The sequence below is a fragment of the Mesorhizobium sp. B2-3-14 genome (assembly GCF_006442175.1).
Lineage (GTDB): Bacteria > Pseudomonadota > Alphaproteobacteria > Rhizobiales > Rhizobiaceae > Mesorhizobium > Mesorhizobium australicum.
In genome coordinates this window covers 1-55,726 of the sequence record NZ_VFVP01000003.1, presented here as the reverse complement: position 1 = coordinate 55,726, position 55,726 = coordinate 1, and the positions used below count along the sequence as shown (strand labels likewise).

The window sequence follows — 55,726 nt, the reverse complement described above, 5'->3', positions numbered from 1 at the left end:
TACGGCGAGAACCCGCACCAGGGCGCCGGCTTCTACGTCAATGGCGACAAACGGCCGGGCGTCGCCACGGCGCGGCAGTTGCAGGGCAAGCAGCTATCCTACAACAACATCAACGACACCGACGCCGCCTTCGAACTGGCCGGCGAATTCGATCCCAATCGCTCGGCCGCCGTCGCCATCATCAAGCACGCCAATCCGTGCGGCGTAGCCGAAGGCACATCGCTGAAAGCGGCCTACGCCAAGGCGCTCGCCTGCGACCCGGTCTCGGCCTTCGGCGGCATCGTCGCCTTGAACCGCACCCTTGACGCCGAGGCGGCCGAGGAAATCGTGAAAACCTTCACCGAGGTGATCATCGCGCCCGACGCGACCGACGAGGCTGCTGCAATCATAGCTGCCAAGAAGAATTTGCGCCTGCTGGTCACCAGCGGCCTGCCGGACCCGCGCACGGCCGGCACGACGGTCAAGTCGGTTTCAGGCGGCCTGCTGGTCCAAGGCCGCGACAATGCCGTGGTCGACGACCTCGAACTGAAGGTGGTGACGAAGCGCGCGCCGACGCCTAGTGAAATGGCCGATCTCAAATTCGCCTTCCGCGTCGCCAAGCACGTCAAGTCGAACGCCATCGTCTACGCCAAGGACGGCGCCACGGTCGGCATCGGCGCCGGCCAGATGAGCCGGGTCGATTCCTCGCGCATCGCCGCGCGAAAGGCGATCGACGCGGCGGAGGCGGCAGGCATGGCCGAGCCGTTGACCAAGGGCTCGGTGGTCGCGTCGGATGCCTTCTTCCCCTTCGCCGACGGCCTGCTGTCGGCCATCGAAGCCGGTGCCACCGCCGTGATCCAGCCGGGCGGTTCGATGCGCGACGACGATGTCATCGCCGCCGCCGACGAACATGGCATTGCCATGGTGTTCACAGGCATTAGGCATTTCAGGCACTAACCTGCCGCTCGGCGGCCAGTGGGGTGAATTATCGAAGCATCTACTCCGGCCGATCCGCCGGATACGGTGTGCGAACCAGGATCGCCATGCCAATGGCCAGGAACAAAATAATCGCCGCCATGCCAAGCCGGGCCGAGCCGCTGGTTGCGGTAATCGTCGCCACCATGAACGGCGCCAGGAAACTGGTCGCCCGACCGGCCAGCGCATAGATGCCGAAATAGCGACCGGATTCGGCTGCGGTCACGCTGCGCGCCATGTAGGAGCGCGACGAGGCCTGCACCGGCCCGAAGGCCAGGCCGATCAGCAGGCCGTACATGATGTAGGCCTTTTCGGCCGCCGTACCGAACAGGCCGCCTGAATCGGCGGTCGAAAGCTGGATCAGGCCGAGCAGCGTGAACCCAGGGCCGGTCGAGACCACGCCGATAGTGGCGATGGACAGCATGACCAGCGAAATCATCACCACCGCCTTGGAGCCCAGCGCGGTGTCCAGGCGGGCGGCGACCCAGCAGCCGAAGATGGCGACGATATTGAGGATGATGCCGAACATCCCGATCTCGGTGATCGACCAGTGGAACATGCCCGCCGCGAAGGTGCCGCCCAGCGCCAGCAAGGCATTGACGCCATCCTGGTAGATCATGCGGGCGACGAGAAAGCGGAAGATGCCGCCGCGCTTGCGCACCTCGGCCAGTGTCGATTTCAGCTCCGACAGGCCTTCGCGCACCGCCGGCCCGATCGGGATGCCCTTGATGGCGTCGGGCGTAAAGAAAAACATCGGCAGGATGAACAGGAAATACCAGCCCGCCGACAGCGGCCCGGTGGCGCGAGCATCCTCGCCCAGTTGCGGATCGAGCCCGAACAGCGGGGTGATGCCGATGATCGTCTTGCCGGTCTCCGGCGAGCCGGCCAGGCAGGTGACGACGAAGATCAGTGCGATCATGCCGCCGAGATAACCGAGGCCCCAGGCCATGTTGGAGATGCGGCCGATCTCGCTCTTTGGCACCAGCCGCGGCATCATGGAATCGTTGAAGACAGTGGAGAACTCCGCCGCCACCGACGCCAGCGAGAACAGCGCCACGACCAGGAACAGGTTGGAACCCGGCGCGGCGAACCAGAGCAAGGTGAGACTGGTGATCTTGATCGCCGCGAAAAACGCGATCCACGGCTTGCGCGGCCCAGTCTGGTCGGCGATCGATCCGAGGATCGGCGATAGCACCGCGATGACCAGCCCGGCCGCGGCGATGCCATAACCCCAGACGGCCTGGCCAGTGGTTGGATCACCCGCCATGCGCGAAACGAAATAGGGGCCGAAGATGAAGGTGGTGACGACCGTGAAGAACGGCTGCGCCGCCCAGTCGAAGAACATCCACCCCCAGATGCCGCGCCCGGATGCCCGCTGCACTGTCTCTACCGCCATAGTGATTCCCCCCGGCGTCCGCTCCGCCCATTTCGGGCGCCATGTCTGCATGTTTCGAATGATCATGCAAACGGACAACCGCTGGCTCACATGCCCGTCAGATCGCTCATCAGCCCCGACGCAACCGACAGCCGCGACACGGTGATGTCGCCGCCCTCCGTCAACGCCTGCAGCCGTTCGCGGATGCGCGCCACCCGCTCGCCACCGGCTTCGAGCCAGGCCGCCACCGGATCGGCCGCCTCGGCATGGCCGGTAAGCGCGGCGATAGCGATGCCGCGCCGCGCCGCGCCGATCGTGTCGGTGGCGCGGGACAGAGCGAGCTGGTCATAATAGTCCGATGGCGTGATCGAGCGCGCCGCATCCTCGACGCGCGGGATGCGGAAGGCATCGCTGACGGCGAAGAACGCCTTGGCCGCCGCGACGATATCGGCACCGGCGGTGCGGGCCGTCAGCGCGACGTCCGGGATGAGCTCCGCCGCCTCGCTCATCGCCAGCTGCTCGGCCAGCTTTTCCGGTGCGCCCGCCTTGAACAGCCCGTGCCGCTTCTCCTCGATCCGCTCGCGCGAAAAAGCCGGCAGCAGCGAAACGAGCTTGGGCTCCAGCGCCTTGCGCGCATCCTGCAGTTCGGCGATGCGCTGGCCGAGCGGTGCCGTGCCGGCATCGTTCTTCAGGTACCAGCCGCTGCTCATATAGATAAGCCGGCTCACCATCTGATAGAGATCGAGTTGCACCTGGCCGTCGACCAGGTTGTCGAGCGCGTCGATCTCGCGATAGAGCGCGGGCAGCGCAAAGCCATCGCGCACCACGGCGAAGGTGCGCACCACATCGGCTGCGGTGCGCCCCGTCGCCTCCTGCAGCCGGTTGACGAAGGACGGCCCACCGCGATTGACCAGATCGTTGGCGACGACACGCGCGATGATCTCGCGGCGCAACCGGTGGCCATGGATCTCGGAAGCGTATTTCTTCGCCATCCGGTCCGGGAAATAACCCATCAGGTCGCGGTCGAAATGCGCATCGTCAGGCACGTCGCTGGCGACGATGTCGGAAAACAGCACGATCTTGGCATAGGCGAGCAGCACGCCGAGCTCGGCCCGGGTCAACGGCTCGCCGCGCGCCTCGCGCTCGGCAAGCGCTGCCGGCGACGGCAGTGTTTCCACGACACGATCGAGCAGGCCGCGTGCCTCCAGCGCCGTCATGAAGCGGCTCTGATGCGTGATGTCGGCGAGGCCGCGCTTGCGGGCGATCGAAAGCGCCAGCGTCTGCTGGTAGTTGTTGGACAGCACCAGCCCGCCGACCTCGTCGGTCATCTCGGCCAGCAGCTTGTTGCGCGCCGGCCGCGTCAGCGATCCCTTGCGCATTGCCGACGCCAGCGCGATCTTGATGTTGACCTCGACGTCGGAGCAGTTGACGCCGCCCGAATTGTCGATCGCATCGGAGTTGCAGCGGCCGCCATTCATGCCGAACTCGATGCGCGCCCGCTGCGTCACACCCAGGTTGGCGCCCTCGCCGATCACCTTGGCGCGCACCTCGAGCGCCGTGATGCGGATGGCATCGTTGGCACGGTCGCCGACCTCGGCATTGGTCTCGGTCGATGCCCTGAGATACGTGCCGATGCCGCCGAACCACAAGAGGTCGACCGGCGCCTTGAGGATGGCGGTCATGATCTCGACCGGCGTGGCGGTCGTCTTGGCAAGTCCGATCGCCGCCGCCGCGGCAGCCGGCAAGGTGATCGATTTCTGGCTGCGCGAAACGATGACGCCGCCATCCGACAGCTTGGTCTTGTCATAGTCCTGCCAACTCGAACGCGGCAGCGCGAACATGCGCTCGCGCTCTGCCATCGAGGCCGCCATGTCGGGATCGGGATCGATGAAGATGTCGCGATGGTCGAAAGCGGCGATCAGCCGCGTTTTCGGCGACAACAGCATGCCATTGCCGAACACGTCGCCCGACATGTCGCCGACGCCCACGACAGAGAAGGGCGAGGTCTGGATGTCGCGGTTCATCTCGCGGAAATGCCGCTTGACCGCTTCCCAGGCGCCCTTGGCGGTGATGCCCATCTTCTTGTGGTCGTAGCCGGCCGAACCACCGCTGGCGAAGGCGTCGTCGAGCCAGAAGCCGTGCTTTTCCGAGATGGCGTTGGCGGTGTCGGAGAAGGTTGCCGTGCCCTTGTCGGCGGCGACGACGAAATAAGGATCGTCCTGGTCGCGGCGCACGACACCTGCCGGTGGAATGACGCCGTCCAGGCCGATATTGTCCGTGATCGAGAGCAGGCTGGAAACGAAGTTCTTGTAAGCCGATGTGCCGGCCTCGAAGATCGCGTCGCGTCCGGCGCTCATCGGCAGTTTCTTGGGATAGAAGCCGCCCTTGGCGCCGACCGGCACGATGACGGCGTTCTTGACCTGTTGCGCCTTGACCAGGCCGAGCACCTCGGTGCGATAGTCCTGGGCGCGGTCGGACCAGCGCAAGCCGCCACGCGCAACCGGGCCGAAGCGCAGGTGCAGGCCTTCGACCTCCGAGCCGTAGACGAAAATTTCACGCCATGGCCGCGGCGCCGGCAATCCCTCGACCGCCTGCGACTCGAGCTTGATCGCCAGCGACTGGCCTTTTTCTTTCGTATCGGCAACGAAATGATTGGTGCGCAGCGAGGCTTCGATCAAATTGAGGTAGCGGCGGATGATGGTGTCGTCATCAATGTTGGGCACATCCTCCAGCGCATCCTTGATCTTGGCCTTGAGGTGCTTTGCCGCCACCACGCCTTCGGTTTCGGCCGTCGGGCCGAGCCGGGCGATGAACAGCGCGTGCAGACCGCGCGCGATCTCGGGATAGCGGTTGAGTGCGGCGGCGATGAAATCCTGGCTCTGCGGGATGCCGACCTGCTGCAGGTAACGGCCATAGGCACGCAGGATGGTGATCTCGCCCGACCACAGGCCGGCGGTCTGGGCGAGGCCGTTATAGCCGTCATTGTCGACGTCGCCCCGCCACACCGACAGGAAAGCCTCCTCGAACAGCGCACCGCCGTCGGCGAGGTCGATCGGCTTGCCGTAGCTGTTCTCCAGTTCCATGTCGTGGATGAAGACCAGGCCCGACTGGTCGTCGCCGACTTCGAAAGTCCGCTCGCTGATGACGCGGAAGCCGATGTTCTCCAGCACCGGAACGCGCCGCGACAGTGCCACCGGGCTGCCATGGTGATAGATCTTCAGCGCCGCCTGGTGCGGCTTCTGCTCGGCATGGCGGTAATAATCGATGTCGATCGGATTGCCGGCGCTGATCTTGGCGATTCGTCCGGCATCGGCCAGCGCCACGCCAGCGCTGAACGTATCCCGGTAGCTCTCTGGCAGCCGCGCGGCGATGGCTTTCAACGCCGGGTCGCTGCCGCTGGCTTCGGCCGCATCGGCAAGCGCATCTTCCCAGGTGCGCACGATGTCGCGGATCGCCGCCTCGATCGTCGCCTGCTCGACCTTCGGCGTCTTGCCGCCGGAGCGGCCGATGATGAAGTGCACGCGCGCCAGCCCGCCTTCCGGGAAAGCCGGGTAATAGGCCGACAGCCGGCCCTCGAACGCGGTTTTCAGATAGGTGCCGATCTTCTCGCGCACGACGCTGTCGTAGCGGTCGCGCGGCACGAAGACGAGGATCGAGACGAAACGGTCGAACTGGTCGACGCGCACCAGCGCCCGCACGCGCGGCCGCTCGACCAGGCCCAGAATGGCAGCGGCATGCTTGCGCAGGATCGGCACCGGAACCTGGAACAGCTCGTCGCGTGGATAGCTTTCCAGCACGTTGATCAGCGCCTTACCGGAGTGGTCGTGGCGGTCGAACCCCGACTTGGCGATGATGGTTTCGGCCTTGGACCTGAGATACGGGATCTTCATCACCGAGCGCGTGTATGCGGTCGAGGTGAACAGGCCGACGATGCGCAGTTCGCCCGCCAACGTGCCTTTGGCGCTGTAGGTCTTGACGCCGATGTAATCGAGATAGATGCGCCGGTGCACCAGCGACTTGGCATTGGCCTTGGTGACGATCAGCGGCTCCGGTCCGTGCAGGAAAGCGCGGATTTCCGGCGTCGTCGTCACCGCCTCGGTGCCGCGTCTCAGCACCAGCACGTCCGGGTCGGTCAGGATGCCGAGGCCGGGTTTTTCTGCCCGCTCCAGATTGCCGCTTTCCTCGCCGCCGGTGTATTTGAATTCACGCATGCCAAGGAAAGTGAAATTGTCGTCGCGCAGCCACTCCAGGAAAGCGATCGCCTCGGCGACGCTCTTTTTGTCGAGCGGCACCGCCGAATAGCGGAATTCGGAGATGGCCTGATCGAGCCGAGCTAGCATCGGCCGCCAGTCGTTGACGGCGGCATGGACCTGGCCGAGCATCTTGCGCAGCCGCTCGGCCAGGCCATTTGCTTGTTCGGGCGTCAGCCGGGGAATATGGACATGGATCACGCTGAGCCGGTCGTGGCTGCCGTCATCCCTGGCGAAATTGCCATCGCCGAGGATTTCGTCGACACCCGTCTTGCCATGGCGGACCGTAATCACCGGATGGGTGACCAGGGTCGGTTCGCCGGCGGTTTCTGTAACCTCGCCGAGGATGGAATCGAACAGGAATGGCATGTTGTCGTTGACCACCGTGATGACGGTCACCGGACGGCCTTCGCGAACCACGCCCGAATCGGCGTCGACGGCGACGACGCACTCACCCTTTTTGTGGGCGGCGACCGCCTGGCCGGCGAGATCGGCGGCACGCTCGAGGTCGGCCACGTCATAGGCGGCGATATCCTCCGCCGGCGCGCGGGCGAGCAGGTAATCGGCGAGCCTGGCCGGCCTTTCCTCTGCCTTAGCCGCAGGTGCCTTCTTCTTCGACTTAGCTGCGGATTTTACGCTGGCCATGACGCTTCTTCCCTCCCGTCGCATGCTTTTGCGACTATGGTAGCAGATGACCGCTGTTTGGCGACAAAGGTTTGACGGCTTGCCAAGAATTCTCGGAATTCGGCGGCAAGGCTTCGCATGACGAGGAGAAGTGACACGATGACCGGCAAAATCACCGCGCTAGGCCTGGCCGCCGGAGAGCTGAGCGAGCCGACAAAAGCCTATTTCGCCAAATGCGAGGAAAAGCTCGGCCTCGTCCCCAACGTGCTCAAGGCCTATGCCTTCGACGACAAGAAACTGCGCGCCTTCACCGACATGTACAATGATTTGATGCTGGGCGAGTCCGGCCTGTCGAAGCTGGAACGCGAGATGATCGCGGTCGCCGTCTCCTCCATCAACCACTGCTACTATTGCCTGACCGCGCATGGCGCGGCGGTGCGCCAGCTCTCGGGCGATCCCCTGCTTGGTGAGATGATGGTGATGAATTTCCGCGCCGCCGATCTTTCGCCGAAGCAAACGGCAATGCTCGACTTCGCCGTCAAGCTGACGGAGGAGCCGGCCAGGATCGTCGAGGCCGATCGCGCGGCCCTGCGCCAGGCCGGCTTCAGCGATCGCGACATCTGGGATATCGCCTCGACCGCGGCCTTCTTCAACATGTCGAACCGTGTCGCGGCCGCGATCGACATGCGGCCGAACGACGAATACCACGCCATGGCGCGATAGGGCCACGCGCGTTCCACCATCGGTCCTGCTTCGCATCAAGCGTTGACAGGCGAATGCCGCCGGCTAGTTTTCCGGGAAACAAAATTTCCGAGGGGTGAACTTGATGCCCGAGGCCAACGCTTCGTGAATGGGAGTCCCCCTATGCTTGATGCAATTGCCAAACCCGGGATTTTTCTCCGCGCCTTGACCATGACGCTGGCGCTTGCCCCTCCACCCGCCCACGCCTTCGAGGCGGTGACAGCCTACCAGCCCATTTTCGAGACAGCCGCGGCCAAGACGATAACGCTGACTGGCCATGACCTGACCGTCGAACAGGTCATCGACATCGCCCGCAACGGCGCCAAGGTCGAGCTCAGTCCCGAGGCGCTGCAACGTTCGGCGGACGCTTATGGCCTGCTGCTCGAAGGTGCTGCCGAAGGTGTCACCATCTACTGGTTCAACCGTGGCGCCGGCGACCAGCGCGAGACGGTGATCTTCTCGGGCGATCCGACGACGCCGGAAAACAGTAAGCTGCTCAAGGATCAGCAGCTCGCCCGCTTCAAGGGCGGCGTCAACAGAGGCTACGGGCCGGAGCTGCAGGAAGAAGCGCTGGTACGCGCCATCATGGCGATCCGCGCCAACACCATGTCCTACGAGGCTGCCAGCCCGCAGCTGACGCATATGCTGGTCGACATGCTGAACAAGCGGGTGACGCCGGTCGTGCAATCGCGCGGCACGCTCGGCGAAGGCGACCTCGCGACGCTGGGCAATATCGGCGCGGCCATGGTCGGCGAAGGCGAAGCCTATCTCGATGGCGTCCGCATGCCGGCCACACAGGCCCTTTCGCAGGCCGGTCTGAAGCCTCTCGAGCCTTTCGCCGCCGACCAGGCCGCGCTGATCAGCACCAATGCCTACGCACAGGCACAGGCCGTGCTTTTGCTGGAGGACGCGCGAAAACTGCTGGAGTGGACCGACCTCAGCTACGCCATGGGGCTGAACGGCATGAATTCCAGCGTGACGCCGATTTCGGCACCCGTGCAATCCACGCGGCCTTACCCATGGCTGACATGGGATGCCGCGCGGGTCATGGACATGATCAAGGGCAGCTATCTCTTCGACGAGGATCAGGCCCGCATCATCCAGGATCCGGAAAGCATGCGCGCCTCCAGCCAGCGTCAGGGCTCGGCCTGGCAGGCCTGGGCGGATCTGCGCCAATCCGTGCTGCTCTCCATCAATTCGTCGGATCACAATCCGGCCGTGCTGCCGGGCCTGACGCCGCAGAGCTCGCCTGAGCTGAGCACGCCGCAATTCATGAAATATTATATCAAGGGCGGGCCGCTGAGCGGCGGCAAGTCCGGCTATATCTTCTCCAACGCCAACTGGGATCCCTATCCCATGGCCAATCAGGTCGAGGCTTTCACCATCTCTCTCACCAATCTCGGTGTCGCGGTGGCGCAGCGCATCGAGCGCTTCCGCAATCCCTTCTTTACCGTGATCAAGCCGATCGATGTGCTGAAGCCCGACGAGCGCAAGGACATCCCGACCTTCGATGGCTATCTGCCGACCGATCTCTGGCAGGAACTGGCCGACCTCGGCACGCCGGTGACGCCGAATGGCCAGGCGATCGTCGCCACCGTCGAGGATCTGGAAGGGCAGACCCGCATCAAGACGCAACGCGCCCGCGAGGCGGTCGACATATCCTTCCATCTCTTGGCGCAGGACCTGTTGACGGCAAGCTATTGGATGGAAATCCGCAAGGCGCAGAACCCGCAGCGGAAATTCGGCGAGGCGCCAACCGCGGCGCTCGAGGCGCTGCGCCAGGTGATCCCCTGGCACCAGGCGGCATCGGAACGGCAAAAGCGGCCGCTCGGCATGGTCGCCTACGATTTCATGCAGGAGAACCCGGCCTCGAAATTCTATTCCGGCGGACCGCAGGCGCCGAAGGCGGCCGCCATGCCTGCGGCCGGCGTCTTGCCCAGATAGCCTTACCGCGCCGCGATGGCCGCCGCCGCACCGGCCATCGTCGTGGCGCTGACGCGGTTGGCGATCTTCATGGCGCGCTTGCTCCTGAGGAGCTTACGCGCCTGCGAGGCGGCGAGCACCCAGGCGAGATCGATGGCGATCAGCACCACCGCCATGGTCGCCGTCAGTTCGACCCAGCCGACGAGACTGACCGAAGCGAGGTCGATGATGGTCGGCAACAGCGCCAGGTAAAACATCATGATCTTGGGATTGCCGAGCGTGACGGCCATGCCGGCGAAAAAAAGCTTGCCGGCCGAATCCTCACGCGGCATCTCGCCCTCCTTGGCGTCGACGGGCGCCGTCCACATCTTCCAGGCGAGATAGGCCAGGTAGAGAACGCCGATCCATTTCACAACGACGAAAGCGAAATGGAAGGTCTGCGCCACCACGGCCAGCCCAAACACCGCCAGCGACAGCCAGATGCCTTCGCCGATCCACATGGCAAGCAGGAACGGAAACACATCGCGAAACCCCTTCGAGATAACGCGCGCGACAAGCGCCGCGATCGATGGGCCAGGCGAACCGGCGGCCACGAACAAGGCGGCGGCGAAAATCAGCAGCGAGGCGAGGTGCATGGCGAGGGTCTCCGCGTAAGGGCTTCACCAACCACAATAACCCGACAGCTGCGTCTCTGGCAAAGGCAAGACAATATGGGCCATGGGCGCTGACCCCCTCAGCGTGACTTGCGGAGCCCCTTGCAGCCCCAGCGTCACGCCGCTAGAAGGGCCGCCGCGAAACAATTTCGAGCTTCACTTTGCCCCAGTAACCACCGGTCTCGTCAACTCCCCCGACACACCTGCATGGCGCCGCATCAGCGGTGCCTGTTTGTTTTTTTGATGTGTTCCTCTGGGCGGCGGTTCGAGACCGGTTTGGCACTGCTGAACCGCTGTCGCTCGGCTTACCGCCAGCGACACCTGACGTCACAATCTCCGCAGCCGCCCGCCACGCCGCGCCCGCATGGGCATCTCGATAGAGCCGACCGGATGAACTTCCCAACGGGAAGGACTTACCGGCATGTCTTGCGCCCTGCGCGTCCACTGGACGATCGCGCCTGAAATCGCACCACGACCCCTGATCAACGGCAATCGCTGTGGCTTCGTGAAAGCCTACCGCTGCAGCGAGAAATTCCGCGTCAACGCCAACGGCAAGCGCATCGACGTGTGGCTGATCTATCGCTGCGTCGACTGCGACAATTCCTGGAATTTCGGCATTTTCGAGCGCTGCAACCGGCGCGATATCGCGCCGGCACTGCTGGCGGCGCTCGAAAGCAATGATCCGGCACTGGTCCGGAGCCATGCCTTCGACATCGTCGCCCTACGCAACCAGGTGGGACGCGTCGAAGAGTTCCCTGACGTCGTCGTGCGCAAGCAGGTGATCGGCGGGATTAAGCAAGGCGCGACGGTGCTGGAGCTCCGACTTGGTCTGGAAATACCGGTATCGTTGAGGCTTGACCGGCTGCTCGCCAACGAACTCGGCATCTCGCGGTCGCGCCTTCACGCACTGGACGAGCGGAGGCTGCTGACCATCGAGCCGGATGGAGCAAAGGCCCTGCGCAAACCGGTCCGAGAGGGAGCGACAATCCGCATCGATCTCGCCAGCGAGCCCGACCGGCGGACCATCATCTCGGCCGCTGGTGGATGAACGAAAGAGGGCGGAGAACAAGTGCTCCGCCCTCTCAAACTCTCGGAAAAAGGGAAACTTTACGCCGCGCCGACCGCCTTCGACGACTTCTCGAAACGCTTGCGCTCGTTCGGGTCGAGATAAAGCTTGCGCAGGCGAATGGTCTTCGGCGTCACCTCGACCAGTTCGTCGTCCTGGATCCAGGCCAGCGCGCGCTCCAGCGTCATGCGGATCGGCGGGGTGAGCTTGACCGCCTCGTCCTTGCCGGCGGCGCGGATGTTGGTCAGCTTCTTGCCCTTCAGCACGTTCACTTCGAGATCGTTGTCCCGGCTGTGGATGCCGATGATCATCCCCTGATAGACCTTGACGCCGGGATCGATGACCATCGGACCGCGATCTTCAAGGTTCCACATGGCGTAAGCCACCGACTCGCCCTGTTCGTTGGAGATCAGCACGCCGTTGGTGCGACCAGGCAACTCGCCCTTGTAAGGCTCGTAGGCATGGAACAGCCGGTTCATCACGGCGGTGCCGCGCGTATCGGTCAACAGTTCCGACTGGTAGCCGATCAGGCCGCGCGTCGGCGCATGGAAGACGATGCGCTGGCGGTTGCCGCCCGAGGGACGCAGCTCGACCATTTCGGCCTTGCGTTCCGACATCTTCTGCACGACGACACCGGCATGCTCCTCGTCGACGTCGATGACGACTTCCTCGACCGGCTCCAGCAATTCGCCATTCTCGCCCTTCTGCATGACGACGCGCGGACGCGAGACGGCGATCTCGAAACCTTCGCGGCGCATGGTCTCGATCAGGACGGCGAGCTGCAATTCGCCGCGGCCGGAAACGAAGAACGAATCCTTGTCGGGCGATTCTTCGATTTTCAGCGCGACATTGCCTTCGGCCTCGCGCAGCAGACGGTCACGAATGACGCGACTGGTCACCTTGTCGCCCTCGGTGCCGGCCAACGGGCTGTCGTTGACGAGGAAGGACATGGTCACGGTCGGCGGATCGATCGGCTGTGCATGCAGCGCCTCGGTCACCGCCAGGTCGCAGAACGTGTCGGCGACGGTGCCCTTGGACAGGCCGGCGATGGCGACGATGTCACCCGCCTGCGCTTCTTCGATCGGCTGACGCTCGAGGCCGCGGAAAGCGAGAATCTTTGAAATGCGGCCGGTCTCGATCTGGGTGCCGTCATTGTGCAGCACCTTGACCGCCTGGTTGGACTTCAGCGTGCCGCTCTCGATGCGGCCGGTTATGATGCGACCGAGGAACGGGTTTGCTTCCAGGATAGTGCCGATCATGCGGAACGGGCCGGGGTGAACGGTCGGCGCCGGCACATGCTTGATGACGAGGTCGAACAGCGGCGCAAGCTGCTGGTCCTTCGGGCCTTCCGGATTTTCCGACACCCAGCCGTCGCGGCCCGAACCATAGAGGATCGGGAAGTCGAGCTGCTCGTCGGTGGCGTCGAGCGCGGCGAACAGGTCGAACACCTCGTTGACCACCTCGACATGGCGCGCGTCCGGCCGGTCGATCTTGTTGATGACGACGATCGGCCTCAAGCCGACCTTGAGCGCCTTGCCGACGACGAACTTGGTCTGCGGCATCGGCCCTTCGGCGGCGTCGACCAGCACGATGGCGGAATCCACCATCGACAGGATGCGCTCGACCTCACCGCCGAAATCGGCGTGGCCGGGCGTGTCGACGATGTTGATGCGCGTGTCCTTCCAGTCGACCGAGGTCGCCTTGGCCAGGATGGTGATGCCGCGTTCCTTTTCGAGATCGTTGGAATCCATGGCACGCTCGGCGACGCGCTGGTTGTCGCGGAAGGAGCCGGACTGTTTCAAAAGCTGGTCGACCAGGGTGGTCTTTCCATGGTCGACGTGCGCGATGATCGCGATATTACGGAGGTTCATGATTCTGGTCTCGGAAGCGTTGCAGGCAGCAGGCCAAAGGCGCTGCCTCTTTCGGTTGCGCGGCTCATACAGGGTTTTTCGCAGTTGCGAAAGGGGACGCGCGATACCAAATACTCATCAAATCTTAAGCATCTGCGTGTGAAATGATTTTGTTAACCAAGGCGGGAACCTTTTCAGGGCCCGGACAGTTCGAACGTCATGACCGATAGACTCAACCGATTTTGGCCACTTATCGCGTCCGCCGCCTTTGCGATGCTGCTGGCGGCCAACGCCGCGCAGTCGGCCGCGACGCTGAAGGAAACGCGGCCGGCCATGTCGGCCGATGCGCCTTCCGCGCAGCAGGCCTTTGCCGACGCGCCCGACGGCGTCGACCCCGTGGTGACCGGGCCGGTCAGTGCCGCCTTCAAGCAGAGACAGGCGAGCGCCAACTGCGACGCGGCGGTCTGGCCCAACATTCCAATGGTCTGCTACCCCGACTGATCGTCCGCGCCCGTTCTTACACGCTGAGGTGTGTTGAGATTCAGGTCAGGCCGAGCCGAAAATAGTGGTTTTCGAGAATCCGAGCGGAGCGTACATTTTGTACGTGAGCACAGTTCTACTGCGACGCAGTAGAACGGAGAAGCGCAGGAATCCGCCGTTTGCAGGCCGGCCTCACCTGAATTATCGACGCGCCTCAAGCCGCCTGCGGTTCGGGATCGAAGGCCGGCCGGCTGGTGTTGATCAGGAGCGAAATACAGGCGGCGGCGATTGCCGTCATGCCGGCAATCAGGAACGCCAGTTCGTAGTTGCCTTGCAGTTCGCGCATGGTGCCGCCGAAGGCAGCGGCGGTGGCGGCACCCACCTGATGGCCGGCGACGATCCAGCCGAACACGATCGGCCCGCTGCGGTCGCCGAAGGCTTCGTTGGCGAGCCTTAAAGTCGGCGGCACGGTGGCGATCCAGTCGAGACCATAGAGCACCGCGAAGATGATCAGGCTGGTTGCCGAGAAGCCGGAATAGGGCAAATAGATCAGCGACAGGCCACGAATGGCATAGTAGACGCCGAGCAGCTTGCGCGGGTCGTAGCGGTCGGTGAGCCAGCCGGACAGCGTGGTGCCGATCAGGTCGAAAATGCCCATCATCGACAACAGGCCGGCGGCCTGCACCTCGCCGATACCCATGTCGCCGCAGAAGGCGATCAGATGGGTGCCGACCAGCCCGTTGGTGGTGAAGCCACAGACGAAGAAAGTGGCGAACAGGTACCAGAAAACCCGCGTGCCGGCGGCGCGGCGCAGCGTGCTGAGCGTATGCGCCAGGAAATTGCCTTGTGATGCGGGCGAAGTCGGCGGCACATCATCCGCCTGGGCGCCATAACGCACCATTCCGATCGAGGCAGGGCGCTCCGGCACCAGCAACCAGACCAGAGGGATCAACGCCGCGGTGGCGATCGCGACAGCGATGACGACAGGCTGCCAGCCGCCTGACTGGGCGAGCGAGGCGATGAGCGGCAGGAAAATCAGCATGCCGGTGGCGCTGGAGGCCGACATCAGCCCCATGACAAGACCGCGATTGGTCTTGAACCAGCGGTTGACGATGGTGGCGCCAAGGACGCTGGCGACAGCGCCGGATCCGATGCCGGAAAAAACGCCCCAGGTGATGAACAGATGCCATGGCTTGGTCATCAGCAGGCTGAGCGTGGTCGAAGCCGACATCACCACCAGCGACGCCAGCAGCGTGCGGCGCAGCCCGATGCGCTCCATGAGCGCGGCGGCGAACGGACCGGTCAGCCCATAGAGCAGGATGCCGACGCCCGCGGCCAGCGAAATGACGTCGCGCCGCCAGCCGAAGCTGTTTTCGAGCGGCAGCATCATGACGGAAGGCGCCGAGCGCAGGCCGGCCGCGATCAGCAGGCAGAGGAAGATGACGCCCACCACCACGAAAGCGTAGCGCTGGCCAAAGGGACGGGATTGAGCTATCATGTTACTGACCGGTACGTTGCAAGATGGGAGCATGTATACGTACCGATCGGTAACATTGTCAATCGAGTCCCATGATGCCAAGCGACAAAAATATTGAACTGACCATCAGCGACGGTCATGCGTCGGCGCCACCGAAGGCCGCCAAGAAGATTCTCGACGTGGCCTATGACCTGTTCTACCGGCGCGGTATCCGGGCGATCGGCGTCGACGAAATCGTCAAGCGTGCCGGCGTCACCAAGCCCAGCCTCTATCGCAGCTTTCCCTCCAAGGACGAGCTGGCCGCCTCCTACCTCAGGCAATACGATCTTGAATATTGGGAGCGTTTCGACGAGGCCGTCGCCGCCAACCCCGGCGACCCGCGCGCTCAGATCAAGGCTTTCTTGACCCGCATCGGCAAGCGAACGCAAGTGGCGGGCTATCGCGGCTGCGGCATGACCAATGCGGCGGTCGAATATCCCGATCACAGCCATCCGGCTCGCGTCGTCAGCGAGGCCAACAAGCAGGAATTGCGCCGCCGCTTGCGCGCCATGGCGGCTGCGATGGGCGCGCAAGACCCCGACACGCTGGGCGACGGGTTGCTGCTGCTTATCGAAGGCGCCTATATCAGCGGCCAACTGTTCGGCCTCGGCGGACCCGCGCAGTCGGTTGCCCGCAACGCCGACCTGCTGATCGAAGCCAGCTTGAAGAAATAGCGATTGGCGATACGCTGGGACGACCTCCAACTGAGATCTCCGCCATGCGCAGCCTGTTGATCCCGCTCACCTTCGCCGGCCTTTGCCAGGCGGCACAGGCCGGCGACATATCCAGCACCTACACCGACCTCGACTGGAAGAAGGACTGCGTGACCTATGCGCAGGCCGGGCAGGGCGACGGCGACTGGGCCGACCTCGCCTGCTCCGGCTATCGCGGCTATCCCGTGCTGGTCGGATATGACGACGCCCGCGAATCGCTGTTCTATGGTTTTCCGCCCAGCGGCGACATGACGTCCACCTGGGAAAGTTTTTCCGCCTTGAATTCGTCCGGAGCCAAGGTCGAGTGGCGCGTCGAAACCAATGGCGACAAAGCCGTGCCGTTCGCGGTCATCCACCGCCGCTCGATCAGCAATGGCGAGGACGAGACCAAGAAGACCGAGGTGCTGCTCGTCGCCAAGGTCGCCCAGATGGACGCCCGGGACGGCTGCACCGTCGGCCTGGTGTTGGCCACCGGTAACCCCGCCGCCAACGACCAGGCGCGCAAGATCGCCGACGAGAAGGCGAAAGGCTTCGCCTGCGGCAAGGACAAGCGCGTGGTGATTGGCGACGTGCCGGCTTTCGGCCGGGTCGATAACTGACCGCTCGAGCTACTTGCTCGCCTTCGCCCGGTCGATCGCGTCCATGATCATCTTCTTGGCGTATTTGGAATCATGCCAGCCCTCGATCTTGACCCATTTGCCGGGTTCCAGATCCTTGTAGTGCTCGAAGAAGTGCTGCACCTGCTGGCGCGTGATGTCGGGCAGCTGCGTGTATTCGGTGACGTTCTCGTAGCGCAGTGTCAGCTTCGGTGACGGCACCGCGATGATCTTTTCGTCCTGGCCGGCATTGTCTTCCATGATCAGCACGCCGATCGGCCGCACGTTGATCACGCAGCCCGGCACCAAAGCGCGGGTGTTGCAGATCAGCACGTCAATCGGGTCGCCGTCGCCCGACAGCGTGTGCGGCACGAAACCGTAATTGCCGGGGTAGCGCATCGAGGTGTGCAGGAAGCGGTCGACGAACAGCGTGCCGGCCTCCTTGTCCATCTCGTACTTGATCGGCTCGCCGCCGATCGGCACCTCGATGATGACATTGACGTCCTCAGGCGGATTCTTTCCGGTGGCTATGGCTTCGATGCGCATGTCTTTTGTCCCTCTCTCGGTCGGCAGGAGATAGCGGGCGGCGCAAAATGGTGCAATGCGGCGAATGGTGCTTACAGGCGTCCGGCGAGACGCGATGGCGGTCGACCCGTTCAATCATCGGCACAAGATGTTTCAAGGTCGTGATGTGCGTGAGCCCGGGACCACGCGTTCCGCGATTATCCCCAGGCGGTCACTCCCAGACGAAGGCGACCTTCTTCAGCGCCTTCTGCTCGAAAATCTCGACCCCTTCGGCGATGTCGCGGCCGCCGGCCCCGGCATAGAAGGCAAGTGCGTTCTGATTGTCTTCCAGCGCCCACACCACCATGCCTTTCAGCCCATGGTCGGCGAGACGTGCCCTGGCCGCCGAAAACAGCCGCCTGCCGAGCCCGATGCCCTGATATTCCGGGCGCAGGTACAATTCGTAGATCTCGCCCTGCTGCTTGAGCTCCTTGGCGCGATTCTTGCCGATCGTCGCATAGCCGGCGATCGTGCCGCCGATCTCGACGACGAGGACGGTGGCGGCGCGGCGGATGGCGTTGGCCCACCAGTCGCTTCCGCGACGGTTGATCATAGATGTCAGCGTGCGGTGCGGAATGATTCCGCTATACGCGCCGCGCCAAGCCTCGAGGTGCACTTCGGCGATGGCGCCGGCATCGCGCGGGTCTGCCTTCCGAATGTCGATCGTCAGCGTATTCATGATTTGTTAACCATAAACCCGCATCGCCCGATTGCAAGAGTCCCGGCGGCCGATGGTCCGCTTTCGCACAGACGATCATGACACTGCCGACATTGGCCAAAGCCTGCCTGAAAACGCGCTCAGCCGAGGCGGATGGCGCGGCTTTCGAGTACCGAAACCCAGCGGACTTTTAGGTCCGTGGGCATCGGAAGCGCAGAAAGCCGCGTCAGGCGTCCGGCTGAGTAGCGTTTGCAGGTAGGGCTTTTCAGATTTCGACCAGATGGTCGTCGAGCTCGTTGGTATCGCCCGAAGTAACCGGAAAGTGCTCGGCCAGCACGGCCCCGACCCCCTCGATCGCCTTGACGAAACCGTCGGCAAGCCGATCGTGGCCGGCATGCGCGGTCAGATCGCGCACCACGCCGTCCCAGACATGCTGGCCGACCTTGGCGTCGATGCCCGAATCGGCGACCACTTCGGCGTAGCGCTCGGCGATCGAGACGAAGATCAGCACGCCGGTGCGCGCCGTGGTGCGGTGGACGTTGCGGGCGAGGAACTGCTTGACCGCATTGGCGTGCGCGGCCTGATAGCGCAGCCGACGCGGCACCATATGGATGCGCAGGCCGGGCAGCGTCCACAACAGGGCCAGCACGCAGGCCATGGCCAGCAACTGAGCGATGACGAAATGTGGCAGGCGGATGGTGAGCCACCAGGCCTCCAGCCCATAGGCGACGGCGAGACTGACAACCAGCATGCCGAGGGTCGCCATCAAGGCTGCGGGAGCTAAGTAGCCATGGCTTGCATGCGCCACGACGCAGTAGATCTCGCCGTCGGTTTGCGCTTCGGCGGCGCGGATCGCAGCGGCGATGCGCTCATGATCCTGCGGGCTGATCGGTCGTGTTGCCATGATCTTGTCTCACCAGCTTCCTGAAGAACCGCCACCGCCGGACGAGCCGCCGCCACCGGAAAACCCGCCGCCACTGCTTGAGCCCGACGACCAGCCACTGCCGGAACCGCCCGAGGACCAGCCGCCGCCCGACGACCTCGTCCAACCGCTGGTTCCGGATGATCCGCCCGCTCCCTGGCCATAACGAAACGTCATACCCAGCCATCGATACACGCCCGGCGACAGCTTTGTGCCGAACATCGGCGGCAGGAAGGCCATTGCCAGGCCACCGAAGAACATCGTCGCCCACAGGATCAGGAACACCGTGACGACCGGATCCATGGGGGTGCTGCTGTCGGCGGGATTGCGCCGGCCGCGCGCCTCCAACTCCTCCGGATTGCCGTTCAGCACCATGATCATGTCGTCGACGGCCTTGGAGATGCCGCCCGGGAAATCGCCGGTGCGGAAGGCCGGCACCATGTCGTTCTCGATGATCAGCTTGGTGTGCAGGTCGGTCAGCGTGCCTTCCAGCCCATAGCCGACTTCGATGCGCATCTTGCGGTCGTTTGGCGCGACCAAAAGCAGGACACCGTTGTTCTCCTTGGCCTGGCCGAGCTTCCAGAAGCGGAACAGCCGGTTGGCGTAGGGCTCGATCTCCTCGCCGCCGAGGCTGGCAATGGTGGCGACGACGATCTGGTCGGAACCCTTGGTTTCGAAGTCCGCCAGCTTCTGCGTCAGCGCGGCACGTGTGCCGGCATCGATGATGCCGGCATTGTCGACCACGCGGCCGGTGAGAGCCGGAAGGTCGGCGGCCACGGCGGCGATCGAGGCAAGCAGCAGAGACGCCAGGATGATTAAGGCCAGGCGCAGCCGTGAAGCGCATTGGCCGGGCATTGAAGGGACGGCAGCTCTGGCCATGGCCTTACCAGCCTCCCGAGGAGCCGCCGCCGCCGGACGAACCGCCGCCGCCCGAAAAACCGCCACCGGAGGACCCTCCGCCGGAGGACCAACCGCCGCCGCCGGACGACCAGCCGCCGGACGATGATCGCCGGTGCGGCTCGAAGGTCATGCCGAGCCAGCGATAGCGTCCGGGCCCGAGTTTCTGGCCGAAGATCGGCGGCAGGACCGAGGCCGCGATGCTGCCGAAGAAAATGATCGCCCAGATGCCGATAAAAATGGCGAAGAACAGGTCGTCGGAATTGAATGGTGCCTGCTCGTTGCGCTTGCCGCGCGCTTCCAGTTCTTCCGGATTGCCCTCCAGCACCATGATCATGTCGTCGACGGCCTTGGAGATGCCGCCCGGGAAATCGCCGGCGCGGAAGGCCGGCACCATGTCGTTCTCGATGATCAGCTTGGTGTGCAGGTCGGTCAGCGTGCCTTCCAACCCGTACCCGACCTCGATGCGCATCTTGCGGTCGTTTGGCGCGACCAAAAGCAGGACACCGTTGTTCTCCTTGGCCTGGCCGAGCTTCCAGAAGCGGAACAGCCGGTTGGCGTAGGGCTCGATCTCCTCGCCGCCGAGGCTGGGAATGGTGGCGACGACGATCTGGTCGGAGCCCTTGGTTTCGAAGTCCGCCAGCTTCTGCGTCAGCGCCGCACGTGTGCCGGCATCGATGATGCCGGCATTGTCGACGACGCGGCCGGTCAGCGCCGGAAGATCGGCAGCGAAGGCGGCGAACGGGAGGAAGAGGATGCTGGCAAGAAGGCCGAGAAAGGAAAGGTAGGCGTTCCGCAGCGCCCCCCTTGAGGAGGAGATGTCCGGCAGGACAGAGGGGGGTGTTTGCACGCCGGCGGTCCGTCTTTTCGGGAATTCGTTCCGAGGACAGTCGCCGTTCACCCGCCCTGCTTCGTGCCGAAATCGACCTTCGGCGGCTGCATCTTGTCTTCGTCGACGGTGAAGTTGGCGAAGGGCTCGTTGCCGCGGAACCAGAATGTCGCCCACAGTACCGACGGGAAGGTCTTCAGCGTCAAATTGTAGTCCCTGACGGCCTGGATGTAGTCGCGCCGCGCCACCGCGATGCGGTTCTCCGTGCCTTCGAGCTGCGCCTGCAGCGCCAGGAAATTCTGGTTGGCCTTGAGGTCGGGATAGGCTTCCGACACCGCGATCAGCCGCGACAGCGCGCTGGTCAGCCCGGCCTGGGCATCCTGAAACTTCTTGAGGGCTTCCGGATCCTTCAGCGTTTCGGGCGTCACCGTGATCTGCGTCGCCTTGGCGCGCGCTTGGACGACGGCGTCGAGCGTGTCCTTTTCATGCGAGGCATAGCCCTTGACCGTCTCGACCAGATTGGGAATGAGGTCGGCGCGGCGCTGATACTGGTTCAACACCTCGCTCCATGCCGCCCTGGCGTTTTCTTCCGCCGTCGGGATCGTGTTGTAGCCGCAGCCGGCAAGCAGCGGCAGCACGATTGCCATCATCAGGAAGGCGGGCAACGTGCGAAATGTCGATGGTCGAGCAAGGCGCTGGGCAAGCATGAAGGGATCCCTCGATAGAAGTTGCATCCGAAGCATTACCACAATCGGCGCGCAAGAAAACGGCCTCGGCCTCTGAAGCAGGCTCGGCATGAATTGTGCCCGCGCAAGGCCCTGTGATTGGCCTGGTGAACGCGATAAGGTTCGATCAGAACGGGATATCATCATGGCGAAACGCCAGGACAGCGACAGCGAATCGCGCCGTATCCTCCAGCGCGTCGCGCAGGAGACCGATCCGGCCGGCAATTCTTTCGTGGCACGGACGACGAAAGGCGTGCGCGACCACGTCTCCGCGGCCGATGCCGATCGCACGGATCCGATCGAAGTCTGGGGCACGCGTGTTGGCAGGATACTCGGCCTGCTTCTGGCGCTGGGCCTGATGGTCTGGCTCGTGCTTTTCCTCACCCGGGGCAGCTAGGAATCAAGAAACAATGAGCGCCGAAAAAACCGACGCGCCGCACGCGGTCATCGTCATTTCCAGCCATGTCGCGCGTGGCTCCGTCGGCAACCGCGCGGCAGTATTCGCGCTGGAGACACTGGGCTTTCCGGTCTGGGCCGTGCCTACGGTCACCCTGCCCTGGCATCCCGGCCATGGCCGCGCGACCCGCATCGTGCCGCCGCTCGACCAGTTCAAGGCGCTGATGGCCGATCTGGAGCGCGCGCCGTGGCTGGGCGAGGTCGGGGCCGTGCTGTCGGGCTATCTCGGCGAGGCCGGCCAGGCCGAGGCGGTCGCCTCGCTGGTCGCCGCGGTCAAGGCGAGGACGCCCGATGCCGTCTATATCTGCGATCCGGTGATGGGTGATTCCGGCGGCCTCTACGTGCCCGAGCCCACCGCCGCCGCCATGCGCGACCGGCTGATGCCGATCGCCGACATCGCCACGCCCAACCGCTATGAGCTGGAATGGATGGCCGGCGCGCCGCTGCCCGATCTGAAATCGGTGATCTCGGCCGCACTCCACGCCGGACCGTCGACCATGCTGGTCACCTCGGCTCCGTCGATGATGTCAGGCGGCACAGGCAATCTGCTGCTCGACGGCACCCAGGCGCTGCTGGCCGAACACCGCCTGATCGACAAGCCGCCGAACGGCCTTGGCGACTTGACGGCAGCGGTCTACCTGGCGCGCATCCTGTCCGGCCAGCCGGCGATCAAGGCGCTGCAGTCGACGACGGCGGCGGTCTACGAAATCCTGGCGCGCACCGCAAAACGCGGCGGCGACGAACTGCAGCTCGAAACCGACGCGCAGAGCCTGTCGCACCCGATGGCCATGGTCCAGCTTCGCCACCTCACGCATCCGGGGCGGGATCGCCGGGCGTGACCCCGGGCAAGGTCGTGCTCGTCGGCGCCGATGGCTGCAAGGCCGGCTGGATCGCCGTGCGGAGCGAACCCGGTTCGACACGTCGTGACCGGGACACGGCGCCTTCGGTCGATGTCTTCCCTTCGTTCACCGCCCTGCTGGCGGCGATCCCCGATGACGCGATCGTCGCCGTTGACATGCCGATCGGTCTACCGGAATTTTCGCAAAGGGGCGGGCGCGGGCCGGAAGCGCTGGTGCGGCCGCTGCTTGGCGCTCGCCAGTCCAGCGTCTTTTCGATTCCGTCCCGTGCCGCCCTCTATGCCGATACCAGCGGCTTCACCACGATCGAAGCCTGGTACGCGGCGCATATCAGGGCAAGCGAAGCGGCCTGGGCCACATCCAACCCGCCGCGCGGCGTTTCCATCCAGGCCTTCGGCATCTTTTCGAAAATCCGCGAGATCGACACATTGCTGATCGCGCGGCCCGAACTGCGCGGCCGCATCTTCGAATCGCATCCGGAAGTCGCCTTCTGTCGCCTGAACGGCGATCAGGCCATGCGGTTGCCGAAGAAGATCAAGGGCAGCGTCAATCCGGCCGGCATGGCGGAGCGCAAGGAGCTGCTTTGCCGGCACGGCTATGACATGGATTTCCTTGACCAGCGGCCGCCACGTGGTGCAGCCGCCGACGATTTCCTCGATGCGGCGGCCATGATGCTGATCGCCGGCCGCATCGCCAAGGGCGAAGCGAAGCCGTTTCCCGACCCGCCTCGCGCTGACGGTTTTGGCATACCGGTCGCCATCTGGGCGTGACAACGTCGGCGGGCGTCCCGCTCTGGCGCATGGCATTTATAGCTAGCCCCTACAATTCTGCATTGCTCGTAACGGGTTTTTGCCGTTAGAGGCTTTCCTCGACCGCAACGAGCTGCCGCCTCCAACCCGGAAAGGCCTTAGCCGCCCATGCCTCATCTTCCCGAACACCTCCTCGCCGGCTACCGCAATTTCATGAACGGCCGCTATCTCACCGAGAGCGGCCGCTATCGCGAGCTCGCCCGCGAAGGCCAGGCGCCCGAGACCATGATCGTCGCCTGTTGCGACTCGCGATCCGCGCCCGAGGCGATCTTCGACGCCGGCCCCGGCGAACTCTTCGTGTTGCGCAATGTCGGCAATCTGGTGCCGCCTTACGAGCCGGACGGCGAGTTCCATTCAACCTCGGCCGCCCTCGAATTCGCGGTGCAGAGCCTCAAGGTCAAGAATATCGTGGTCATGGGCCACGGCCGCTGCGGCGGCATCCGGGCCGCGCTCGACACCAACTCCGCGCCGCTCTCTCCCGGCGATTTCATCGGCAAGTGGATGAGCCTGATCGCGCCGGCCGCCGAGACGGTGTCGGCCAGCACCTTCATGACGGCGACGGAACGCCAGACGGCCCTGGAGCGCATCTCGATCCGCTACTCCCTCGCCAATCTCAGGACCTTTCCCTGCGTCTCGATCCTCGAGGGCAAGGGGCGGCTGTCGCTGCACGGAGCCTGGTTCGACATTTCGACCGGCGAGCTCTGGGTGATGAACAAGGAGACCGGCGATTTCGAGCGGCCGGTGCTGGAATGAACGGTAGGGCGCGCCAGGCGATGAGCGTCCGGCCGGTCGTTTTCACGGCGGCCGCGCTGATGATAGCGATCGTTGCCGCTCGCGCCGACGACCGCGCCGTCATAAGCCGCTGGTATTCGGCGCTGCTGGTCGCCGATCGCACCGAGCTGGCGGACCTGCTCGCCGACGACGTCCGCATCAAGCTCGACGACCTCGGCGTTGTCCAGAGCAAGCAGGAATTCATCGCCTCGCTCGACGAATGGAAGGGCGCGGTTGCGGGAGCCGCGATCCGCCACCGCATCGAGAAGACCGAAGGCGGGGTCACCACCGTGATCGCCTGCTACGACTTCCCCAACAATGACATGCTGGTGCAGGAGACCTTCGCGGTGCGCGACAACCGCATCACCGCCAATTCGCAGGCGGCAATCGCTGAAAACTGCGACGGCTACTGAGGCGGAGCGGCCAACTGGCATATTGCGGGCTCGCGGAGCGCGCCCTACATCGGTGACACCCCTCCTTCCTGACGCCAGCGAAAGACCCTCCATGCCTTCTCCGAAAGCCGTCGATCTCGCCGCCCATCCGTTGACCGCGTGGCGAGGGCCGCTCGGCCTGCCCGATTTCGCCCATATTGGCGACGGTGATTTTTCTCCCGTCTTCGACGCCGCGCTGAAGGCGCATGAGGCCGAGATCGACGCGATATCAAGCAACAAGGATACGCCGAGCATCGAGAACACGCTTGCCGCGCTTGAGCTCGGCGGCGAGGCGCTGGATCATGTCTCATCGATCTTCTGGTGCCGCGCCGGCGCCCACACCAACGAGACCATCCAGGCCCTGGAGCGTGACATTTCGCCGAAGATGTCGCGGCACTTCTCGGCCATCTCGATGAACGAGAAGCTGTTTGCCCGCATCGACGATCTCTACCAGCGACGCGAGAGCCTTGACCTCGAACCCGAGACGCTGCGCGTCCTGGAGAAGACCTGGAAAGGCTTCGTCCGTTCCGGCGCCAAGCTCGATGCCGACGGCAAGACGCGGCTGGCCAAAATCAACGAGGAGCTGTCGTCGCTCGGCACGACTTTCGGTCAGAACGTGCTGGCCGACGAGCGCGACTGGGCGCTGTTCCTCGACGAGGCTGATCTCGCCGGCCTGCCGGATTTCGTGAAAAGCTCGATGGCCGAGGCCGCCGAGATGCGCGGCCAGAAGGGCCGCTACGCCGTCACCCTGTCGCGCTCGATCTATGAGCCGTTCACGACCTTCTCCGAACGCCGCGACCTGCGCGAGATCGCCTATCGCGCCTTTACCATGCGCGGCCAGAACGGCGGTGCGTCCGACAACACATCCGTGGTGCGCGACATGCTGAAGCTGCGCGCCGAAAAGGCGAAGCTGCTCGGCTACGCCTCCTTCGCCGCGCTCAAGCTCGACGACACCATGGCCAAGACACCGAAGGCGGTGCACGCGCTGCTCGACCCGGTTTGGGAAAGGGCACTGGAAAAAGCCGCCGCCGACCAGAAAGAGCTGGAGCGTCTGGCGGCCGAGGCCGGCAGTAACGAAAAATTCGCCGCCTGGGACTGGCGCTTCTACCAGGAGAAGCTGCGCGCCGAGAAGTTCGCTTTCGACGAAGCGGAGCTGAAACCCTATCTGCAGCTCGACCGCGTCATTGACGCCTGCTTCGACGTCGCGACACGGTTGTTCGGCGTCACGTTCGAGGAGAAGAAAGGCATCGCCGCCTGGCATCCGGACGCGCGCGTCTTCGTGGTCAAAAATGCCGACGGCAGTGAGCGCGGCCTGTTCCTCGCCGACTATTTCGCGCGGCCGTCAAAACGCTCCGGCGCCTGGATGAGCGCGCTGAAGTCCGGTTACAAGCTTGGCCATGGCTCGAAGCCGGTGATCTACAACATCATGAACTTCGCCAAGCCGCCAGCGGGCGAACCGGCTTTGCTGTCGGTCGACGAAGCGAAGACCTTGTTCCACGAATTCGGCCATGCGCTGCATGGCATGCTGACCGACGTCACCTGGCCGTCGGTGTCAGGCACCTCGGTCAGCCGCGACTTTGTCGAACTGCCCTCGCAGCTCTACGAGCACTGGCTGACGGTGCCGGCGGTTCTGGAAAAGCACGCGCTGCATGTCAAGACCGGCAAGCCGATGCCGAAGGCGCTGCTCGACAAGATGCTGGCCACGCGCACCTTCGGCGCCGGCTTCGCCACCGTCGAGTTCACCGCCTCTGCCTTGATGGACATGGCCTACCATGCACGGCCCGACGCGCCGGAAGAGCCGCTTCGTTTCGAGGCCGAAACGCTTGCGACGCTGCATATGCCGGATACGATCGCCATGCGCCATCGCACCCCGCATTTTGGCCATGTCTTCGCCGGCGAGGGCTATTCGGCCGGCTACTATTCCTACATGTGGTCGGAGGTGCTGGACGCCGATGCTTTCGCCGCCTTCGAGGAAACCGGAGACCCCTTCAACCCGGCGCTGGCCGAGCGGCTGAGGAAGAACATCTACGCCGCCGGCGGCTCGAAGGATCCGGAAGAGCTCTACACGGCGTTTCGCGGCAAAATGCCGTCGCCGGAAGCGATGATGGTCAAGCGCGGATTGGTGTAGGCAATCGCCGAAGTCGGCGCCGACGTTAACCTCGTTGTCCTTGGCTGCCGACCCAAGGATCCTTTACCCTTGGCCACACCGGCCGCGTCAGCTTCGTGTAATTCGTCGCCGCCGGATTGCTGGGATAGGAACTCGGCGCCGCGACATAGATGATCTCGGCGGCGATCGGCTCGAAGCCGGCGTAAAAATGGTTTGTTGACTTGATCAGCAATATGTCTTTCGACAGCGGATCGACGCCGATGTTGGAGAAGACATCCGGCTCGAAGGTCTGGGTGCGATTAGTGTTCAGGATCACATCGACTTCCGTGCCCTCGATGCGCACCACCGCTGATGGTCCCAATGTCACCCGGCTCGGGCCAAAACTCTGCCAGCCTTCGGCAACCGCTTTCAGTACCTTGACGCGTGCATCGATCGGTTCGCCCGCCTGCGGGCCGGCCTTGCCGCCGAAACGCAGGTCGATGACGGCGCCCTCGCCGGCCGCCTGGCAGAAAGTCACCGCGATCGGATCCCAGATCGTCGCCACGCCGAACTTGTCCAGGCCCCGCGCCAGCATCTGGCGTAGCACGAAGGTGCCGTCGCCGGGAACGCCGCCGCCGGGGTTGTCCCAGATATCGGCAATGACCACCGGCTTGCCCGGTCTTTGCTTGCGCACGGCCAGCGCCCGATCGATGCCGTCGGCCGTACTCAGCATCGTCATCGCGGTCGTTTCGCGCATGGCATAGAGCTCGCGTCCAAGCCGCTCCGCCAGCGCATCGCCCTTGGCCTTGTCATTGTCGGTAACGACAAGGATGCGCGTGCCCATTTCGGGCACGTCGGCGGCCATGAAGCCGTGGATGACCGAGACCGACAGCACGCCGTCCTTGCCGTGCAGCGCCTTGATGCGGTCGACGAAGGAGCGCATCGGTTCGCGGCTGGTCGGCAGCACCTGGATCATGCGGCAGTCGAAAGTTGAGATGACCGGCTTGATCTCGCCGCGCGCCGCGGCCAGGCCAAGCGCGACCACATGCTCGCCGCGCTCGTAGAAATCGGTGTGCGGGAATTCGAGGAAATAGGCCATGATGTCGGACGCCGCCACGCGCTTCGGCGTCAGATGGCTGTGCGGATCGAACTCGCAGGCAATCACCACCTCAGGCCCGACAATGCCACGCACGCGCTCCAGCAGGTCGCCCTCGCAGTCGTCATAGCCTTGCGCCACCATGGCACCGTGCAGGCCCAGAATGACGGCATCGACCGGCAAGGCGGCCTTGAGCTGGCCGAGGATTTCGTCGCGGAGCGCCTCATAGGTCTGCCGCTGCACGAGGCCGCCGGGCTCTGCCCAGGTGGCGGTGCCTTCGATCACGGTCAGGCCTTCGGCGGCCGTGCGGCGGCGCAGCGCCACCATCGGCGAGGAGCACAGGGTCGGCGTTTCCGGATGCTTGCCCGGCCCGGCATAGAACGCCATCTCGAAAGAGGCCCGGTCGGTTGGCACCGGCGAGAAGGTGTTGGTTTCCGTCGCCAGCGAGGCGGTGAAGATACGCATGAAAACTCCGTGGACTTCTTGTTTTCGCAATTCCGGACGGATAACCGCTGGGCACTTTTCCTGGAATTGCTGGGATTGCTATTTGACAGCCCCGAGCGCCAAGCCCCGGACAAGATAGCGCTGCAGCCAGATGAACAGGATCGCCACCGGCAGCGTCGCCAGCAGCGTCGCCGCCATCACATGGTGCCATTCGATCGTGTAGCGCCCGGCAACCAGCGAGAACACCTGGATCGGCAGCGTATAGCTCTCCTGGCTGCGCAGCATGGTGAGCGCCACGACGAATTCGTTCCAGGCATTGATGAAGGTGAAGATCGCCGTCACCGCGATCGCCGGCAGGCAGAGCGGCAGGAACACTTTTCGCAGCGTCAGCCAGCGGCCGGCGCCTTCCATCCAGGCGGCTTCCTCGAGATCGCGCGGAATGGTGTCGAAATAGCTCTGCAGCATCCACACGGTGAAGGCGACGTTGAAGGCCATGTAGATGAAGCCGAGCGCGGTGGTCGATTCGACCAGTCCCCAGGCAGCCATCAGCCGGAACAGGCCGAGCACCAGCACGATCGGCGAGATCATCTGTGAGATCAGCAGGAACTGGCGGAACGCTCCATATCCGGCAAAGCGGAAGCGCGACATGGCATAGGCCGCCGGGACGGAGATGAGGATGGCGCCAACGGTGGCGATGACAGACACGTAGAGCGAATTGGCCAGCGCCCGGCCGAAGCCGGTCGCCACCCACATGTCGGCAAAATTCGACCACCGGAACTCGCTCGGCCACCAAGTCGGCGTCAGCACTTCGGTACGCGGCTTGACCGCTGTCAGGAACATCACCGCGAAGGGAAAGATCGTCACCACGATCAAGGGCGCCAGCAGCAGCCAGGCGATGATGGTGCGCTTCAGCTTGGCCTTCATGCGCGTTGCTCCCGCATGGCAAGGCGCACATAGATCATGGTGAAGATCAGCAATATGGCGAACATCACCAGCGAGACCGCCGACGCCTCGCCGAGTTTGCCGATACGGAATGCCAGCTTGTAGAGGTGGGTGACCAGTATGTCGGTCGAGTTGGCCGGCCCGCCCTGCGTCATCACCCAGATGATCGGGAACGAGTTGAAGACGTAGATGGTGTTGAGCACGATGGCGATGTTGATGAAGGGTTTCAGGAGCGGAAAGGTGATCTCGCGGAACTGCTGCAGCGGCGTTGCCCCTTCGAGCGCCGCCGCCTCGTAGAGATCGTCCGGGATCGACGACAGGCCGCCGAGAAAGATCGTCGTGGTGAACGGCACCGTCACCAATATGCCGATCAGCACCTGCATCGGAAACGCCGTCTCGGCGCTCGCAAGCCACTGGATGTTGTGGTCGATCAGGCCAAGTCCGATCAGCGCCGAATTCAGCATGCCGCTTTCACCGCTCAGCGCCCAGCGCCAGACCACGGCCGTCATGGTCAGCGACACTGCCCAGGGCAGCATGATGATGACGCGGGCAAGGCCACGCCCATAGAAATCGGTGTTGAGGATCATCGCCACCGGGACCGAGAGCAGCAGCGCTCCGCCGACCACCAGCACCGTCCACAGCCCCGTGCGCCAGAGCGCGGCGACGAAGTCGGGATCGGCGGCCAGCGCGGCGAAATTGGCAAGACCGCTGAACTCGCGCAGCTGACCAAAGCGATTGACGTCATGCGTGGCGATCTGGATCAGGTCCCAGACCGGCCAGAAGATGACCACCGCCGCCAGGAACAGACTGGGCAAGGTCAGGAGGTAGGGCAGGAAGCGATTTTGCATCGGCTGATTTTACACCGCGTTGCGAGGCATCAGTAGCACTGGTTGGCCAGTTGACCTGTTCTTCCCAGGCGCTCGGTTTCGAACTCTTCCCCGGCGTCGGCGCCGCCCCTCACCTGCCTGCCGGCATCCTCTCCCGTATAGAGACGGGGAGAGGGGAGCTTTCATTACCGCTTTCGCCAGTCACCAGCGTCCAGAAAGGGCTCCGAGATGCCGGCCGCCCTTTCTCCCCGTCTCTATACGGGGAGAAATGCCCGGCAGGGCAATGAGGGGCGGCGCTGACGTCGACAATTCGTCCAAAGTGGTTGCTTGTCAGTCTTCGTTATTACGTGGAGCGCAGCCAAATGTCTGTTTGGAAATGTGGCGCGCCCCACCTGAGTCGGGGGCGCGCCACGGGCGCAGGGAGATACGCCCTATTTGTGGGGCGCGGCCCCTACTTCTTCAGCACTGCGTTGGCCTTCGCCGCCGCTTCCTTCAAGCCTGCCTCGGGATCGCCGCCGAGATAGATCTTCTGCATGGCATCCGACGTGATCTGGGCAACTTCTTCCCAGCCTGGGATGACCGGCGCGAAACGGGCATCCGGCAGCAGGGCGGTGAAGGCGGCCAGGTCGGCGTTGTTGACGTAATAGTCCATCTTGGCCTCTTCCTTGTTCACCGGCAGGAAGCCTTCGCCCTGCGTGAACTTGGCGCGCTGTTCCGTGGCGAACAGGAAGTCCATCAGCTTCCAGGCCTCGTCCTTGTTCTTGGAGTTCTTGAACATGATCATGGAGTCTGTGACGCCATAGGTGCCGCGCGCACCGGTAGGACCGGCCGGAATGGCGGCCACGCCATATTTGAGGCTCGGCGCCTCGTCCTTGATCTGGTTGGACAGGAAAGGCGCCGTGATCATCATGCCGACCTTGCCCTGCTTGAACAGGTTCTGCACGTCCTCGCGATTGTTGGAGGTGACGCCGGGCTCCGTCAGCCCCTCGTCGATCATCGACTTGTAGAGCTTGGCCGCTTCGAGCGCGCCCGGCGTGCTCAGGCCCGACGTGCCGTCCTTGTTGAGGATCTCGGTGCCCTGCGACCACATCGCGTAGTAGTAATAGACGTCGGTCTCGATCTCCTTGCCCTGAAGGCCGAAACCGAAGGCACCCTGCGCCTTGATCTTGCGAGCATCCTCCTGCAACTCGGTCCAGGTTGCCGGTGGCTTGGCGATGCCGGCCTTCTCGAACAGCTCCTTGTTGTAATACATGGCGCGTGCCGAGGCGGCGATCGGCAGGCCGTAGGTCTTGCCGCCCATGATCGAGGGCGACAGGAAGGTGTCGATGAAGCGACCCTTGAATTCGGGCGTGATGTAGCTGTCGAGCGGCTCGGCGACGTCCTGCTGGACGAAGTCGATCAGCCAGCGCGTGCCTATGATGGAGAGATCGGCGTTGGTGCCGGCGGTGATGTCGGTGGTCAGCTTCTGCAAGAGCACATCCCACGGCACCACCTCGAATTTGACCGTGATGCCAGGGTTCTTCGCCTCGAACTCCTTCTTGACCTGCTCGAAATACGAACCGGTCTTGGCGCTGTATTCGGCGACGGTAACCCGCACTTCGCCGGCCTCTGCCTGCGCCGCGAAGGCCAGAATGCCCATTCCGGCCATCAGGCCGGCAGTCCATTTCGCAAGGTTCATCCGATCTCTCCCCATTTGTTTCGCGCATTCGCGCTCCTTGTGCCGGTGCCGGCACAAGATTTATGTGACTTTCCTACATTATCGATGAATTCGCCGCGCGCAAGCGGATTAATATGTTGCTTAATTACATCCTGTTCTTTAGCCTCTCCGGCATCTGCCTGACCTGCGGGAGGAGCAAGCGCCGTGGTTTCGAGAGCCGAATTCGAAGGCAGGACCGCCGTCGTCACCGGCGCCGGTGGCGGCCTTGGCTCGGCGATCGTCGCACTGCTGGCCAGCAGGGGCGCGCGGGTGGTCGGCTGCGACCAATCAGAGGAGGCACTGGCGAGCCCGCACCTTGCCTCGCGGCATGTCTTCGACCTTCTCGACCGGGCTTCCATCGAGGCGGGGATCGCCGCCGTTCTCGACCGGGACGGCGTGCCCGATATCCTGGTCAACAATGCCGGCTGGACGCGCGCCGAAACGCTCGATGCGCTGACGGCGGACACGATCGAACATGAGCTCGACCTCAACCTGACCGGTGTGATGACTTTCGCCGACCCGCTGGTTAAGGCGATGGCTGCACGCGGTTCGGGCAGCGTCGTCTTCATTTCTTCCGTCAACGCCATCGCGCATTTCGGCAATCCGGCCTACGCCGCCGCCAAGGCCGGCATCAACGCCTATGCCAAGTCGATCGCCGTCGAGCTCGGCCGTAGCGGCGTGCGCGCCAATGTCGTCTGCCCCGGATCGATTCGCACCGCCGCCTGGGACCATCGCCTTGCCAAGAACCCTAACATAATCGGCAAGCTGCAGCGGCTCTATCCGCTCGGCCGCATCGTCAACGCCTCCGAAGTCGCCGAAGCGGTGACTTTCCTTGCCTCCGACCGCGCCTCGGGCATAACAGGCGTGGTGATGCCCGTGGATGCGGGATTGACCGCCGGCTGCCTGCCGTTCATCGACGACATACTGGGAGCGTGACCATGACCGACGTCGAGTTTCGCAACCTCTCGAAATCCTTCGGCCAGCACAAGATCCTCGAGGAGATCAGCCTCGATATCAAGAGCGGCGAGTTCGTCGTGCTCGTCGGCCCGTCCGGCTGCGGCAAGTCGACCTTGCTGCGCATGCTGGCGGGCCTGGAGACCATCAGTTCCGGCGACCTCCTGATCGGTGGCACGCGCGCCAACGACCTGCCACCGCAGCAGCGCAACATCGCCATGGTGTTCCAATCCTACGCGCTGTTCCCGCACCTGAAGGCTTCCGACAATATCGGCTTCGGTCCGAAAATCCGGGGCGAGAGCCGCGCCGCCATCGACCAGAAGGTCAAGAAGGCGTCCGGCGTCCTCAACCTGTTCTCCTATCTCGACCGGTATCCCCGCCAACTCTCGGGCGGCCAGCGCCAGCGTGTCGCTATGGGCCGCGCCATCGTGCGCGAACCCTCGGTGTTCCTGTTCGACGAGCCGCTCAGCAATCTCGACGCGCAGTTGCGCGTACAGATGCGCACCGAGATCAAGGCGCTGCACCAGCGGCTGAAATCCACCATAGTTTACGTCACCCACGACCAGATCGAGGCCATGACCATGGCCGACCGCATCGTCGTGATGGACCGCGGCAGGATCCAGCAGGTCGGGCCGCCGCTGGAGCTCTATGACAGGCCGGCCAACAAGTTCGTCGCTGGCTTCCTCGGCTCGCCGTCGATGAGTTTTGTGTCCGGGGCACTGAAGACGACGCCCGGGACGACCTGGTTCGAGTCGGTCGGCGGCGGCCGGCTTGCGCTTGCCGGCGACCCGGTGCCGGCAGGCAGTGCCGTTGAGGCGGGGATCCGGCCGGAGCATTTCATCGTCGGTGAAGCCACCGACGCCATGACGCTCAAGGTTGACGTGGTCGAGCCGACCGGCTCCGAAACCCATGTCTACGGCGCCATTGGCACCGATACGGTGCGCGCCGTGTTCCGCGACCGGGTGCCGGTGCGGCCGGGCGACCTGCTGCCGGTCTCGGTCGACCCCGGCAACATCCATCTGTTCGACACGGCGACAGGCCTGCCGCTGAGATGACGACGGAAACGCGGATATGAAGACCCCGGCCGATATCATCACGCGGCTGCAGCTGATGTCGCAGGACGGCACCAAGTCGGATCGCCGGCTGGCGAGCCTCGTCCTGTCCGACCTCGACTTCGCCTCCAAGGCCGCGATCTCCGAGATCGCCGCGCGGGTCGGCGTCAGCGAACCGACGGTCACCCGCTTCTGCCGCAATCTCGGCTGCGAGGGGTTGCGCGACTTCAAGTTCTACCTGGCCCAGGCCATCGCCATCGGCGGCCAGTATCTGTCGCCGGAGCCACTGAGCCGCGACGCCCGCGAACGGCGCATTGCCTCGGCCATCACCGAAGCGGCTGTTACAGCCATCCAGCGCGCCAGCGAGAACCTCGACATGACGACGCTGGTCGACGTCGCCGCGCGCCTTGCGGCATCAGGCAATGTGCTGTGCATAGGTTCGGGTGGCATTTCCTCGATGATGGCGACCGAAATGCAGAACCGGCTGTTCAGGCTCGGCCTGCCGGTTCTGGCACAGATCGACGGACAGTTGCAGCGCATGTATGCCGCCGTTGCCACGCCAGACACCACGGTGGTCGCCTTCTCGGTCTCCGGCTATGCGCGCTCGGTCATCGAGGCGGTGCAGGTCGCCCAACAATATGGCGCCGCCACGGTGGCGGTCACCGCGCCCGACTCCGCACTGGCCAAGGTCGCCGACACTGTCATCCACCTGCAGCCGTTCGAGGACGGCAACATCTACAAGCCGACATCGTCACGTTACGCGTTGCTGGCGATCGTCGACATGATCGTGACCTCGGTCGCCGAGACACGCGGACCGAAGGTGCTGGAGAACCTGCGCCGCATCAAGCAGAGCGTGAACACGCTGAAGGTCGACGACCCGCGTTTGCCGCTGGGCGATTGACGAGCCGGCGCCGAAACCGCCAATTTCTCCCCAAGGGGGGATAAGGAGTGGTCCGCGCGGCGGACGGGAAGCCAATTGCTTGGCTTTCCGAACGACGACCACCCGGAGCGACAGCGCAGGACCGGGTCCGGCAGGGCAGAGGGGGCGATGTCCCGCCTGCATCTCAATTTTGGAAAAGCGCTTCGACACCTGTTACCAGCGCCTCCGGATCACCCAATATCCGCAACGTCTTGAGGCGGGCCGTACCGCCGGCGACGACCGAAACGGCCGATGCCGGAACACCCAGCGCCTTGGCGACCAGCCTCTCCAGCGCTTGATTGGCGGCGCCATTTTCCGGCACGGCGCGGACCCGCGCCTTCACGTGACTTCGTCCGTCCGCCAATGTTTCGACAACGTCGAGCCGGTCCACGGAAGACTTCGGCGTCAGCCGCACGAACAGATCGACGCCGTTCTCGCGCATGCGGAACGGCGCGCTCATGCGATCGTCAGGCCAGCAGCAGCGGTGCGACCGTGGTGAGAATGAACTGCCTGAGGAAGAACAGGATCAGCAACAGGATGATCGGCGAGATGTCGATACCGCCAAGATCGGGCATAAAGCGGCGGATCGGCCGCAGCGCCGGCTCGGTCAGGCGGTAGAGCATGTTCCCGATGCTGCCGACGAACTGGTTGCGCGAGTTGACGACATTGAAGGCGTAGAGCCAGGAAAAGATCGCCGAGGCGATGATGACCCACCAATAGAGGTCGAGCGCCATGACGATGGTTTGAATGAGGGCGAGCATGCCGGACTCCAATTGTTGCCGACATGTAGCCATTACGCGCCAAACCGGCAAGGGCAGGGTTCCGCCACGCGACCGGCAGCCGGTTTTCGGTGAAGCGCCGCCTTGACAGGAAACCGCGGCGCCCGATAAATGCGCCATCCGCTGGACGGGGCTGTAGCTCAGCTGGGAGAGCGCGTCGTTCGCAATGACGAGGTCAGGAGTTCGATCCTCCTCAGCTCCACCAGCGGAATAATCGTCCGGCTTTTGACCGTCCCGGCAAGGCGCAGCCGGCATCCGCCACGGCGCGATGCAAGGCGTAGCCCCGATCCCCCCAAAAATGGCCAAATGGCATTTCGCCGTTTCCGAGGCGAAATGGTTGTCAATTGGACTTATGGCGATGGCCGGTGTCCGGTAGGCGCTATTTTTTTTGGAAGCCGCCCCATTAGAGTGGCGTTCTCAAATCAGTTTTTTCTGTGTGTTGTGACAGGGCGTTTCGGCGGGGGCGACCGAAAGCGCTATACGGATTCCGAGTCGAAATGAAGTATCCGCCTGCGAAAGCAAACTAGTGTCCATTCGCCAGAATCTTGCTGCAAATCTCAGGCGGCTCTGCAAGGACCATGCTTCTGTCAGCGCGGTATGCCGCGAGCTTGGCATCAACCGCACACAATTCGAGCGTTACCTGCAAGGGCAGACCGTGCCCAACAAGGCCACCGCCAAGCTGATCTGCGATTATTTCCGCGTCGACGAAGCCGAGCTGTACCGGGACCCCGGCGCCCCCTCGCCCGCGGCTCCCGGTCTGCCGCCGATCTCCGAAAGCCTGTTCACCCAGATGATCCGGCCGCCCGCTCCGTCGATTGCGGGCGGCACCTATTTCACCTATTTTTCGATCCCCGGCAGATCCGATCTGCTGGTGCGGGCGATCACCTTCGTGCGTCGCGAAGCCGAGCTGGTCACGTTCCGCAGGGTCACCGGATGGTCGGAGCATCATCGCTCGACATGGGCGCGGGCACGCGGCAATCATTATGGCGTGGCGATCTCGCGCCTTAACTGGATCTATTTCAGCGGCGTCAACCGCCGCCAGACAGGCGAGCCGTCGCTGATCTCGGTGCAATGGGCGCCTATCTCCGAACCGGTGCTGACAGGCAAGGCCATGCTTCTGACCGAAGCCGGGCCGGCATTCGTGTCGGTCATCATGCGGCAGGATAGGTCCAATATCCGGCCCAGGCATGCGATCCGCATGGCGCATGTCGTCAGGCTCGATGATCCCAGCCTCGACCAGCTCGTCGTCAGCCTCGCTCGGGACGGGCTGGGTTAGCCGCTTGCTTACGCTGAATAAGAACAAGAATATCCCGAAAAAGCGTATGCCAGCGATTGCCTACTCCATAACCGAGTAAAATCGATTTTTTTAGACTTTCTAGCCAAGAAAGATATTTTAGCTCATGGCTGATTTACTACAGTTTTAACAAACCAGTAACTCTTCCGACCTTACCTTTCTTCCCGCGGATCCCTTTCCGGGATCTTTCAACAGATCCCTGGGGGTCGGGGAAAGGGACGAAAATGACCAGGAAAGTGAACATTGGCCAGAACATGATGTTGGCGGCAACCAGGCACGGCTTGTCGGCCTGCCCCCCGGCGGCGCTGAGCCATTCGGCGATCAAGCGCCTTCTGGGCCTCGACAGCCTCACCGACGCGCCCATCTATGCGTTGACCCTCTCAATCCCGGAACTTGATCCGCATTCGGCCGGTCGATCGATCAATTAGCCGGCGTAGTACATCTAGTGCAGCCAGTACGCATTCCCTAAAGTTCATTCGATGACAGGAGCAGAACATGTCAAATCAGGCCTTACGTCAGTCAGAGCTCGACAGTCTCCAATATATCGCGACGATGACCAATGAGCTGGTGCAGATGGCCGAAGCGAGCCGCTTCCCCATGATCTCCTATCTGCTCGGTATGGCCTATGCCGAAGCCTTCGACGTCTTGCGCGGCGCACGGCCGGCACGACACGCGCAGCTCAGCGGCAATCCGATGCACCCCAAGGCACACCCGAAAGACAACCACGCTCAGCCAAGAACAGCGTAGCGCGATGCAATTGTCGGGCTTGCGGGACGGCTGGCACGGATTTGAGGGGCATTAGTCCCGCAAACTGAACACGAATGGCGCTGTACGGCTGACGCGCGGGCCGAGTTCCGCCGGTGGCGCCGGCACGGTCGCGCCCTGCAGCACCGCAAGTGCTGCTCGGTCGAGTTCGGCATCGCCGGACGAACGGGCGACCCGGGCCGACAGGACCCGGCCGGATGGGTCCATTGTAAAAGTCACGTTCACATTGCCCTGCGCGCGCCGGGATTTCGCGGCGCTCGGATAGCGCTTGTGGCGATTGATCCACGCCGTCAGCCGCGATTCCCATTTGGCCGGGCTGACACCCGAGAACCCGGCCGCCGATCTCGGCGCCGCCGCCTTGGCGGCAGGCTTGGCCTCGGCTCTCGCGGCACTTGCCGTCTTCGGTGGCTCGGCCTTTTCCTTCTTCGGCCTTGGCTTGGGCTTGTCGACCGGCTTTTTAACCTTGGCTTCGGCCGGTTTCTTTTCCTTGCGCCGTTCCGTCGGCTTTGCCCGCGGCAGCGGAACGACAGCCTCCGGCGCGACGGTCTCGACAATATCGGGGACGACCTGTTCCAGCGGCGGCTGTTCGACCGGTTCGGCCTTCGTCATCTCCGTAGGCTCGTTCGGCCGCACCATCACGGCCTCGGTAACAGGCTCCGCTTGCTCGACCATCTTGTCAGGCTCGGCCTCGGCGGCCTTCTCGGTCTGTTCGACTGGCTCGGCCCGGTCGGGAATGGCCGCGTCGGGCATCGCGGCCTGTTCGGGCACCGACGGCGTCACCATCATCGGCGCCATCTCGACCACTAGGGCCGGCGGCGGTCCGCCATCCGACAGGTCGACTGGATTGAAATTCTGCACGGCATACGCGACCGCGACATGAGCCCCAAGCATCAGCACCGCCGCGCATGCCCATAGGCCAAGGTCGCGCCAGTCGAAGCGCGACAGCACCACCGTGGGCGAGGCGGCGGATGGCGTCATGGAGCGGCCGCTTTGCCTGGCGCCGGTGCGGCGATATCACCTGCCGGCGCGGCCTCCAGGCCGACCAGCGCGATCTTCAGATAGCCGGCGGCCCGCAGCAGGTTCATCGCCTCCATCAGCTCGCCATAGGCGACCGCCTTGTCGGCTCGCAGGAATATCCGCGTCTGCTTGTCGCCCTTGGTGCGGCTGTCGAGCGTGGCGGCAAAAGCCGGGCGCGGCACCGTGTCGTTGCCGATCGCCAGGCTGAGATCGTTCTTCAGCGTCAGGAACAGCGGCGTCTCCGGTCGCGGCGCCGGCGTCGCGGTCGAACCGGGCAGGTCGACATTGACATCCACCGTCGCCAGCGGTGCGGCGACCATGAAGATGATCAGGAGCACAAGGATGACATCGATGAAGGGCGTGACGTTGATCTCGTGGCTTTCCTCGAGGTCGTCGTCCAGGGTCTGTCGAATTCTGCTCCCCATGGCGTCGCTCCCGCTACTCCGCCGCCAAGGCTGTCGCCGGCGCTATCGTGCGGAAATCGAGGTCGCGGCTGACCAGCCGTTCGACGCCGGCCGAGGCGTCGGCGAGGATCTGCCGGTAGCCGGCTATCGAGCGGGCGAAAACGTTGTAGATCACCACCGCTGGGATTGCCGCGACCAGACCCATCGCGGTGGCCAGCAGCGCTTCGGCGATGCCCGGCGCGACCACGGCGAGATTGGTGGTCTGAGCCTGCGAGATGCCGATGAAGGCGTTCATGATGCCCCAGACGGTGCCGAACAGGCCGACGAAAGGCGCGGTGGAACCAATCGTCGCCAGCAGGCCGGTGCCGCGCGACATGCGCCGCGACGCAGCCGCCTCGATGCGCGACAGGCGCGAGCTGACCCGTTCCTTCAGTCCGTCGCCGCCGACGTGGTCGAGCGCATTGGCCGAAAGCGCGGCCTCTTCTTCCGCTGCCCGCACCAGGAGCGCGCCGGGATCGCCACAGCGGTCGAGCGCGCGGCTCGCCTGCTTCAGCGTGGCGGCATCGCCGATCGCGCGGACGGCACGGCGGAGGCGCAGCTTGCCGCCGAAAATCTCCAGCGATTTGGCCAGCCATATCGTCCAGGTGACGAGCGACGCGAAAGCCAATCCAGTCATCACCGCCTTCACGATGATGTCGGCGGCCTTGAACATGCCCCATGGCGACAGGTCATTCGGCAGGTTCAGGTCCATCGTCCCGGCAGGCGCGACCTCGGCCGGCGTTGTCGCGCTCGGCTGGCCGGCTGGCTGCACGGGCGCCATGGCAGCCGGTGCAGCTTGTGCCGGCGCGGCAGGGGCCTCAACCGCTGGAGAAGAGCCGGCCGGTTGCTCCTGGGCCGTGGCGCCGGTCGCCCCCAGGACAAGCGATGCGACCAACGCCGCCAACAAACCATATCTCGACATGAGCTTCTTCCTTGTTCTCACGGCGGCCAGCCGCTTGCCGGTTCCTGCAACCGCCGGCGACGACTTCACTGCACATAGCCGACGGGTTGGCCAGTGACGGGATGCGCGAACACACCCATCTCGACGCCGAAAATGTCCTTGAGCACATCGCTCAGCATGATCTCGCTCGGTGTGCCGCGCGTCAGCAGCCTGCCGTCCTTCAGCGCGATCAGCTCATCGCAGTAGCGCGCCGCCATGTTGGGGTCGTGCAGCACCACGACGACGCACAGGTCGCGCTTGCGGCTGAGCTCCCTGACCAGGCCCAGCACCTCGACCTGATGCGCGATGTCGAGCGCCGAGATTGGCTCGTCGAGCAGCATGACGCCGGCATTCTGCGCCACCAGCATGGCCAGCCAAGCGCGCTGGCGCTCGCCGCCGGATAATTCATCCACCAGCCGCTCAGTGAACCCTTCCATGTCGGTCAGCATAAGGGCCTGCTCGACATGGCGCCTGTCCTCGGCGCCGAAACGGCCAAGCGCGCCATGCCATGGATAGCGTCCGAGCGTTGCCAGCTCGCGCACGGTCAAGCCCGTCGCCGCCGGCGTCGTCTGCGGCAGATAGGCAAGAGCCCGCGCCAGCTCGCGCGCGCCCCATTGCGATAGCGGCCGTGCGGCGAAAGTGATGGCGCCGGAGCTTGCCGGCTGCTGGCGCGCCAAAAGCTTGATCAGCGTCGATTTGCCCGAACCGTTATGGCCGATCAGCCCGTAGACGCGCGCGCGCCGCAATTCGAGCGAGACCGGACCGAGCAGCGTCCGTTCGCCGACGGCGAAACGCACGGCATCGATATCGAATGCGGTCTGGCTATCGGCTTCGGCCATGGTCACGGCATTTCTCCAGCCCCGCCGCCGCATTCCGATCCTGTCTGCGGAGGCAGGTCCCCGGTTGACTATGAAACTTGATATTACTAGTCAAGATTTAAGATGGGAATGCACCGCAAAACCTGAAACGCTCCGGGGCCGGTGCCATTGTTGCCGCGTACGGGCCCTCACCCGCGCAGCCGGCCGATCCGCGCCGGCGATCTCGGTCCCGGGCCACACGATGTCGGCATCCGATGTCGCCGCATCGATGCGGACACGCTAGGGTGAGCCGGCGGCAAGGAGCTCCGGATGATCAAGGCGACACCCTTCGACTACCCCTATGACGGCAGGCTGGTTGCCGAAAACACCGCGCTCGTCGTCATCGACCTGCAACAGGATTTCCTGTCGACATCGGGCTATTTCGCCAGGAAGGGGTATGACCCCTCGCCGCTGCGGGCGATCCTGCCCGCCGTGAACCGCCTGATCGCGGCCGCGCGCAAAGCCGGCGTCACGGTCATCCACACAAGACAGGGTTACCGCGCCGACATGGCGGACATGACGCCCTACGAGAAATGGCGCCGCAAGCGTTCCGGCCTCGACGGCACCGACGTCCTGCTGCGCTCAGGCGCTGGGTTCCAGATCGTCCCGGAGATCGACGTCGCGCCGCACGACATCATCGTCGACAAGACCTGCAACAGCGCCTTCACCTATACGGATTTCGAGCTTGTGCTGCGGGCGCAAGGCATCACGCATCTGATGTTTTCCGGATGCACGACGGATGTCTGCGTCCACACCACGCTGCGCGAGGCCTGTGACCGCAATTTCCAGTGCCTGACGATTTCGGACGCCTGCGCCAGCGGCGACAGACAAGCGCATGAAGCGGCGTTGCACATGGTGACGGTCGAGGACGGCGTCTTCGGCGTGCTGGCCGATTCGGACGCCGTCATTGAAGGCCTGTCGCGGCTTGGCGACAGCCTGAAGCAGCAGACGATTGATGGGCTTCACCCCGCTGCTCGCGTCTCCAATCCTGGGCGAGGCGCATAAGCTCCAGGCTGGAACTCGCTGGCCTCCCGGCGCGCCAGGGAGTTGCGCAGCAGCGCCAATGTTTCCCGGCCGGCCGTCGCGATCTCGCGCGGCGTGTCGACGCCGACGATCATGAACTCATCGATCCCGAGCCCGGCATAGGCGAGCAGCGACAGCGCGGCCTGAGCAGGCGGGCCGGATAGGTCGACCGCCTTGTGGCCGGCGGCGGAAACACCCTGGTGGATCCTGACCGGAAGCGCGAAGCGCAGTTTGCCCGCACGGCCATGTTCGGCCGCGGCGCCACGTGCCCGCTCCATCAATTGCCTGATATCGTCGATCGGCCCCGGCGCCAGTTCGAAGACATCGGCATGCCGGCCGGCCACCTTCAGCGCCGTTCCGGATTGCCCGCCCATGCGGACCACGAGGTCGGCGCCATGCGGGCCCTTGCGCGGCACATAACCGCTTTTGATGCTGTAGAAAGCGCCTTCGTGATCGAAGGGCCGGTCGTTCGACCACAGCCGCTTCAACAGCACCAGATATTCGTCGATGCGCTGCCAGACGACGCCATGTCCGACCGGCCGTGTCTCGGCATCGTCGTCGTTCAAGGGCTCGCTGATCATCCTGAGCGTCAGCCGTCCTGCGCTCTCCCTGTCGATGGACGCCAGCTGGCGGGCAGCGACCGTGGGTTCGATCACGCCGGCCCAGTGGGTGAGCACCACTTGCAGCGAAGCGGTGCGGTTGAGCACCTGCGAGGCCAGATCCATGTTGGTCAGCAGCCCGGCCGAATCGTCGACGACGATCTTCTGGAAACCGCTGTCCTCGATCAGCCCGAGCTTGATCGAGGTCTCGGCGAAGTCATAGAAAAAGGGAACCGCCGCGTCTGCGGTCTTGCCGGGTAAATGCGTGAATTCGATCGGCATTGTCATCTCCTCCATCACTGGAATCACCGATGCTGTGAAATGCGAATCCTCAGGCGCGCGAAACCGCCCCGGGATCCGGCTCATTCAACTCCGATTGCCTGAAAGTTGTGGGGCAGCAGCCCCTGTCGATCCCGCGCCTTAGGGAATAAGGCCCAGCACGACTGCCCCGGTGAACACGAACGCAAGGGCAAAGACGAGATAGGCGAAAGCGCCGGCATAGGCCGGGCGAAAGCCCTGCGCATTGGCCACTCGCTGGCCGTTGCTGTCGGTCTGGGCGTTCTGGAAATAGGACATGTCGACCTCCGTCTCGCCGCTTAATCTATAAAACTTGTAGACTTTGTCGATTGCTATTTTTCTGCAAGTGGCAGAATTATTTTCTCATAAATGGCCAAAAATTGGTGTGAAATTGCTGTTGGCATAGGCCCCGGCCACCGATCGGAAGAGCGCGGCGGCATCGATGTGAGGCGTCCCAAGGTCAAGCTTCTTCATTCCGGGACAGCTTGACGCCCTTCCTCTCCTGCTCCGGAGGGATAGGAAGGACACCAAATCCTACTCGTCTAACGCTCTTCCCTTCGAAACGGCTTGAGCAGCGCCGATGGCGCCACCGCGTTGCGCGACATGACGGCCATGGCGACGATGGTGAAGATGAACGGCAGCATCAGGAACGCCTCATAGGGGATGTGTCCAAGCCCACTCGCCTGCATGCGCAATTGCAAGGCATCGACGAAGGCGAACAGCAGCGCGGCCCCTGCCGAGCGCCAGGGATCCCAACGGCCGAAGACGACCAGTGCGATCGCCACCCAGCCGCGCCCGGAAACGACGCCGAAGGTGAAGGCGTTGAACTGCGCCATCGACAGGAAAGCACCAGCGAGCCCCATCAGGGCGCCACCGAGAATGACGGCCTGGAAGCGCGTGGCGATGACGCTGACGCCGGCGGAGTCCGCGGCGCGCGGGTTCTCGCCGACCATGCGCACCGACAGCCCCCACGGGGTGCGGTAAAGGATGAAGCCCGCCAGAGGAATGGCCAGGACGGCCATGTAGACCAGCGCGAACTGGTCGAACACCGCAGGACCCAGCACGGGAATGTCCGAGAGAACCGGGATCGGCAGCGTCTGAAAACCCTTGATGCTCGGCGGCACCGATTGCTGGCCGAAGATCAGCCGGTAGAGGAAATAGGCCAGCCCCGACGAGAACAGGGTGACGCCGATACCGCAGACATGCTGGCTGAGGCCGAGAACCACCGTGAACAGCGCATGCAGCGCGCCCATCAGCATGCCGGTCAGCACCGCCACCAGGACACCCAGCCACAGGCTTCCACTGAGGCTGGTGGCGGTGAAGCCGGTCATGGCGCAAAGCAGCATGATGCCTTCGATGCCGAGATTGAGCACGCCGGCCCGTTCGGAGAACATCTCCCCGAGCGTGGCAAAGGCCAGCGGCGTGGCGATGCGGATGATGGCGGCGAGAAAGCCGACCTGAAAAATCTGTTCGAACACCGCGCTCATCCGACGGCTCCGACGCGGCGGATGCGATAGGCCGTGAACAGCAGCGCCACCAACATGGCGAGCAGCGCCGTGCCCTGGATGACGTCGCTGAGGAAGGCCGGCACGCCGGTCGCCCGCGACATCGCCTCGGCGCCGGTCATCACGGCTGCAAGGAAGATCGCCGCCGGCACGACGCCGAGCGGGTTGAGCCGCGCCAGCATGGCGACGACTATGCCGGAATAGCCGTAGCCCGGCGAAATATCGCTCATCACCTGGAAATGCACGCCGCCGACCTCGCCGACGCCGGCCAGCCCCGCCAACGCGCCCGACAGCAGCGCCGTCGACAGCAGCACGCGCTCGACATGGATGCCGCCATAGCGTGCCGCTTCCGGGTTTTCGCCGGTGACCCTGATCCGGAAGCCCAGCGTCGTGCGCACGATCAGGAACCAGATCAACGGCGCCGCGATCAGCGCCGCGACGACACCGAGATGCAGCCGCGTGCCTTCGATCAGCACCGGAAAGTTCGCCGAATCCTCGATCGGCGGCGAGATCGGATAGCCGCTGAAGCTGTCCTTCCACGGTCCCTCGATCAGTGCCATCAGGGCATAATAGATGACCGAGTTGAGCAGCAAGGAGCTCACGACATCGTCGACCTTGAACTTTACCCGCAGCGTCGCAGGCACCAGCGCGACCGCCGCGCCCGCGGCCGCCCCCGCCAGCGCCATGAAAAGCATGGCAAGCGGTCCGGGCATCGGGATCGCACCAACGAAACAGCTCGCCACCGCGCCGGCCAGCAATTGCCCTTCCGCGCCGATGTTCCAGAACTTTGCGCGGAAGGCGACCGCCACCGCCAGCCCGGTAAAGATCATCGGGGCGGCGCGGACCAGCGTTTCGGTGACGGCGTAGCTGTCGCCAAGCGAGGCCGTGAACATCACGCCGTAGGATTCGAACACCCCGGCCCCGGCCAGCGCGATCAGGCCGCTGCACAGGATGAGCGTGGCGACAATCGCCAGCAAAGGCAGCGCGAGGTTGAACCAGGCGGGCGTGGACGTGCGGACTTCGAGGCGGAACATCAGTGGCCCTCCGCGCCGGTCATCAGCAGGCCGAGCCGGGCGACGGTCGCATCGGCACTGTCCAGCGTGCCGACGATGCGGCCCTCATACATCACCGCGATGCGGTCGCACAGCACCAGCAGTTCCTCCAGATCCTCGCCGATGACGATGATGCCGCAGCCCTTGGCGCGCATGTCGAGGAATTTTTCATGGATGAAGCGCGCCGCACCGATGTCGAGGCCACGTGTCGGTTGTGAGACGATCAGCACCTTCGGATCGAAAGCAAGCTCGCGCGCCAGAAGCGCCTTCTGCAGATTGCCACCGGACAGCGCGCCGGCGCGCGTCATCGGCCCGGGACATCTGATGTCATAGGCCTTGATCTGTTCCTCGGCGAAAGCGCGGATCGCATCCGGCTTGAGCAGGCCCTTGGCGGAGAAGGCTGAAGTGCCGATGCGCGGCAGCACCATTGAATCGGCGAGCGGCAAATTGGTGACCAGCCCCGTCGTCATGCGATCTTCCGGGATGCGGCCAAGGCCGAGCGCCTGCACCTCGCGCGGCGAGAATTTTGCCACCTGTTTGCCGGCTATCGTCATTCGGCCCGTCTCGGGCGCCAGCACGCCGGAGATCACCTCCGCCAGCGCCCGCTGGCCATTGCCGGAGACGCCGGCGATGCCGAGGATTTCGCCGGCACGAACCGCAAGCGACACATCGCGCAACGCCGTGCCGGAATGCTTCGAGGTAGAAATGCCGTCGAGCGTCAGCACATCGGCGCCGGGCGTCGACGATCCCCTTGCCGGCGGCACGATCTCATGGCCGCACATCAGTTCAGCCATTGCAGCCGACGTCGTGTTGGCCGGATCGTCGACACGGCCGGCGACGCGGCCATGCCGCAGCACGGTGCAGCGATGCGTCAGCGCCCGCACCTCGTTGAGCTTGTGCGAGATGAAGATGATGCCCAGGCCTTGCGCCGCCATCGAGCGCAGGGCCGAAAACAGTCCGTCTACCTCGCTCGGTGCCAGCACCGCCGTCGGCTCGTCAAGGATCAAGAGCTTGGCACCGCGAAACAGCGCCTTGACGATCTCCAGCCGCTGCTGCTCGCCGACCGACAGCGCCGAGACCGGCAGATTGGGATCGAGCGTCAGCCCGTGCCGGCTGCTGATTTCGGCAAGCCGCGCCAGCCCGCCGCCGCGGTCGATCCGTCCCGATTTGCCCGGAATACCAATGAGCAGATTTTCCAGCACGGTGAGCCGTGGTGCCAGATGAAAATGCTGATGCACCATGCCGATGCCCGCGGCCAGCGCATCGGCCGAGCTGGTGATCCTGACTGGCTGGCCCTTGATCAGGATCTCACCGGCATCCGGCGCGTAGGCACCGAACAGCACGTTCATCAATGTCGTCTTGCCGGCGCCGTTCTCGCCGAGCAGCCCGAGGATTTCGCCCGGCGCCACGCTGAGATCCACAGCCTCGTTCGCCTTGACGGCGCCGAAGGTCTTGGTGATGCCGCGCATTTCGATGAGAGGGGCGGACAAGAATGCTCCTGATTTTTCCGATCCGGCCTTAGCTGCGGAGGGCGGCGCTGCACCCCCCTCTGTCCTGCCGGACATCTCCCCCTCAAGTGGGGAGATTGGCAGCTTCGCCGACTTCGCTTATGTTTCAAGGTCGGCGATTGGCGAAAGCCGAAGTGACATCTGATCTCCCCCCTTGAGGGGGGAGATGGCCGGCAGGCCAGAGGGGGGCGCCACGCGCCAGCCCCTCAATCATGGCGTCAATCCGAGACCGGCGTATTCTCGTCCACATCCACCCGGAAATTGCCTTCCAGGATCTCGGCCTTCTTCTTCTCGACCAGATCCTTGACCTCGGCGGGCAAAGTCTTGTCGAACTTGTGGAAGGGCGCCAGATACGAACCGCCCTTGGCCATGCGCGAGAAATCGCCATAGTCTTGCGCGGTGTAGACCCCGGCCTTGACCAGCTTGATTGCCTGCTCGACCGTCGGATACATGTCCCAGACCGGACCGGTGATGACGGTGTCGGGGCCGAGGCTCGACTGGTCGGACATGTTGGAGATGGCGAAGATCTTCTTTTCCACCGCCGCCTCGATGACGCCGAAGCGTTCGGCATAGATGACATCGACGCCGGCATCGATCTGCGCCACCGCGGCTTCCTTGGCCTTGGGCGGATCGAAGAAGGAGCCGATGAAGGCGACCTTCCTCTTGACGTTCGGGTTGACCTCCTTGGCGCCGGCGAAGAAGGCGTTGACCAGCCGGTTCACTTCCGGAATGCCCATCGCCGCCACCGCGCCGACCGTACCCGACTTCGACATCTTGCCTGCGATCATGCCGGAGAGATAGGCGGGCTCGTGGATCCAGTTGTCGAACACGCCGAAATTCGGCTCGGCCGGCCCGGCGCCGGAGCCGAACAGCCAGGCTGTCTTGGGGAACTGCTTGGCCGTGCGGCGCGATTCACGCTCGGCGGCGAAGGCATCGCCCAGCACCAGCTGGTAGCCGCCCTGCGCATATTCGCGCATGACGCGGCTGAAGTCGGCGGTCTGGACCTTCTCCGACCATTTATATTCTATGCCCAGTTCCTTCTCGGCCTTCTGCAGGGCGACGTGGATCTGGTTGTCCCAGGGTTCCTCGATCGGCGTGGCGAAGATCGCCGCCACCTTCAGTTTTTTGCCCGCCGCGAAGGCCGCACCCGGCAGCATCGTCGCGGCCAGGCCAAGCGCGCCCAGCTCCAGCACGTTGCGTCGCGACAGCCCTTCGCGCATCGAATGAGATCTGTTCTTCCGGTCTTCCATTGAAGTGCCCCTCTGTTTGACAGCCGTGTCGAGCCGGCCGTTCCTGAAATCAGACGGGGAACTATGGAACGGGTCCGGACTTTTGTCCACATGGTCAAATTTGGCAGGATCGAGCATATCCACTCTCCTGGCCTGCCAGGAAGAGCGATTGCTCAGGCCCGTTCGAGCGCGATGGCAATGCCCTGGCCGACGCCGATGCACATGGTGGCCAGCGCATAGCGGCCGCCGCGCTCGCGCAGCTCCAGCGCCGCCGTGCCGGAGATGCGCGCGCCCGACATGCCCAGGGGATGGCCAAGTGCGATGGCGCCGCCATTCGGGTTCACGTGCGGCACATCCTCGGCAATGCCGAGTTGGCGCAGCACGGCGATGCCTTGCGAGGCAAAGGCTTCGTTGAGTTCGATGACATCGAATTGTTCCGGCGTCAGGCCAAGCCGCGCACAAAGTTTCTGCGTCGCCGGCGCCGGACCGATGCCCATGATGCGCGGCGCGACCCCGGCGGCGGCCCCGCCAAGAATACGGGCGATCGGCGTCAGCCCGCATGTCTTCACCGCCGCTTCCGAGGCAACAATGAGCGCCGCAGCGCCGTCATTGACACCAGACGCATTGCCGGCCGTCACCGTGCCACCTTGCCGGAACGGCGTCGGCAATTTGGCCAGCGCCTCGACGGTTGTGCCGGCGCGAGGATGTTCATCCTTGCTGATAGTGACCGCATCGCCCTTGCGCTGTGGGATGGTCACCGGGGTGATCTCCTTCGCCAGCCGGCCATTGGCTTGTGCCGCGACCGCCTTGTCCTGGCTGCGCACGGCAAAGGCATCTTGGTCCGAGCGGGAAACAGCGAAGTCTTCCGCCACATTCTCGCCGGTCTCCGGCATGGAATCGACGCCGTATTGCTTCTTCATCAGCGGGTTGACGAAGCGCCAGCCGATGGTGGTGTCATAGATCTCGGCATTGCGCGAGAACGCCGTGTCGGCCTTGGGCATGACGAAAGGCGCGCGGCTCATCGATTCGACACCACCCGCGATCATCAGTTCCGCCTCGCCGGCCTTGATGGCACGCGCCGCGATGGTCAGCGCGTCCATGCCCGAGCCGCACAGACGATTGACCGTCGAGCCTGGTATCTCCTTCGGCAGCCCAGCTAGCAGCAAGGCCATGCGCGCCACGTTGCGGTTGTCCTCGCCGGCCTGGTTGGCGCAGCCATAGACGACGTCGTCGATCCGCTGCCAATCGATCCCGGGATTCCGCTCGAGCAAAGCCTTCAGCGGGATGGCGGCAAGATCGTCGGCACGAACCGAAGACAGCGAACCGCCGAAGCGGCCGATCGGCGTGCGGATGTAGTCGCAGATGTAGGCCTCGGCCATTTTATGCAGCCTTTGTTTTTCCGGTTCCCTCATGCGCCGCCTTGGTGCGGGCCTGCAGGTCGCGCAATGTCTTCAGTTCGAGTTCGCTTGGCGCGGGTGTTTCGTCAAGCGCCTCGGCGAACTTAACAACCCAGCCACAGCGCTCCTGCACCTGCTGACGGGTTACCTTGGGGTGCAGCGACACGACCGTGAATTCCTTGGTCACCGGATCGGGCTTCCAGATGGCAAGATCGGTGATCAGCAGCGTCGGGCCCGCGGTCTCGATGCCCAACCGCTGTCGGTGATCGCCGCCCTCGCCATGGCCGAAGGAGGTGACAAAGTCGATCTTCTCGACCATGCCGCGCTTGGTCTGCGCCATGGTGATGTAGATCTCTTTCGACGACGTCGCGATCTCCGGCGCGCCGCCGCCGCCGGGCAGTCGGGTCTTGGGATGGAAATATTCGCCGATGACAGTGGTGTTGATGTTGCCGAACTTGTCGAGCTGCGCCGCACCGAGGAATCCGATGGAAATGCGGCCGCCCTGCAGCCAGTAGCGGAACATCTCCGGCACCGCGACGGTGGTGACGGCGGTTTCGCACAATTCGCCATCGCCGATCGACAGCGGCAGCACGTCGGGCGCCGTACCGATCGTGCCGCTCTCATAGATCAAGGTGATGTCGGGCGCATGCGTCAGCCGCGCGACGTTGCAGGCCGCGGACGGCGCGCCAATGCCGACGAAGCAGACATTGTCATTCCTCAGCGCCCGGCTCGCGGCGATCGTCATCATCTCGTTGGGGGTGAAGCCCGGCTGATTGTCGCTCATGCCGCGTTCCGCAGATGCGAGACCCGGGCCGCGAAATCGTCGGGACTTTTCTCGATCACGTTTGTCTGCATCCAGGCCCGGAATTTCTCGCGGTCGGCCGCGACCTCGTCCCATTCGATATAGGCGGCATTGTCGCGCGCATAATAGCCATGGGCATAGGAGGGGTGCGAACCGCCGGGCACCACCGAGATCGCCGCGATCGTCCAGCGCGGCAGCACGGTCAAATTGGGGTGAAGATCGTCAAAATTGTCGACCACCTCCTCCACCGTCACCACCGCGCGCCTCGCCGCTAATACCGCTTCCTTCTGGATGCCGATGATGCCTTCGACCAGCACGTTGCCTTTCCGGTCGGCTTTCTGCGCATGGATGAAAGTGACATCGGGCCGGATGGAAGGCACGGCCGCCAGCATCTCGCCGGTGAACGGACAGGTCACCGCTTTGATGTTCGGATTGACATCAGCCAGCCCCGTGCCGCGATACCCGCGGAACACCGCACAGGGCAGGCCGGCCGCGCCCGCCTCATACGCATTGGCCATGCCGGCATGGCTGTGTTCCTCGACCGCGATCGAGCGGGGAAAACCGTTCTCGATCGCGTCGCGGGCGCGCCGCAAAAGGCCGACGCCGGGATTGCCGAGATAGGAGAAGACGATCTTCTTGGCCATGCCCATGCCGATCATCTGGTCGTAGATCAGGTCCGGCGTCATGCGGATCAGGGTCAGGTCGCGAAACCGCTGGCGGATCGCCTCATGCGCGGCGGCTGTCGGGATCAGATGGGTGAAGCCTTCAAAGGCAGCGGTGTCGCCATCGTTCAGGTTCTCCGCCACGGCCTGTTTGAGCGGCAGGAACTTGACCATTGCGGCGACTCCCAGAGTCCGCAAAGTTCGTATTGCGAACATATGTATTGAATGCGATACTTTCTAAACTCCGTTGAGCCGGGGTGTCAATCGTAGCGAGATCGCCCGGACCGAGAGATGAGATGCACGACGAGACCGTTTCCCGTGATCACGTCGGCTCGCTCGAGCGCGGACTCGGCGTGATGGAGATATTGGCCCGCCATCCCTCCGGCATGACCCTGACCGAAATGGCCGAACAAGCCGGCCTGACCCGTGCCGGCGCCCGGCGATTCCTGCTGACGCTCACCGCTACCGGCTATGCGACGCAATCCGGGCGTCTATTCTCCCTGTCCCCGCGCCTGCTGACCGTTGCCCGCACCTGGCTCGGCGGCGCCTCGCTGTGGAGCTTCGCCGCGCCGATCATGCGCGCGGTCGCCGCGCAACTGAACGAGGCCTGCTCTGCAGCGATCCTGTCGGGCCAAGATGTCGTCTATGTCGCCCGCATTCCCGGCCGGCGGATCCTGAGCGTATCGCTCGATGTCGGCACCAGGCTACCCGCTTATTGCACCTCGATGGGGCGGATGCTGCTGGCGGGGCTGACACCGGCGGAATTGGACGCCTTCTTCCGTAAGGCAACGGTCGAGCGGCGGACGCCGAAGACAATTGTTGAAAGACCGTTGCTGGCAAAGGCCATTGCCAAAGCCAGAATGGATGGCTTCGCCATCGTCGACGAAGAGCTGGAACTCGGCCTGCGCTCCATCGCCGTGCCGATCCGCGACCGCGCTGGGCGCACGGTCGCGGCGATCAATGTCTCGACCCAGTCGGCACGGTTTTCCGTCGCGGATATGGAGCGGGAGATCTTGCCTGCGCTGCTTGAGGCCAGACAGCGTGTCGAGGATTTCTTTGTCGTCTGATAGAGGCCTGTTAGGCTTCCCTGGCGTTGGCCCGCCAGCGTCTAAATAGCGCCCTCAATGCTTGATCCGGTCCCGCATCGCGTACCACAGCATGCCCAGCACATAGAGCGGCCCGCGCAGCGCCGTGCCGCCCGGGAACGGCATTGGTGTCAGCGTCGAGAACAGGTCGAGCCGTGAGGCATCGCCGGTGATCGCCTCGGCCAAAAGCTTGCCCGAGAGCGTCGACAGGATGACGCCCTTGCCTGAATAGCCGTGCGCGAAATAGACCTCGCCATAGTGCCCGACATGCGGCAGCCGCGACGTCGTTACCGACACCAGCCCGCCCCAGGCATGGTCGATGCGGCAGCCCTTGAGTTGCGGAAAGGTGCTCTCCATGTGCGGCCGCACGAAGCCGGCAATGTCGGCCGGCGGTGACGGCGTGTAGCGCTCGCCGCCGCCGAACAGCAGGCGTCCATCGGCGGACATCCGGTAATAGTTGACGACGAAGCGTGTGTCGGACACCGCGACATTGGCCGGGATGACGTTGCGCGCGCCCTCCAGCGGCTCGGTGGCGACAATGTAGTTACCGACCGGCATGATGCGACTGTTGACGCGCGGCTCCAGCCCGTTGAGCAGCGCGTCGCCCGCCAGCACGACATGTCTGGCCCGCACCGATCCCTTTGCCGTCGAGACCCGGATCGAGGGTTCGCGCTCCAGCTTCACGGCCAGCGAGTTTTCGTGGATGACCACGCCGGCCGCGGCAGCCGCTCGGGCAAGCCCAAGCGTGTAGTTGAGCGGATGCATGTGGCCGCCGAGCGGCTCATACATGGCGCCATGATAAGGCGTGTCGACCTTGGCCCGAGCCACCGCCGCCGAGAGTATCTCGACATCGCGGAATTTCATCACGCTCTCGAGGCACTTGGCCTCTTCTTCCAGATCCTTGAGGTCGGATCCGTTGACCGCGCCGACCAGATGGCCGGTCAGCCTGAGATCGCACTCGATGGCATTGCGTTCGATGATGTCGAGCACCAGGCCGCGCGCCTCGAAAGCGAGGTCGAACAGCACCTTGGCCCGCTCGGCTCCGTAGAGCTTGACCAGACCCTTGGCGCCCTTGCGCAGGCCGGGGATCATCTGGCCGCCATTTCGGCCCGATGCGCCCCAGCCGATCTTGCCGCCTTCGAGCAGCACCACCTTCAGCCCGCGTTCGGCGGCGTGAAGGGCGGCCGACAGCCCGGTGCAGCCGCCGCCGACGACGACCAGGTCGGTTTCGGCATCGCCGACGAGCGCTGGATGGTCCGGCGCCGGATTGGCGGTGGCGACGTAGTAGGATTTGCCGATGTCGAGACCGGAATTGAAACCCGTTGAAGATGCCATGATCACACCTTCAGCAAGAGATGGTCGCGTTCCCAGCTCGTCACCACGCTTTGGAATAGGTCGAGTTCGACGCTCTTGACGCGCAGATAGGTCTGGAAGAAGTCCTCGCCGAGCAGCTCTCGCACCGGGGCACAAGCCTCGAAACGATCCAGCGCCTCCTCCATGGTCTTAGGCAGCGTGCTCCTGATCTTGTAGGCATTGCCCGACGCCTCGGCCGAGCGCGCCAATTTCTGCTCGACGCCCAGATAGCCGGCAAGCAGCGACCCGGCGATCGCCAGATAGGGATTGCAATCCGCCCCAGGCAGCCGGTTCTCCACCCGCCGCGCTGCGCGTCCCCCCGCCGGCACGCGGAGGCCGCAGGAGCGGTTGTCATGCGACCACTCGATATTGGCGGGTGCGCTGTGGTTGGGCCTTATGCGGCGGAAAGAGTTCACGTTTGGCGCGAACAGCGGCATGATTTCCGGAACGTATTTCTGCAAGCCGCCGATGAAGTGGCCGAACATCCCGGTGTCGGCATCGTCGCGGCTGGCGAAAAGCGCATTGCCGGCCTCGTCGACGACCGACATGTGCAGATGCATCGAGTTGCCGGCCTGGGCCGCGATCGGCTTGGCCATGAAGGTCGCATGCATGCCGCATTGCTGCGCGGCCTGGCGCGTAAACCGCTTGAATAAAAGCACCTGGTCGGCAAGCGGCAGGGCGTCGCCATGCAGCAGGTTGATTTCCAGCTGCGCCGTACCCGATTCATGGATCAGCGTGTCGAGCGGCAGACCGGCCGCCGCTGAATAGTCGTAGATGCGCCGGATCACCGGCTCGAATTCTTCCAGCGCGGCCATGTCATAGGGATGCTGCACACCCTCGGCGCGGCCATTGGCGCCGACCGGGGCGGTGAGGGGCTTGTCCGGATCGGGATTCGGTGCGGTCAGATAGAATTCAAGTTCCGGCGCCACCACCGCGCCCCAGCCGCGCTGGCGATAGAGATCGAGCACGGCGCGCAGCACATGGCGTGGCGAGGCCATCCATGGCCTGCCGTCCATGTGGAAGGCGTCGGCGAAGACATAGGCCTTGCCCGCCCCCGCACCCGGCGCCAGGCATAGCGTCGAGAGATCGGGCACCATGCGCATGTCGGGGTCCGAATAAGCAAAACCCTCGTCGATAGAGCCGGAATAGCGACCGTCGATGCTGACCAGGAAGGCGCTGCTCGGCAGGTAGAGCGCGCGGTCTTCCAGCGCCTTGAGGAGTTTGGCGGTCGGCAGCGCCTTGCCGCGCAACACGCCGTTCATGTCGGGCACCAGGCACTCGACCTCGGTGATGCCGTGCTGCGTGAGCCAGGCCTTGGGGTCGTTGATTGCGGTATTCGTGTTCTTATCAAGCATTTCGTTCATGTCCGTATCGGGGAGAGAATGGCTTGCGCGGCCACGTCCATTCCGGATTTCAGCGCCATCTCGGCTGAATTGTCCCTGAGGCGGGCGGGCGTGGCGTCATCGGCCAACAGGCCGAGAATGGCTCTCTTCAATCCCCCTTCGGTCCAGCCGTCGCGGCCGATATGATCGCCGGTCTCTCCGGCGCGTTGCGCATTGTCGTCCCAGCAATAGAGCATGATCAGCGACGGCACGCCGAAGCGCAGCGCCTCGCAAAAGCTTTTATTGCCGCCGTGGTGGATGAAGGCTGGGCGCCCCGGGCGCGCAAGGCCTGTGCGATGCCGATGCAGTTCAGCGCGGCGCCAGAGCCCGCCTTGGAAAACAGCGCGATGGTCGGGCTGGCTTTACGCGTCAATTCATCCTCTTCAATCCGGCCGGCTGATCACGCCGAACAGTGCGGCTCCTTGCTGGCCGCCTGCGGTCCCTGGCTGCGGGAGAGGCGCAGGGGATGCGAACAGATCGGCACCCATTTCATATCGCCGGTTGTCGAGATGGTCGAGTGTATTGAGGTGCTCGCGCAACGATTGCTTCAGCCGGAAGACGTTGATGCATGACCCGGAACGGCCGGGTGTGTGAAACCGGCGGTGCGGCAGAGCCGCGCCGTTCAGGCTCTGCTCGGTGCCGGTCAGATAGATCGACATCAGAACCGGATTGCCCGAGGCCGGCCAGATGACGGCGGCATCATTGGTACTGCCGCGCTCGCCGGTCCCGGTCTTGTCGCCGCATTTCAAGCCTCTCGGCAGGCCCGCCCTGATGCGCTCACCACCGGTCTTGTTGGCCACCAGCCAGTCGACAAGCCGCGCTCGGCTTTTTTCGCCGACAATCAGGTCGAAGCGAGAAGCGGTTCTGCGTTGTCGTTGAACGGGAACGGCTCCAGGAGGAAAACGATGCCGCCAGGCCAAGCCCAGCGGCATCTCCTCTGGTGACTACGCCCTTTCCGCGACGAACCGCTACGGCGTCGTTCCCGCCTGAAGCTTGGCCGCCGTCTGGTCGATCTTGCCGGCAAGAACACCTTGGGCCCAGGCCGTGACCTCGGCGTCGAC

The 55,726-nt window shown here is 64.1% G+C and carries 55 protein-coding genes and 1 tRNA gene (1 of these 56 cut by a window edge); 22 read left to right on the top strand and 34 right to left on the bottom strand.

Annotation, left to right across the window (positions count from 1 at the left end; translation table 11 throughout):
• On the top strand, positions 1-936 hold the 3' portion of the coding sequence (gene purH, locus FJ950_RS09095) for a bifunctional phosphoribosylaminoimidazolecarboxamide formyltransferase/IMP cyclohydrolase (protein WP_140616559.1). 681 nt of this gene lie to the left of the window's left edge; 936 of the gene's 1,617 nt are visible here — the last part of the coding sequence; the start codon falls outside the window, past its left edge; the stop codon is at positions 934-936.
• 40 nt (positions 937-976) lie between these two features.
• Here the strand turns inward: purH and FJ950_RS09090 are convergent, their stop codons facing one another.
• Together FJ950_RS09090 and FJ950_RS09085 are read right to left on the bottom strand one after the other, a co-directional pair.
• Positions 977-2,350 carry an MFS transporter gene (locus tag FJ950_RS09090; RefSeq protein ID WP_140616558.1) on the bottom strand — a complete coding sequence of 458 codons (1,374 nt, stop codon included), beginning with the start codon at positions 2,348-2,350 and terminating at the stop codon, positions 977-979.
• Between the two features lie 86 nt (positions 2,351-2,436).
• Positions 2,437-7,224, bottom strand: coding sequence for an NAD-glutamate dehydrogenase (locus FJ950_RS09085; protein WP_140616557.1), 4,788 nt, complete (start codon positions 7,222-7,224; stop codon positions 2,437-2,439).
• A 138-nt stretch (positions 7,225-7,362) separates the two neighbouring features.
• Here FJ950_RS09085 and FJ950_RS09080 point away from each other — a divergent pair, with 138 nt between their 5' ends.
• Together FJ950_RS09080 and FJ950_RS09075 are read left to right on the top strand one after the other, a co-directional pair.
• Positions 7,363-7,926 (top strand): peroxidase-related enzyme, encoded by a 564-nt coding sequence (locus FJ950_RS09080; RefSeq protein WP_140616556.1) that lies wholly within the window; start codon positions 7,363-7,365, stop codon positions 7,924-7,926.
• 141 nt (positions 7,927-8,067) lie between these two features.
• Positions 8,068-9,888, top strand: coding sequence for an aromatic amino acid ammonia-lyase (locus FJ950_RS09075; RefSeq protein ID WP_140616555.1), 1,821 nt, complete (start codon positions 8,068-8,070; stop codon positions 9,886-9,888).
• Positions 9,889-9,890: 2 nt separating this feature from the next.
• On the opposite strand, the gene FJ950_RS09070 is transcribed toward FJ950_RS09075, so the two are convergent.
• The gene (locus tag FJ950_RS09070; RefSeq protein WP_140616554.1) at positions 9,891-10,502 is read right to left on the bottom strand and encodes a LysE family translocator; all 612 of its coding nucleotides are present in this window, start codon (positions 10,500-10,502) and stop codon (positions 9,891-9,893) included.
• Positions 10,503-10,941: 439 nt separating this feature from the next.
• On the opposite strand from FJ950_RS09070, the gene FJ950_RS09065 reads away from it, so the two are divergent.
• Positions 10,942-11,568 carry a DUF1062 domain-containing protein gene (locus FJ950_RS09065; RefSeq protein WP_140616553.1) on the top strand — a complete coding sequence of 209 codons (627 nt, stop codon included), beginning with the start codon at positions 10,942-10,944 and terminating at the stop codon, positions 11,566-11,568.
• A gap of 59 nt (positions 11,569-11,627) precedes the next feature.
• Here the strand turns inward: FJ950_RS09065 and typA are convergent, their stop codons facing one another.
• The gene (gene typA, locus FJ950_RS09060; RefSeq protein WP_015315136.1) at positions 11,628-13,457 is read right to left on the bottom strand and encodes a translational GTPase TypA; all 1,830 of its coding nucleotides are present in this window, start codon (positions 13,455-13,457) and stop codon (positions 11,628-11,630) included.
• 198 nt (positions 13,458-13,655) lie between these two features.
• Between typA and FJ950_RS09055 the strand changes: the two genes are divergently transcribed.
• Positions 13,656-13,937: a hypothetical protein gene (locus FJ950_RS09055; protein ID WP_140616552.1), complete on the top strand. Its 282-nt coding sequence runs from the start codon at positions 13,656-13,658 to the stop codon at positions 13,935-13,937.
• A gap of 193 nt (positions 13,938-14,130) precedes the next feature.
• Here FJ950_RS09055 and FJ950_RS09050 read toward each other — a convergent pair whose 3' ends face one another.
• The gene (locus FJ950_RS09050) at positions 14,131-15,414 is read right to left on the bottom strand and encodes an MFS transporter (RefSeq protein ID WP_181171133.1); all 1,284 of its coding nucleotides are present in this window, start codon (positions 15,412-15,414) and stop codon (positions 14,131-14,133) included.
• Between the two features lie 74 nt (positions 15,415-15,488).
• Between FJ950_RS09050 and FJ950_RS09045 the strand changes: the two genes are divergently transcribed.
• Both FJ950_RS09045 and FJ950_RS09040 read left to right on the top strand, forming a co-directional pair.
• Complete coding sequence (locus tag FJ950_RS09045; RefSeq protein ID WP_140616550.1) at positions 15,489-16,106, top strand: TetR/AcrR family transcriptional regulator; 618 nt, start codon at positions 15,489-15,491, stop codon at positions 16,104-16,106.
• 44 nt (positions 16,107-16,150) lie between these two features.
• Complete coding sequence (locus FJ950_RS09040) at positions 16,151-16,744, top strand: hypothetical protein (RefSeq protein ID WP_140616549.1); 594 nt, start codon at positions 16,151-16,153, stop codon at positions 16,742-16,744.
• A gap of 9 nt (positions 16,745-16,753) precedes the next feature.
• Here the strand turns inward: FJ950_RS09040 and ppa are convergent, their stop codons facing one another.
• The 6 genes from ppa to FJ950_RS09010 form a co-directional block, all read right to left on the bottom strand.
• Positions 16,754-17,287 (bottom strand): inorganic diphosphatase, encoded by a 534-nt coding sequence (gene ppa, locus FJ950_RS09035; RefSeq protein WP_140616548.1) that lies wholly within the window; start codon positions 17,285-17,287, stop codon positions 16,754-16,756.
• A 190-nt stretch (positions 17,288-17,477) separates the two neighbouring features.
• Complete coding sequence (locus FJ950_RS09030) at positions 17,478-17,984, bottom strand: GNAT family N-acetyltransferase (protein ID WP_015315131.1); 507 nt, start codon at positions 17,982-17,984, stop codon at positions 17,478-17,480.
• A 244-nt stretch (positions 17,985-18,228) separates the two neighbouring features.
• Positions 18,229-18,867 (bottom strand): TPM domain-containing protein, encoded by a 639-nt coding sequence (locus FJ950_RS09025; RefSeq protein ID WP_140616547.1) that lies wholly within the window; start codon positions 18,865-18,867, stop codon positions 18,229-18,231.
• A 9-nt stretch (positions 18,868-18,876) separates the two neighbouring features.
• Positions 18,877-19,764 (bottom strand): YgcG family protein, encoded by an 888-nt coding sequence (locus FJ950_RS09020; RefSeq protein ID WP_181171131.1) that lies wholly within the window; start codon positions 19,762-19,764, stop codon positions 18,877-18,879.
• 4 nt (positions 19,765-19,768) lie between these two features.
• The gene (locus FJ950_RS09015; protein WP_181171174.1) at positions 19,769-20,581 is read right to left on the bottom strand and encodes a YgcG family protein; all 813 of its coding nucleotides are present in this window, start codon (positions 20,579-20,581) and stop codon (positions 19,769-19,771) included.
• A 98-nt stretch (positions 20,582-20,679) separates the two neighbouring features.
• Complete coding sequence (locus FJ950_RS09010; protein ID WP_015315127.1) at positions 20,680-21,318, bottom strand: LemA family protein; 639 nt, start codon at positions 21,316-21,318, stop codon at positions 20,680-20,682.
• A 163-nt stretch (positions 21,319-21,481) separates the two neighbouring features.
• On the opposite strand from FJ950_RS09010, the gene FJ950_RS09005 reads away from it, so the two are divergent.
• From FJ950_RS09005 to FJ950_RS08980, 6 genes are all read left to right on the top strand, one after another.
• On the top strand, positions 21,482-21,733 hold the full coding sequence (locus FJ950_RS09005) for a hypothetical protein (protein ID WP_023771802.1): 252 nt from the start codon (positions 21,482-21,484) through the stop codon (positions 21,731-21,733).
• A gap of 13 nt (positions 21,734-21,746) precedes the next feature.
• Positions 21,747-22,631, top strand: a complete 885-nt coding sequence (pdxY, locus tag FJ950_RS09000) for a pyridoxal kinase PdxY (protein ID WP_140616546.1) — start codon at positions 21,747-21,749, stop codon at positions 22,629-22,631.
• Entirely contained in the window at positions 22,628-23,419 is a 792-nt protein-coding gene (locus tag FJ950_RS08995) for a DUF429 domain-containing protein (RefSeq protein ID WP_140616545.1), read from the top strand. The genes pdxY and FJ950_RS08995 overlap by 4 nt, the downstream gene beginning before the upstream one ends.
• Before the next feature lie 147 nt (positions 23,420-23,566).
• On the top strand, positions 23,567-24,211 hold the full coding sequence (locus FJ950_RS08990; RefSeq protein WP_140616544.1) for a carbonic anhydrase: 645 nt from the start codon (positions 23,567-23,569) through the stop codon (positions 24,209-24,211).
• Positions 24,208-24,642: a nuclear transport factor 2 family protein gene (locus tag FJ950_RS08985; RefSeq protein WP_140616543.1), complete on the top strand. Its 435-nt coding sequence runs from the start codon at positions 24,208-24,210 to the stop codon at positions 24,640-24,642. Before FJ950_RS08990 ends, FJ950_RS08985 begins: the two co-directional genes overlap by 4 nt.
• A gap of 91 nt (positions 24,643-24,733) precedes the next feature.
• Entirely contained in the window at positions 24,734-26,788 is a 2,055-nt protein-coding gene (locus FJ950_RS08980; RefSeq protein WP_140616542.1) for a M3 family metallopeptidase, read from the top strand.
• Positions 26,789-26,813: 25 nt separating this feature from the next.
• Here FJ950_RS08980 and FJ950_RS08975 read toward each other — a convergent pair whose 3' ends face one another.
• The 4 genes from FJ950_RS08975 to FJ950_RS08955 all read right to left on the bottom strand — a co-directional run bounded on the left by FJ950_RS08975 (position 26,814) and on the right by FJ950_RS08955 (position 31,733).
• Complete coding sequence (locus FJ950_RS08975; protein WP_140616541.1) at positions 26,814-28,307, bottom strand: M81 family metallopeptidase; 1,494 nt, start codon at positions 28,305-28,307, stop codon at positions 26,814-26,816.
• Positions 28,308-28,385: 78 nt separating this feature from the next.
• Positions 28,386-29,210, bottom strand: coding sequence for a carbohydrate ABC transporter permease (locus FJ950_RS08970; protein WP_015315119.1), 825 nt, complete (start codon positions 29,208-29,210; stop codon positions 28,386-28,388).
• A complete protein-coding gene (locus FJ950_RS08965) occupies positions 29,207-30,076 on the bottom strand; it encodes a sugar ABC transporter permease (protein ID WP_015315118.1) in 870 nt (289 codons plus the stop codon). The genes FJ950_RS08970 and FJ950_RS08965 overlap by 4 nt, the downstream gene beginning before the upstream one ends.
• 430 nt (positions 30,077-30,506) lie before the next feature.
• The gene (locus FJ950_RS08955; RefSeq protein WP_140616540.1) at positions 30,507-31,733 is read right to left on the bottom strand and encodes a sugar ABC transporter substrate-binding protein; all 1,227 of its coding nucleotides are present in this window, start codon (positions 31,731-31,733) and stop codon (positions 30,507-30,509) included.
• Between the two features lie 183 nt (positions 31,734-31,916).
• On the opposite strand from FJ950_RS08955, the gene FJ950_RS08950 reads away from it, so the two are divergent.
• From FJ950_RS08950 to FJ950_RS08940, 3 genes are read left to right on the top strand one after another with little or no spacing between them, the layout of a single operon-like run.
• Positions 31,917-32,687 carry an SDR family oxidoreductase gene (locus FJ950_RS08950; protein ID WP_140616539.1) on the top strand — a complete coding sequence of 257 codons (771 nt, stop codon included), beginning with the start codon at positions 31,917-31,919 and terminating at the stop codon, positions 32,685-32,687.
• 2 nt (positions 32,688-32,689) lie between these two features.
• Positions 32,690-33,760 carry an ABC transporter ATP-binding protein gene (locus FJ950_RS08945; protein WP_140616538.1) on the top strand — a complete coding sequence of 357 codons (1,071 nt, stop codon included), beginning with the start codon at positions 32,690-32,692 and terminating at the stop codon, positions 33,758-33,760.
• A gap of 16 nt (positions 33,761-33,776) precedes the next feature.
• The gene (locus tag FJ950_RS08940) at positions 33,777-34,658 is read left to right on the top strand and encodes a MurR/RpiR family transcriptional regulator (RefSeq protein WP_140616537.1); all 882 of its coding nucleotides are present in this window, start codon (positions 33,777-33,779) and stop codon (positions 34,656-34,658) included.
• Positions 34,659-34,821: 163 nt separating this feature from the next.
• Here FJ950_RS08940 and FJ950_RS08935 read toward each other — a convergent pair whose 3' ends face one another.
• Positions 34,822-35,136: a DUF167 domain-containing protein gene (locus tag FJ950_RS08935; RefSeq protein ID WP_015315113.1), complete on the bottom strand. Its 315-nt coding sequence runs from the start codon at positions 35,134-35,136 to the stop codon at positions 34,822-34,824.
• Positions 35,137-35,143: 7 nt separating this feature from the next.
• A complete protein-coding gene (locus tag FJ950_RS08930) occupies positions 35,144-35,437 on the bottom strand; it encodes a YggT family protein (protein WP_015315112.1) in 294 nt (97 codons plus the stop codon).
• Positions 35,438-35,584: 147 nt separating this feature from the next.
• Between FJ950_RS08930 and FJ950_RS08925 the strand changes: the two genes are divergently transcribed.
• The 4 genes from FJ950_RS08925 (at position 35,585) to FJ950_RS08910 (ending at position 37,496) form a co-directional block, all read left to right on the top strand.
• Positions 35,585-35,660: transfer RNA gene (locus FJ950_RS08925), tRNA-Ala, on the top strand.
• A 321-nt stretch (positions 35,661-35,981) separates the two neighbouring features.
• The gene (locus FJ950_RS08920) at positions 35,982-36,731 is read left to right on the top strand and encodes a helix-turn-helix transcriptional regulator (RefSeq protein ID WP_140616536.1); all 750 of its coding nucleotides are present in this window, start codon (positions 35,982-35,984) and stop codon (positions 36,729-36,731) included.
• A 242-nt stretch (positions 36,732-36,973) separates the two neighbouring features.
• Positions 36,974-37,177 carry a nitroreductase family protein gene (locus FJ950_RS08915; protein ID WP_246681297.1) on the top strand — a complete coding sequence of 68 codons (204 nt, stop codon included), beginning with the start codon at positions 36,974-36,976 and terminating at the stop codon, positions 37,175-37,177.
• A 67-nt stretch (positions 37,178-37,244) separates the two neighbouring features.
• Complete coding sequence (locus FJ950_RS08910) at positions 37,245-37,496, top strand: hypothetical protein (RefSeq protein WP_015315110.1); 252 nt, start codon at positions 37,245-37,247, stop codon at positions 37,494-37,496.
• A gap of 51 nt (positions 37,497-37,547) precedes the next feature.
• Here the strand turns inward: FJ950_RS08910 and FJ950_RS08905 are convergent, their stop codons facing one another.
• The 4 genes from FJ950_RS08905 to FJ950_RS08890 form a co-directional block, all read right to left on the bottom strand.
• Positions 37,548-38,492, bottom strand: coding sequence for an energy transducer TonB (locus FJ950_RS08905; protein ID WP_140616535.1), 945 nt, complete (start codon positions 38,490-38,492; stop codon positions 37,548-37,550).
• Positions 38,489-38,956, bottom strand: coding sequence for a TonB system transport protein ExbD (gene exbD / locus FJ950_RS08900; protein ID WP_140616534.1), 468 nt, complete (start codon positions 38,954-38,956; stop codon positions 38,489-38,491). The genes FJ950_RS08905 and exbD overlap by 4 nt, the downstream gene beginning before the upstream one ends.
• A gap of 13 nt (positions 38,957-38,969) precedes the next feature.
• On the bottom strand, positions 38,970-39,896 hold the full coding sequence (gene exbB / locus FJ950_RS08895) for a tonB-system energizer ExbB (RefSeq protein ID WP_140616533.1): 927 nt from the start codon (positions 39,894-39,896) through the stop codon (positions 38,970-38,972).
• 65 nt (positions 39,897-39,961) lie between these two features.
• The gene (locus tag FJ950_RS08890) at positions 39,962-40,753 is read right to left on the bottom strand and encodes an ATP-binding cassette domain-containing protein (protein WP_181166325.1); all 792 of its coding nucleotides are present in this window, start codon (positions 40,751-40,753) and stop codon (positions 39,962-39,964) included.
• Positions 40,754-41,041: 288 nt separating this feature from the next.
• On the opposite strand from FJ950_RS08890, the gene FJ950_RS08885 reads away from it, so the two are divergent.
• On the top strand, positions 41,042-41,776 hold the full coding sequence (locus FJ950_RS08885) for an isochorismatase family cysteine hydrolase (protein ID WP_140616531.1): 735 nt from the start codon (positions 41,042-41,044) through the stop codon (positions 41,774-41,776).
• Here FJ950_RS08885 and FJ950_RS08880 read toward each other — a convergent pair.
• The 9 genes from FJ950_RS08880 to FJ950_RS08840 form a co-directional block, all read right to left on the bottom strand.
• A complete protein-coding gene (locus FJ950_RS08880; protein ID WP_140616530.1) occupies positions 41,734-42,675 on the bottom strand; it encodes an LLM class flavin-dependent oxidoreductase in 942 nt (313 codons plus the stop codon). The two genes, FJ950_RS08885 and FJ950_RS08880, sit on opposite strands and share 43 nt — an antisense overlap.
• Before the next feature lie 138 nt (positions 42,676-42,813).
• On the bottom strand, positions 42,814-42,969 hold the full coding sequence (locus tag FJ950_RS08875; protein WP_015315103.1) for a hypothetical protein: 156 nt from the start codon (positions 42,967-42,969) through the stop codon (positions 42,814-42,816).
• Positions 42,970-43,232: 263 nt separating this feature from the next.
• Positions 43,233-44,177 (bottom strand): ABC transporter permease, encoded by a 945-nt coding sequence (locus FJ950_RS08870; protein ID WP_140616529.1) that lies wholly within the window; start codon positions 44,175-44,177, stop codon positions 43,233-43,235.
• Positions 44,174-45,229, bottom strand: a complete 1,056-nt coding sequence (locus FJ950_RS08865; protein ID WP_140616528.1) for an ABC transporter permease — start codon at positions 45,227-45,229, stop codon at positions 44,174-44,176. The genes FJ950_RS08870 and FJ950_RS08865 overlap by 4 nt, the downstream gene beginning before the upstream one ends.
• Positions 45,229-46,737 (bottom strand): ABC transporter ATP-binding protein, encoded by a 1,509-nt coding sequence (locus FJ950_RS08860; protein WP_140616527.1) that lies wholly within the window; start codon positions 46,735-46,737, stop codon positions 45,229-45,231. Before FJ950_RS08860 ends, FJ950_RS08865 begins: the two co-directional genes overlap by 1 nt.
• Before the next feature lie 236 nt (positions 46,738-46,973).
• Positions 46,974-48,005, bottom strand: coding sequence for a BMP family protein (locus FJ950_RS08855; protein ID WP_140616526.1), 1,032 nt, complete (start codon positions 48,003-48,005; stop codon positions 46,974-46,976).
• 152 nt (positions 48,006-48,157) lie between these two features.
• Positions 48,158-49,363: a 3-oxoadipyl-CoA thiolase gene (pcaF, locus tag FJ950_RS08850; protein WP_140616525.1), complete on the bottom strand. Its 1,206-nt coding sequence runs from the start codon at positions 49,361-49,363 to the stop codon at positions 48,158-48,160.
• 1 nt (position 49,364) lies between these two features.
• Positions 49,365-50,165 (bottom strand): CoA-transferase subunit beta, encoded by an 801-nt coding sequence (locus FJ950_RS08845; protein ID WP_140616524.1) that lies wholly within the window; start codon positions 50,163-50,165, stop codon positions 49,365-49,367.
• On the bottom strand, positions 50,162-51,019 hold the full coding sequence (locus FJ950_RS08840) for a CoA transferase subunit A (protein ID WP_140616523.1): 858 nt from the start codon (positions 51,017-51,019) through the stop codon (positions 50,162-50,164). Before FJ950_RS08840 ends, FJ950_RS08845 begins: the two co-directional genes overlap by 4 nt.
• Before the next feature lie 122 nt (positions 51,020-51,141).
• Here FJ950_RS08840 and FJ950_RS08835 point away from each other — a divergent pair, with 122 nt between their 5' ends.
• Positions 51,142-51,912: an IclR family transcriptional regulator C-terminal domain-containing protein gene (locus FJ950_RS08835; protein WP_140616522.1), complete on the top strand. Its 771-nt coding sequence runs from the start codon at positions 51,142-51,144 to the stop codon at positions 51,910-51,912.
• A gap of 54 nt (positions 51,913-51,966) precedes the next feature.
• Here FJ950_RS08835 and FJ950_RS08830 read toward each other — a convergent pair whose 3' ends face one another.
• The 4 genes from FJ950_RS08830 to FJ950_RS08815 all read right to left on the bottom strand — a co-directional run bounded on the left by FJ950_RS08830 (position 51,967) and on the right by FJ950_RS08815 (position 55,465).
• Positions 51,967-53,265: an FAD-binding oxidoreductase gene (locus tag FJ950_RS08830; RefSeq protein ID WP_181171129.1), complete on the bottom strand. Its 1,299-nt coding sequence runs from the start codon at positions 53,263-53,265 to the stop codon at positions 51,967-51,969.
• Positions 53,266-53,267: 2 nt separating this feature from the next.
• A complete protein-coding gene (locus FJ950_RS08825; protein WP_140616880.1) occupies positions 53,268-54,638 on the bottom strand; it encodes a glutamine synthetase family protein in 1,371 nt (456 codons plus the stop codon).
• Positions 54,639-54,643: 5 nt separating this feature from the next.
• Positions 54,644-54,877 carry a hypothetical protein gene (locus tag FJ950_RS08820; protein WP_246681296.1) on the bottom strand — a complete coding sequence of 78 codons (234 nt, stop codon included), beginning with the start codon at positions 54,875-54,877 and terminating at the stop codon, positions 54,644-54,646.
• Between the two features lie 171 nt (positions 54,878-55,048).
• The gene (locus FJ950_RS08815) at positions 55,049-55,465 is read right to left on the bottom strand and encodes a serine hydrolase (RefSeq protein WP_246681295.1); all 417 of its coding nucleotides are present in this window, start codon (positions 55,463-55,465) and stop codon (positions 55,049-55,051) included.
• Positions 55,466-55,726: the final 261 nt, after the last annotated feature.

Excerpts from the sequence above, each read along its gene's own strand:
- FJ950_RS08840 (WP_140616523.1), bottom strand. The coding sequence starts at position 51,019 with ATGGTCAAGTTCCTGCCGCTCAAACAGGCCGTGGCGGAGAACCTGAAC.
- exbD (WP_140616534.1), bottom strand. The coding sequence starts at position 38,956 with ATGGGGAGCAGAATTCGACAGACCCTGGACGACGACCTCGAGGAAAGC.
- FJ950_RS09025 (WP_140616547.1), bottom strand. The coding sequence starts at position 18,867 with ATGGCAACACGACCGATCAGCCCGCAGGATCATGAGCGCATCGCCGCT.
- FJ950_RS08825 (WP_140616880.1), bottom strand. The coding sequence starts at position 54,638 with ATGCTTGATAAGAACACGAATACCGCAATCAACGACCCCAAGGCCTGG.
- FJ950_RS08845 (WP_140616524.1), bottom strand. The coding sequence starts at position 50,165 with ATGAGCGACAATCAGCCGGGCTTCACCCCCAACGAGATGATGACGATC.
- FJ950_RS09075 (WP_140616555.1), top strand. The coding sequence starts at position 8,068 with ATGCTTGATGCAATTGCCAAACCCGGGATTTTTCTCCGCGCCTTGACC.
- FJ950_RS08980 (WP_140616542.1), top strand. The coding sequence starts at position 24,734 with ATGCCTTCTCCGAAAGCCGTCGATCTCGCCGCCCATCCGTTGACCGCG.
- FJ950_RS08835 (WP_140616522.1), top strand. The coding sequence starts at position 51,142 with ATGCACGACGAGACCGTTTCCCGTGATCACGTCGGCTCGCTCGAGCGC.
- FJ950_RS09030 (WP_015315131.1), bottom strand. The coding sequence starts at position 17,984 with ATGAATACGCTGACGATCGACATTCGGAAGGCAGACCCGCGCGATGCC.
- FJ950_RS09065 (WP_140616553.1), top strand. The coding sequence starts at position 10,942 with ATGTCTTGCGCCCTGCGCGTCCACTGGACGATCGCGCCTGAAATCGCA.
- pdxY (WP_140616546.1), top strand. The coding sequence starts at position 21,747 with ATGAGCGCCGAAAAAACCGACGCGCCGCACGCGGTCATCGTCATTTCC.
- FJ950_RS08905 (WP_140616535.1), bottom strand. The coding sequence starts at position 38,492 with ATGACGCCATCCGCCGCCTCGCCCACGGTGGTGCTGTCGCGCTTCGAC.
- FJ950_RS08890 (WP_181166325.1), bottom strand. The coding sequence starts at position 40,753 with ATGGCCGAAGCCGATAGCCAGACCGCATTCGATATCGATGCCGTGCGT.
- typA (WP_015315136.1), bottom strand. The coding sequence starts at position 13,457 with ATGAACCTCCGTAATATCGCGATCATCGCGCACGTCGACCATGGAAAG.
- FJ950_RS08855 (WP_140616526.1), bottom strand. The coding sequence starts at position 48,005 with ATGGAAGACCGGAAGAACAGATCTCATTCGATGCGCGAAGGGCTGTCG.
- FJ950_RS08915 (WP_246681297.1), top strand. The coding sequence starts at position 36,974 with ATGACCAGGAAAGTGAACATTGGCCAGAACATGATGTTGGCGGCAACC.
- FJ950_RS08885 (WP_140616531.1), top strand. The coding sequence starts at position 41,042 with ATGATCAAGGCGACACCCTTCGACTACCCCTATGACGGCAGGCTGGTT.
- FJ950_RS08945 (WP_140616538.1), top strand. The coding sequence starts at position 32,690 with ATGACCGACGTCGAGTTTCGCAACCTCTCGAAATCCTTCGGCCAGCAC.
- FJ950_RS08870 (WP_140616529.1), bottom strand. The coding sequence starts at position 44,177 with ATGAGCGCGGTGTTCGAACAGATTTTTCAGGTCGGCTTTCTCGCCGCC.
- FJ950_RS08830 (WP_181171129.1), bottom strand. The coding sequence starts at position 53,265 with ATGGCATCTTCAACGGGTTTCAATTCCGGTCTCGACATCGGCAAATCC.
- FJ950_RS08940 (WP_140616537.1), top strand. The coding sequence starts at position 33,777 with ATGAAGACCCCGGCCGATATCATCACGCGGCTGCAGCTGATGTCGCAG.
- FJ950_RS08865 (WP_140616528.1), bottom strand. The coding sequence starts at position 45,229 with ATGTTCCGCCTCGAAGTCCGCACGTCCACGCCCGCCTGGTTCAACCTC.
- FJ950_RS08880 (WP_140616530.1), bottom strand. The coding sequence starts at position 42,675 with ATGCCGATCGAATTCACGCATTTACCCGGCAAGACCGCAGACGCGGCG.
- FJ950_RS08955 (WP_140616540.1), bottom strand. The coding sequence starts at position 31,733 with ATGAACCTTGCGAAATGGACTGCCGGCCTGATGGCCGGAATGGGCATT.
- FJ950_RS08875 (WP_015315103.1), bottom strand. The coding sequence starts at position 42,969 with ATGTCCTATTTCCAGAACGCCCAGACCGACAGCAACGGCCAGCGAGTG.
- FJ950_RS08990 (WP_140616544.1), top strand. The coding sequence starts at position 23,567 with ATGCCTCATCTTCCCGAACACCTCCTCGCCGGCTACCGCAATTTCATG.
- FJ950_RS09010 (WP_015315127.1), bottom strand. The coding sequence starts at position 21,318 with ATGCTTGCCCAGCGCCTTGCTCGACCATCGACATTTCGCACGTTGCCC.
- FJ950_RS08965 (WP_015315118.1), bottom strand. The coding sequence starts at position 30,076 with ATGCAAAATCGCTTCCTGCCCTACCTCCTGACCTTGCCCAGTCTGTTC.
- FJ950_RS08930 (WP_015315112.1), bottom strand. The coding sequence starts at position 35,437 with ATGCTCGCCCTCATTCAAACCATCGTCATGGCGCTCGACCTCTATTGG.
- FJ950_RS09045 (WP_140616550.1), top strand. The coding sequence starts at position 15,489 with ATGCCAAGCGACAAAAATATTGAACTGACCATCAGCGACGGTCATGCG.
- ppa (WP_140616548.1), bottom strand. The coding sequence starts at position 17,287 with ATGCGCATCGAAGCCATAGCCACCGGAAAGAATCCGCCTGAGGACGTC.
- FJ950_RS09085 (WP_140616557.1), bottom strand. The coding sequence starts at position 7,224 with ATGGCCAGCGTAAAATCCGCAGCTAAGTCGAAGAAGAAGGCACCTGCG.
- FJ950_RS09090 (WP_140616558.1), bottom strand. The coding sequence starts at position 2,350 with ATGGCGGTAGAGACAGTGCAGCGGGCATCCGGGCGCGGCATCTGGGGG.
- FJ950_RS09080 (WP_140616556.1), top strand. The coding sequence starts at position 7,363 with ATGACCGGCAAAATCACCGCGCTAGGCCTGGCCGCCGGAGAGCTGAGC.
- FJ950_RS08970 (WP_015315119.1), bottom strand. The coding sequence starts at position 29,210 with ATGAAGGCCAAGCTGAAGCGCACCATCATCGCCTGGCTGCTGCTGGCG.
- FJ950_RS09070 (WP_140616554.1), bottom strand. The coding sequence starts at position 10,502 with ATGCACCTCGCCTCGCTGCTGATTTTCGCCGCCGCCTTGTTCGTGGCC.
- FJ950_RS09040 (WP_140616549.1), top strand. The coding sequence starts at position 16,151 with ATGCGCAGCCTGTTGATCCCGCTCACCTTCGCCGGCCTTTGCCAGGCG.
- FJ950_RS09020 (WP_181171131.1), bottom strand. The coding sequence starts at position 19,764 with ATGGCCAGAGCTGCCGTCCCTTCAATGCCCGGCCAATGCGCTTCACGG.
- FJ950_RS08935 (WP_015315113.1), bottom strand. The coding sequence starts at position 35,136 with ATGAGCGCGCCGTTCCGCATGCGCGAGAACGGCGTCGATCTGTTCGTG.
- exbB (WP_140616533.1), bottom strand. The coding sequence starts at position 39,896 with ATGTCGAGATATGGTTTGTTGGCGGCGTTGGTCGCATCGCTTGTCCTG.
- pcaF (WP_140616525.1), bottom strand. The coding sequence starts at position 49,363 with ATGGCCGAGGCCTACATCTGCGACTACATCCGCACGCCGATCGGCCGC.
- FJ950_RS09055 (WP_140616552.1), top strand. The coding sequence starts at position 13,656 with ATGACCGATAGACTCAACCGATTTTGGCCACTTATCGCGTCCGCCGCC.
- FJ950_RS08985 (WP_140616543.1), top strand. The coding sequence starts at position 24,208 with ATGAACGGTAGGGCGCGCCAGGCGATGAGCGTCCGGCCGGTCGTTTTC.
- FJ950_RS09005 (WP_023771802.1), top strand. The coding sequence starts at position 21,482 with ATGGCGAAACGCCAGGACAGCGACAGCGAATCGCGCCGTATCCTCCAG.
- FJ950_RS08910 (WP_015315110.1), top strand. The coding sequence starts at position 37,245 with ATGTCAAATCAGGCCTTACGTCAGTCAGAGCTCGACAGTCTCCAATAT.
- FJ950_RS09050 (WP_181171133.1), bottom strand. The coding sequence starts at position 15,414 with ATGATAGCTCAATCCCGTCCCTTTGGCCAGCGCTACGCTTTCGTGGTG.
- FJ950_RS08975 (WP_140616541.1), bottom strand. The coding sequence starts at position 28,307 with ATGCGTATCTTCACCGCCTCGCTGGCGACGGAAACCAACACCTTCTCG.